Source organism: Pseudonocardia sp. DxW, from assembly GCF_058448985.1.
On record NZ_JBZFLK010000013.1, the window covers coordinates 111,606 to 168,926 of the forward strand.

Consider the following 57,321-nt stretch of genomic DNA (forward strand, 5'->3'; position numbering starts at 1 on the left):
CCAGTACCCGCTGGCCGAGGTAGACCGCCTCGTCGATGTCGTGGGTCACGAACAGCACGGTGACGCCGAGCCGCTTCCAGAGGTCACGGACCAGGTCCTCCAGCTCGGCCCTGGTCTGCGCGTCGACCGCGGCGAACGGCTCGTCCATGATCAGCAGCCGCGGCTCGTAGGCGATCGCGCGGGCGATCGCGACCCGCTGCTGCATGCCGCCGGACAGCTCGTAGGGGTGCTTCTCCCCCGCCGCGCCGAGCCCGACGGCCTCCAGCGAGGTGTCGACCAGCCGGGTCCGCTCCGACTTCGGGAGCCCCTTCTCGCGGAGCGGGAGGTCCACGTTCTGCCGGACGGTCAGCCAGGGGAACAGGCTGCGCCCGTACTCCTGGAACACCACGGCCATCCCGGGCGGCGGCTCGGTGACCCGGGTGCCCTCCAGCAGGACGTCACCGGAGGTGGCGCCGAGCAGCCCGGCGATGCACTTGAGCAGCGTCGTCTTGCCCGCGCCGGAGGGGCCGACGATGCAGAGCAGCTCCCCCGGTGCGATGTCGAAAGTCAGGTCCCGGATCGCCTCGGTCTCCCGGCCGGCCCCGTAGTAGATCTTGCGCAGGCCGTCGACCGCGAGGATCGGCTCGGTGCGCTGTGCTGCGGTGTTCGTGGGGGTCGTGGAGGTCATGCTCAGCCCTTCTCCCGGTCGGCCCGGCGCGCCCCGTCGTACCACGCGAGCGCGCGGGACTCGACGAGACGGAAGATCATCGACAGCAGCACCCCGATGAGACCGAGCAGGATGATCCCGCTCCACATCTCGGGGATCGCGAACTGCCGCTGGAACTGCACGATGGTGAAGCCGAGGCCGTTGCTGGCCGCGAACATCTCGGAGATGACCATCAGGATGATGGCGATCGACAGCGACTGCCGCGCGCCGGCCGCGATCTGCGGGCTCGCCGCGGGCAGGATCAGCCGGCGCAGCCGGGTCAGCGGCCGCAGCCGGTAGACCCGGGCCGTGTCGCGCTGCACCTCGTCCACCCCGCGCACGCCCTCGACGGTGTTCAGCAGCACCGGCCACAGCGCACCGGACACGATGACGACGATCTTCATCCCGTCGCCGATGCCGGCGAACAGGATGATGATCGGCACCAGGATCGGCGGCGGCAGGGCGCGGAAGAACTCCAGGGCCGGTTCGAGCAGCAGCCGCAGCCGCCGGAACGAGCCGATCGCGATCCCGGCGCCGATGCCGATCACCAGGGCGAGCGCGTAGCCGACGGCGAGCCGGCCCAGGCTGGGCAGCACGTCCTGGGCGAACCGGCCGTCGAACCAGGTGCCGGGGAACGCGGTGAGGATGGACTGCAGCGACGGCCAGTAGAAGTTGCTGCTGCCCGCAGTCGCGATCCACCAGATCGCGACCAGGACGAGCGGGAGCCCGAGCACCCGCAGCGTGGAGCGCAGTGCGCCGGTCATGCCGCCACCTCCCGCCGGACGGACGGGTGCCAGCGCAGCGCGCGCCGCTCCACGAGCCGCGCACCGAGATTGACCAGCACCCCGATCGCGCCGGTGACCAGCACCAGCGCGTACATGACCTCGACGGCGCCGGAGCACTGCGCCACCGCGATCTCGCGGCCCAGCCCGGGCGAGCCGATGATCAGCTCGCCGGTGACCTCCAGGATCAGGGCGACCGCGGCCGCCAGCCGGAAGCCGGTCATCACGTAGGGCAGGGCGGTCGGCCAGACCACGGTGCGGACCCGGGTCCAGGGCCGGAACCGGTAGGACCGGGCGGTCTCCCGGGCGACCGGGTCGACGTCGGCGACGCCGTAGAGCACCTGGACGAGCACCTGCCAGAACGCGGCGTACACCACGAGCAGCAGGGTGGACCGCATGTCGGTGCCGAACAGCAGCACGGCCAGCGGGATCAGCGCGACCGAGGGGATCGGGCGCAGGAACTCGATGGTCGAGCCGGTCACCGCCCGCAGCATCGGGGTGGTCCCGATGACGATGCCGACGGCGGTCCCGGCGAGCAGCGCGATGGCCAGGCCGGTGCCCCAGCCGAGCAGGGTCGATCCGAGCGCCGACCAGAACGCGGGCTCGGCCGCCTGCCTGCCGAGCTCGGCCAGCATCGCGCTGATCGGCGGCAGGTAGCGGGAGTCGACCAGCCCGGTGCGCGGGAGCAGCTCGGCCACCGCGACCAGACCGGCGATGCCGACGAGGCCGAGCAGCGGATCGATCCGCAGGCCCCGGCGGGGCGGTGGCGCGGGCGCGGCCGTCCCGGTGCCGGGTGGCGGGAGGCCGGTGACCGAGCTGGTCACGACTGCGGCAGGACCATCGAGGCCGCGTCGAACGGCGCGTCGGTGATCTGGAAGCGGTGCATCAGATCGGCGATCCGCTGCACCTGGTCGGTGTCGAGCTCGATCTCGAAGCGGGGCATCTCGATCTCGGCGACGACCTCGGCGGGCACCTGGGTGTAGGTCGGGACGAGCTCGACCAGGGTGTCCCGGTCGTCCTGCAGCGCCTCGGCGGACGCGGTCAGGGCCCGGCGGAAGCTCGCGATCGCCTCCGGGTTCTCCTGGGCGTACTGCTCGGTGGTCAGCCAGCCGGCCACCGGCATGTCCGCGGACGCGCCGGAGAACAGCGGGAACAGCTCGCGGGCGCCGCCGGCCAGCGCGCTCGCCCGGATCGGCTCGACCTGCCAGATCGCGTCGACGTCGCCGCGGTCCAGGGCGGCCTGCATGTCCGGCAGCGGCAGCTCGACGAACCGGATGCTCGCCGGATCGACGCCGACGCCCTCCAGGTGGGTCTGCACGCCGACGGTGCCGATGTTCTCCAGGTTGTTCACCGCGACCGAGCCGCCGGCCAGGTCGGCCGCCTCCTGCATCGGCGAGTCCTGCGCGACCATGATGCCGTGGTCGGTGTTGCCGATGTCGTTGCCCGCCACGAACCGGACCGGGAGGCCCTGCTGGGCGGCGAGGATCGCCGAGGTGTAGTTGCCGTAGGTGATGTCGTACTCCCCCGCCATCAGCGACGGGATGGCCTGCGCGCCACCGGCGGTCTGCATCAGCTCGACCTGCATGCCCTCGGCGTCGAAGGCGCCGCTCTGCTCGGCGTGGACGACCGATGCGGTGTGCACGAGCGGGAAGTAGCCGATCCGGACCGGGTCGTCGGCACCGCCCGTCCCGGAACCTCCGGTGCCGCAGGCGGAGACCGCGAGCGCGGTGGCCGCGGTGAGCGCGAGGGCGCCAAGACCGCGGCGTGAGAGACGGTGAAGCAAGGTCGTGTCCCCTTTTCGACGTCGTCGTCGGGACGGCGCCGGCGGAGTGCGCCCGGCCGTCCGTGGTGGTGCCGGGGAGCATGGTCGACTCGGCTCCGTGGTCGACACAGAACTTTCAATCAATGAGATTGATACTGAGTTGTCTCACGTGTCGGTTTCGGCGTGCGCGCGCCGCAGGACGAGCCCGATCTCCATCGCGACGGCGCGCAACGCGGGGAGGAAGCCGAAGACCCGGTCGTCGTTGGGCACGATCACCGACAGCGCGGCGACCGGTGAGCCGTCGGCCTCGCGCACCGGCACGGCGAGACCGCAGGCGACGTGCTCGACCCAGCCGGGCGAGGTGACGAAGCCGTTGCGGCGGGCCTCGGCCAGCGCGGACCGCAGCCGGTCCGGATCGCCGATCGTCCGGCGGGTGTAGGTCGGCAGCGGCCCGGCGAGCGCCTCCTCCTGGCGTTCCGGATCGGCGTGCGCGAGCAGCAGGACGCCGGGGGCGGTCGCGGTGGCGGGCATCCGGCCGGCCACCCGGGACAGGTTGACCACCGCGCCCGGGGCGGAGAGCCGCTCCAGGAACAGGATGTCCATCCCCTCCAGCACGCTGAGCTGCGCGTGATGGCCGACCAGGTTCGTGAGGTCCTTGAGGAACGGCAGCGCGACCTGGCGCAGGGTCAGCGTCGGCGACGCCCGCAGGCCCAGCTCCCACAGCCGCAGGCCGATCTGCACGGTCCGCCCCGGGCCACGGGAGAGCAGGCCGTGCCCGGTCAGCTCGGCGACCAGCCGGGACGTCGTCGAGATGTGCAGCCCGGCCCGCCGGGAGATCTCCGAGACGCTCAGCGTCGTCTCGCCCGGCGAGAAGGCCTCGAAGATCCGGACGGCGCGGGCGAGCACCGACTCCCCCGTCGGAGTGCGTGACACGCCGGGATTCTGACACGGGCATTCCCGTCGAATGAAACTCCGCTGTTCGGGCCGGTGGCCCGCCACGCACCATCGCCGGGGAACGGCGAACGGTCGACGAGGCGGGGAGTGACCAGGTGGGATCGGACGAGCAGGTGGCCGGGGCGATCGGGCGCAGGCTGGCGGAACTCGGCGTGACCGACGTGTTCGGGGTGATCGGGAGCGGCAACTTCCACGTGACGAACGCGCTGGTCGCCGGGGGTGCGAGCTTCGTGGCCGCGCGGCACGAGGCCGGCGCGACGGTGATGGCCGACGCGCACTCGCGGGTCACCGGCAGACCGGCCGTGGTCTCGGTGCACCAGGGCCCTGGGCTGACCAACGCGGTCACCGGGATCGTCGAGGCGGCGAAGAGCCGGACCCCGCTGCTGGTGCTCACCGGCGCGACCGCGCTGCCCGACGTCACGAGCAACTTCGTGCTGGACCAGACCGCCCTGCTGCGCGCGGCGGGCGCCGTCGTGGAGACGGTCACGACGCCGGCCACCGCGGTGCAGGAGGCGGTGCGCGCCTACCGGCGGGCCCGGGACGGGAACACGGTGGTGCTCCAGCTCCCGCTGGACGTGCAGGACGCGCCGCGCCCGCCGGCCGCGGCCGCGCCCGGGCCGCCCGAGGTGCTGGTCGAGTCGGAGCCCTCGGCCGAGGCCGTCACCCGGCTCGCCGATCTGCTCGCCGGTGCCCGGCGGCCGGTGCTGCTCGGCGGGCGCGGCGCGCGGAACGCGCGCGGCCCGATCGAGGAGCTGGCCGACGCGACCGGTGCGCTGCTCGCCACCTCGGCGGTGGCCCGCGGGCTGTTCGCGGGCAACCCGTGGAGCGTCGACGTGTCCGGCGGGTTCGCCACGCCGACCGCGGCCGAGCTGCTCGGCGGCACCGATCTGCTGGTGTCGTTCGGCGCCTCGCTGAACCAGTGGACCACCCGGGGCGGCTCGCTGCCCGGGCCGGGGACGACCGTCGTCCAGGTCGACCGGGACCCGGCGGCGATCGGCGTGCACCGCGGCGTCGATCTCGGGGTGGTCGGCGACACCGGGCGCACCGCCCGCGCGCTGCTCACCGAGCTGGCCCGGCGCGGCGGCCCACCGTCGGCGCAGCGCACCCCCGAGCTGAAGGCCCGGATCGCCGGCGGCCGCTGGCGCGACGTGCCCTACACCGACACGGGGACGGACACCCTGATCGACCCGCGGACCGTGACGATCGCGCTGGACGACCTGCTGCCGGCCGACCGGACGCTCGCCGTGGACGGCGGCAACTTCGTCGGCTACCCGAGCATGTTCCTCGACGTCGGGCAGGACGGCTTCGTCATGCCGCTGGCCTTCCAGTCGATCGGCCTCGGGCTGGCCGCCGGGATCGGCGCCGCCGTCGCGCGGCCGGATCGGGTGACCGTCGCCGCGGTCGGCGACGGCGGCTTCATGATGAGCCTGGTCGAGCTGGACACCGCCGTCCGCGCCCGGTTGCCGCTGGTCGTCCTGGTCTACGACGACGCCGCCTACGGCGCGGAGGTCCAGCACTTCGGCCCGTCCGGGCACCCGACGGACCTGGTCGAGTTCCCGGACACCGATCTCGCGGCGATCGCCCGCGGCTTCGGCTGCGACGCCGCCGTGGTGCGCTCGGTGCCGGACGTGACCGCGGCCGTGACCGGTTGGCTGGCCGGCCCGCGGGACCGCCCGCTGGTGCTCGACGCGAAGATCACCGCGTTCCCCAGCTGGGTGCTCGCGCACTCGTTCGAGGATCACTGATCCCGGTCCGCGGGCGCGCGCCCGGCGCTCAGCGTGCGGCCGATCCCCCGGGCGGCGGCGAGCAGCACCGGCACGTGCCCGTGCGCCCGGCCGTCGTTCGGGACGATCACCGACAGGGCCGCGACCACCTCGTTCAGCGCACCCCGGACCGGCACGGCGACGCCGGCCGCGTCCGGGTGCAGGTGGCCGGGCAGCACCGCGTAGCCGGTCCGCCGGACCGCGGCCAGCGCCTCGCGCAGCGCCTCCGGGGTGCCGACGCTGTGCGGCGTGTAGCGCTCCAGCGGCCCGGCCAGGATCCGGGCCTGCAGCTCGCGCGGCGCGTGCGCGAGCAGCACCTGCCCGGACGACGACAGGTGCAGCGGGATCCGGCCGGCGATCCGGCTGTAGTTGATGATCGCGTCCCGCGCCGAGAGCCGTTCGACGAACAGCACGTCGGTGCCGTCCAGCACGCCCAGCTGGGTGTGCTGGCCGACGACGGCGTGCACGTCCTCCAGGTAGGGCAGGGCGGCGTCGCGCAGCGACATGGTCGGCGACGCGCGGGCCGCCAGCTCCCACAGCCGGACGCCGACCCGCACCTCGCGGTGCGGCCCGCGCTCCAGCAGGCCGTGCGTGACCAGCTCGGCGACCAGCCGGGACGCGGTCGCCACGTGCAGCCCGCTGCGGCGGGCGATCTCGGAGACCCGCAGCTCCGGCTCCTCGGGGGTGAAGGCCGCGATCACCCGCACCGCGCGGGCCAGCGACGACTCCCCGGTGGCGGCTCTGGACACGACGCGATCCTGCCAGCTCTCTCGTCCATTGAGAAGTTGCTACTCCGGCGGCCGGTCGTCGGCGGAACCTGATGACGACGACGAGGAGGTCGGGTGAGCGATACCCAGGTGTTCGAGACCGGATCGGCCGGGCCGGCGGCGCGGAGCGACGCGGAGGCCACCACCCTGCGGGTCGCGGCGAAGCGTCCGCGGGCCGACGGCGTGGTGGAGCTGGAGCTGGTCCCGCCCGCCGGGCGGCGGTTGCGGGACTGGGCGCCCGGCGCGCACGTCGACCTGCAGCTGCCGAACGGCATGACCCGCCAGTACTCGCTGTGCGGGGACCGCTGGGACCCGCACCGCTACCGGGTGGCGGTGCTGCGCGAGCCGGACGGCCGCGGCGGTTCGGCCGCCGTGCACGACGAGCTCGCGGTGGGCGACGAGATCGGCGTCGGCGGGCCGCGGAACAACTTCCCGCTGGTGCCCTCGGAGCAGTACCTGTTCGTGGCCGGCGGGATCGGGATCACCCCGCTGCTGCCGATGGTCGTGCAGGCCGATCTGCTCGACGCCGACTGGCGGCTGCTCTACGGCGGCCGGAGCCGCAGCTCGATGGCGTTCCTGGACGAGCTGGCCGGCTACGGCGACCGGGTCGTCGTCGCCCCGCAGGACGAGACCGGGCTGCTCGACCTGCCCGGGTTCCTCGGCCGGCCGCGGCCCGGCGTCCGGGTGTACGCCTGCGGGCCGGCGCCGCTGCTCGCCGCGACCGAGGCGGCCTGCGCGGACTGGCCGGAGCACACCCTGCGCACCGAGCGGTTCGTCGCCGCGGAGCCGGCCGCACCGGCCCGCCGCACACCGTTCGAGATCGAGCTGGCCCGCACCGGCGTGACCGTGCAGGTCACCCCGGAGCGGACGGTGCTCGACGCGGTCGCCGAGGCCGGGGTGGACGTGCTGTCGTCCTGCCGCCGCGGGGTCTGCGGCACCTGCGAGACCGAGGTCCTGGCCGGCGAGCCGGACCACCGCGACGCCCTGCTCACCGATCACGAGCGGCAGGCGGGCGACTGCATGTTCATCTGCGTGTCGCGCTCCCGCAGCGACCGGCTCGTGCTCGATCTTTGATCTCCCGACCCGCGGAGGCACCATCGTGACCACCACAAAGACCACCACAAGGACCAGCACACCGACCGGCGCGTCCGCCGTGGCCGGGGGCGCCGTGCCGCCCACCGACGACACCGACCCGTTCTCGCACGAGGTGCTGGAGGACCCGATCCCGCTGCACACCGCGCTGCGCGACGCCGGCCCGGTGGTGCACCTGACCCGGCACGACGTGTATGCGTTCGCCCGCTACGAGCAGGTGCACGCCGCGCTCGTCGACTGGCAGGGCTTCCAGTCGGCGGCCGGGGTCGGCCTGTCCAACTTCCGCTACGAGAAGCCGTGGCGGCCGCCGAGCCTGCTGCTGGAGGCGGACCCGCCGCGGCACGACGCGCCCCGCCGGGTGCTCGGCGCCGTGCTCGGCCCGCGCGAGCTGCGCCGGCTGCGCGCGGGCTGGCTCGCCGACGCCGAGGCGCTGCTCGACGAGGTGCTGGCCGGCGGCGACGAGTTCGACGGCGTCCGCTCGCTCGCCGAGGCGTTCCCGCTGCGGGTGTTCCCGGACGCCGTCGGGATCGGGAAGGACGGCCGGGAGAACCTGCTGCCCTACGGCGACTTCCTGTTCAACGCCTTCGGCCCGCACAACGACCTGGTCGCCGCCGGCGCGCCGCGGGCGGGCGAGCTCGCGGCCTGGGTGAACGCCCAGTGCGCCCGGGACGCGCTGAGCGACGACGGCTTCGGCGCCCGGATCTGGGCCGCCGCCGATCGCGGCGAGATCACCCACGAGCAGGCCCCGCTGGTGGTCCGCTCGCTGCTCTCCGCGGGCGTCGACACCACCGTGCATGCGCTGTCCGCGGTGCTCTACGCGTTCGCCACCTCCCCCGGGCAGTGGGAGCGGCTGCGCGAGCGGCCCTCGCTCGCCCGGGTCGCCTTCGACGAGGCGATCCGCTGGGAGTCGCCGGTGCAGACCTTCTTCCGGACCGCGACCACCGACGTCCGGGTCGGCGACCACGTGATCCCGGAGGGCAGGAAGATCCTGATGTTCCTCGGGTCCGCCAACCGGGACCCGCGCCGCTGGACCGACCCGGACGTCTTCGACCTGTCCCGGGATCCGTCCGGGCACGTCGGGTTCGGGATGGGCCTGCACCAGTGCGTCGGGCAGCACGTCGCCCGGCTGGAGGCGGAGGCGCTGCTCACCGCGCTGGCGTCGCGGGTGCGCGGCATCGAGCTCGCCGGCCCGACCGTGCGCCACCACAACAACACCCTGCGGGCCTGGGAGTCGGTGCCGCTGCGCATCCGGCGGTGAGGCGGGCGGGCCGGGCGGGATCGCGTCAGATCGCGCCCAGCCCGACCGCGGCGAGCGTGCCCGCCACGCCCAGGCCCAGGACCAGCCCGATCACCGCGTTCGTCCAGCGGGCGGCGCCACCGGCGTCGTCCCACCCGCGCCAGTGCGCCATCGCCACCCCGAGGCCCGCGCCGAAGGCCAGGCAGCCCAGCATCCAGGGCACGACCAGCCACCAGGACACCCCGCCGCTCATGAAGGCGATGGCCAGGAAGAACAGCCCGCTCCCCGCGGTGCCGGCGAACTCGACCCGGTTCACCCGGCGCCGGTGCCCGGGCCGGCCGCCGAGCGCACCGAACAGCGTGGTCAGGCCGCCGAGCAGCGGGAACAGCGTGCCGACGACGATCGGGAGCCCGTCCCGGACGAGCCCCGCAGTGCCGCCGCCGGAGCCGGGGAACGGCGAGGGAGCCTCGAGCAGTCGCACGGCGAGCGCGTCCACCGGGCGCCCGGAGTTGCCGAACACCACGACCGCGTCGCCGGTGGCCGGCTCGGTGAGCACGGTCGTCCAGGTGCCGGAGACGCCGCCGTTCTTCCACAGCAGGGTGCGCCCGCCGGCGTCGAGCACCTCCCAGCCGTAGCCGATCCGGCCGAGATCGGAGTCGGCGCGCGGCTGCGCGGCGAGCGCCACCGGTGACGACGGGTCGCCGGTCGCGGCCACGTAGCGGACCAGGTCGTCGACGGTGGACCAGACGCCGATGCCGGCGGGCGCGTCGCCCGCGCCGAGCCAGACCGGCTGCGGGCGGCCGGCGAGATCGTGCGAGCGGGCCGCACCGGGCGGCGGCGCGTCGAGCACCGCGGTCCCGGTCATGCCGAGCGGGCCGGCGACGATCTCGTCGACCAGCTGCGGGTACGGCGTCCCGGCGCGCTCGGCGAGCGCGTGACCGAGCAGCGCGCTGCCCAGGTTGGAGTAGTGGTGCTCGCCGCGCCCGGACAGCTCGGCCCGGTCGGCGGCGGCCAGGATGTCCGCGACGTCGTTGCCGTAGGGGTTCGCGCCGACGGCGCCGCGGGCGAACTCGGCGAGCCCGCCCGGGGTCCGCGGCAGCCCGGCGTGGTGGGTCGCGAGCTCGGCGAGCGTGACGTCGCCCGCGCCGCCGGGCCGCCACGGGTGGCCGGGCAGCACGTCCCGGACCCGCTCGTCGGACCGCAGCTCGCCGCGCCGCTCCAGCTCGGCGAGCACCGCCCCGGTGACGGTCTTGGTCACCGAGCCGATCTCGAACGGGGTGGCCGCGCCGACCGGCTCGCCGCGGCCGTCGTCGCCGATCCCGGCGACGGTGACCCGCCCGTCCCGGACGACGGCGGCGACCAGCCCGTGCCGGCCGGCCCCCGCCTCGGCCCGCAGCCGCTCGGCCAGCGCCGGATCGCCGGTGGTCTGCGGGCCGGGCGTGCTCGGCGCCGGTGCGAGCAGCCAGCCGAGCAGCCCGGCGACCAGTGCTCCGGCCGCCGCGGCGGCGAGCGCCCGCCGGGTGCGGACGGCGGGCGGGGACGGAGGACCGGCGGCGACCATGCCCCTACGTTATTCCGTAATTACGTCTGAGCCAAGTCAGATGGCGGTGAGCAGGCTCAGCGCGAACCGCCGGTCCGGGTCGATCCAGCGCCGGGTCGGCTCGAAGCCGGCCGCCGTGACGAACTCGTCGACCACCTCGGTGCGGAACTTGGCGGAGATCTCGGTGGCCATCTCCTCCCCCGCCAGGAAGCGCACGTCCAGGTCCAGTGCCCGCACCCGGACGTGCATGTCCCGGGAGGCGCGCAGCCGCATCTCGATCCATTCGTTGGCGGCGTCCCACAGCGCGACGTGTTCGAAGGCGTCCACCTCGAAGTTCGCGCCCAGCGCGCGGTTCAGCACGTAGAGCACGTTGCGGTTGAACTCGGCGGTGATCCCGGCCGCGTCGTCGTAGGCGGGCACCATCACCGCCGGGTCGGTGGCCAGGCCGGTGCCGAGCAGCAGCTGCTCGCCGGGCGCCAGGACGCCGCGCACGTGGGTCAGGAACTCGTGCCGCGGCCCGGGCAGCAGGTTCCCGATGGTCCCGCCCAGGAACGCGATCATGCGCTTGCCGCCGGGATCGGCGCCGGGCAGCCGGTCGAGGTCGCGGGTGAAGTCCCCGACGACGCCGTGCAGCGCCAGCGAGGGGTAGTCGCGGTGCAGCTCGTCGACGGCGCCGCGCAGCGCCGACTCGCTGACGTCCTGCGGCACGTACCGGCGCAGCGTCCCGGCCGCGGCGAACGCGTCCAGCAGCAACCGGGTCTTCGTCGAGGACCCCGATCCGAGCTCGACGACGGTGTCCGCCCCCGAGGAGCGGGCGATGTCGGCGACCGAGTCGGTGAGCAGCACCCGCTCGGTGCGGAACGGGTAGTACTCCGGCAGCTCGGTGATCTTCTCGAACAGCTCGGAGCCGCGGGCGTCGTAGAACCACTTCGGCGGCAGCTCCTTGGGCCGCGCGGTCAGTCCGCGGGCCACGTCGGCGCGCAGCGCTGCGTCGGCGTCGGCATCGGTGAGGTGGACGTCGAGCTGGATCAGTCCGGGAGTGGACACACTGCTCCTCTTGTCGGTCACCCGCGGGCTCGTGGCCCGGTCAGCGGGTACAGGTCGTGGTGCCCGGGCCGGGCCACCACCAGGTGCCGGTCGGGCACCTGCGTCCAGTCGGGGAACTCGTGGGTGGGCTCGGACGCGACCGTGGTCGCGCCGTCGTGGCCGCGCACGGCCAGCGCGTGCCGCCAGGCCGTCGCCCAGATCGTGGCGCCGTCGGTGAGCAGCAGGTTCAGCCGCGAACCCGGCGCGTCCCGGTCGACGGCCGCGCAGGTGCCGGCGAGCACGTCGGCCGGATCGTCCCCGGCCCGCAGCCGGGCCCGGACCAGCGCCCACAGCACCGCCGAGTCGGTGGGCGCGTCCAGGGTCATCAGGTCGGTCACCGGCAGCCGGGCGGCGGCACCGGCCAGCGAACCCGGCCAGTCCCGGACGACGCCGTTGTGGCTGAACAGCCAGCGCCCGTCGGTGAACGGCGCGGCGGCCGTCTCCACCACCGGCATGCCGACGGTGGCCGAGCGGACCGCGGCCAGCGCGGCACCGGTGCTGGTCGCCCCGGCCAGCGCGGCGAACGAGGTGTCCCCCCACAGCGGGCGGGCGGACCGGACCCGGGCCGGTGCGGCGGAACCCGCCGGGTACCAGCCCGCGCCGAAGCCGTCGGCGTTGATCGTGCCGCCGCCGCGCATGTCGGCCGGCGCGTAGGACTGCCGGAGCAGCCCGTGCTCGGGTTCCAGCAGGATCTCCGCCAGGGTGCGCGGCGGGCCCAGGTACGCCAGGTGCCTGCACACCGTCAGAGATCGGGGCCGGCGTCGCGGGCGAGCCGGAACCCGGAGAAGATCTGGCGGCGCACCGGGTGGTCCCAGTTGCGGAAGGTGGCCCGGATCGCGGACGGATCGGTGCCGAACGAGCCGCCGCGCAGCACCGCGTAGTCGCCGCCGAAGAACACCTCGGAGTACTCCGGGTACGGGAACATCCGGAACCCGGGATACGGGTGCCAGCCCGAGTCGCACCACTCCCAGACGTCGCCGAGCAGCTGGTGCACGCCCAGCGCCGAGGCGCCCGCCGGGTACGCCCCGGCCGGGGCCGGCCGCAGGTGCCGCTGGCCCAGGTTGGCGTGCGCGTCGGTCGGCCCGTCGTCGCCCCATGGGAAGCGCCGCGACCGGCCGGTCGCCGGGTCGTACCGGGCGGCCTTCTCCCACTCGGCCTCGGTCGGCAGCCGCTTGCCGGCCCACCGGGCGAACGCCTGCGCCTCGTGGAAGGTCACGTGCACGACCGGCTCGTCGGCCGGGACCGGCTCGACGACGCCGAACCGGCGCCGCCACCACGTGCCGTCGGCGTCCCGGGACCAGAACCGGGGCGCGGTCAGGTCCTCGGCGATCCGGTGCGCCCAGCCGGCGTCGGTCCACCAGCGCGGGTCGTCGTAACCGCCGGCGTCGACGAACGCGGTGTAGCGGCCGTTGGTGACCGGATAGGCGTCGATCACGAAGGCGGGCAGGTCGACGGTGTGCGCCGGCCGCTCGTTGTCCAGCGCCCACCGCTCGGCCGAGGTGCCCATCTCGAACGGGCCTGCCGGGACGGCCACCTCGGCGGTGTCGTCGACCGGCGCGGCCGGGCGCGGCGGCGGCGGGGCATCGAGCACCGGGGCGCCGGCCCGGAGCTGGTGGGTGGCGAGCATCGTCTCGTCGTGCTGCTGCTCGTGCGCGACGATCATCCCGAAGGCGAAGCCGTCGTGTTCCAGCGGCCGGCCGCGCAGCGGGCTGCGGTGCAGCGCGTCGAGCGCCTTGTCCCGGACCTCGCCGACGTACCGGCGGGCCTCGGCCGGGGTCAGCAGCGGCAGTTCCACCCGGGACGAGCGGGAATGCTGGAAGGCGTCGTAGAGGCCGTCGATCTCGGGGCGCAGCGGTTCCCGGCCGCCGACGTCGCGGACCAGCCAGAGCTCCTCCTGGGAGCCGATGTGCGCGAGGTCCCAGACCAGCGGCGACATCAGCGGGGAGTGCTGTGCCTGCAGCTCACCGTCGTCGAGATCGGTGAGCCGGGTGCTGCGCTCACGGGACCGGTCCAGCAGCGCGGCCACCCGCTCGCGGAGCAGTTCGGGGGTCTCCCCCGGCCCGGCGGGACCGGTGACGTGTGCGGGCCGGGCCCGCTCCGGCGGTGCCGGGTCCGGCCGGGCGGTTTCCGTGCGGGTCACGTCGGACTGGGTCACCTCACACCCTCCTGGATGCGTGCGGGATTCCGGGCCGGGTCGCCGGACGCGTCCGGTGGGACGTCGCCCAGGTACAGCCCCGGGGGGAACGGCACGGCGGTGGTCGCCGCGCCGTCGATCGTGTTCTCCAGCGGGTAGATGTCGTCGGCCGGGCAGCGGCCGCGCAGCACCCGGTGCTCGGTCACCTCGCGCATCCGCGACAGCAGCGGCCCGGGGGCGTCGACCAGCGGATGCCCGCCGGCCGAGAGCACGTCGTGGGCGAGCGGGAACAGCGCCGCCGCGGCGGCGCCCAGCGCCGGATCGGCGAGCGCGTCGCGGGCGGCGGGCACCCACGCGTCCCGGACCGGCGCGCAGATCTCCCGCACCCGGTCGACCACCGCGTCCGACGAGGTCAGCGCCAGCAGCACGGCGGTCGGCAGCGCCCAGTCGTCGCCGGGCTGGCCGTCGACGTAGCGCACCTCCAGATGCCCGTGCGGCCGGACCGGCGGGAACAGCGTCGAGATGTGGTAATCGAGATCCGCCTCGGTCGGCGGCCGCTCCAGGACACCCTCGGCGACCCGGCCGGACACCCAGTCGGCGAACGTGACCCCGGACGGGACCGCCCAGGTGCCGGTGCCGCGCACGCACAGCAGCGGGGTGTCCAGCACCCGCCGCGCCCAGGTCGCGGCCGGATCCGGGTCGGTCACCGGCGGCGGCGCGGTGCGGCCCGGATCGAGGCTCAGCCAGCACGCCTGCCGGGACGACTTCCAGCCGGTGCGCCTGCCGTGCTGGACCGGCGAGTTCGCGAACGCCGCGACCAGCACCGGGCCGAGCTCGTGCAGCACCGCCCAGCGCTGCGCGATCCGGTCCGCCGGGCCGGCGTCCAGGCACACCTGGACCGCGGCGGTCGAGCACATGCCGCTGCGGCCGTGCGGGCCGACCCGGTCGAACACCGACTCCATCGCGGCGTACCGCGGGAGATCGAGCAGGCGCTGCGCCGGGCGGACCGGATCGGCGGCGCGGTCGTGCGGCGCCAGTCCGTGCCGGGCGAGCAGGTGATGGAGGTGCGCCGCGTCCGCGGTGACGTCTCCCACCAGCGGGAACAGCCCGTCCGACGGCGGGCTGGAGATCTCGATCTGGCCACCGGGCTCGACGGTGACGATGCCTCCGGCCGGCAGCGGCCTGCCGTGCGAGGACGGGTTCAGGGCGGGTGGGGTGTGCGCGCCGAGCGCCGCGCGCAGGAGGTCCAGGTCGACCGGCTCACCGGGCCGGTCCGGGTGGTGGAGCATCCACTCGATCTCGACTCCGACCAGGGCCGGGGGCCCGTGCTTGAAGCACACCGACGCCACGTAGGCCTCGGCCGCGGCTCTGCTGCGGAGCCGGCCGTCCCCCCGTGCGACGCTCTCGTCGTCCGCTGTCACCACGACGACGCTACCCCCGCCGGGTGACGGTCGCAGGTCGCCGAGAGGGTAAGCGACGCCACGTCGCGTCACTCCCCGGCAAGCCGGACAAGCGTACGGAATACTGGGGTCATGCCCCGCGTCAGCACGGACCAGCTCGCCGCCCGGCGCAGGCAGATCCTGGACGGTGCCCGGACCTGTTTCGCCGACCACGGCTACGAGGGCGCCACCGTCCGCCGTCTGGAGCAGTACACCCGGCTGTCCCGCGGAGCGATCTTCCACTACTTCCGGGACAAGGAGGCGCTGTTCCTGGCGCTCGCCGAGCAGGACGCCACCCGGATGGCCGACGTCGTCGCCGAGCAGGGCCTGGTGCAGGTCATGCGCGACCTGCTCGACGCCGACTCCGACCGCAGCTGGCTCGGCACCCGGCTCGAGGTCTCCCGGCGGCTGCGCACCGAGCCGGATTTCCGGGCCCGCTGGCAGGAGCACTCGGTGGCGCTCACCGCGGCCACCCGGGCCCGGCTGGAACGGCAGGCCGCCGCCGGCGCGCTCCGCGACGACGTGCCGGTCCCAGTGCTCGCGCAGTACCTGGAGCTGGTCCTGGAGGGGCTGGTGTCGCACCTGGCGATGGGCCTGCCCACCGACGACCTCGACGCCGTCCTGGACGTCGTCGAGAACGGGGTCCGGGCGGTCACCCACACTCCCTGATGCGGTCCGGCGGCACCGCCAGCATGATCGGGTGCATGCCGTTCCCGTTCCATCCCGCCGGCGACGACCCGGTCCCGGCCGCCGTCCGCGGCTTCGCCAGGGCGCACCCCGACCTGGTCGAGCTGCACACCGATCCCGTCCACCTGGTCGCCCGCAGGCGGTCCCCGCAGCGCCGGGTCGGGCTGGTGTCCGGCGGCGGTTCCGGGCACGAACCGCTGCACGCCGGGTTCCTCGGCCGCGGCATGCTCGACGCCGTCGCCCCCGGCGCCGTGTTCACCTCCCCGCACAACAAGGCGGTGCTGCACGCCTCCCGGGCGGCCGCCGGCCCCGACGGCGTGGTGCACGTGGTCAAGAACTACACCGGGGACCGGATCAACTTCGGGATCGCCGCCGAGCGGCTGCGGATGGAGGGCATCGACGTCCGCCGGGTGCTGGTCGACGACGATCTCGCCACCGACGGCCTGGACACCGCCACCGGCCGTCGCGGGACCGGGGCGACCGTGGTCGTGGAGAAGATCCTCGGCGCGGCCGCCGACACCGGCGCCGGCCTGGACCCGCTTGCCGAGCTGGGTACCGCCGTGGTGGCCGCGTCGCGCAGCCTGGCCGTCGCCTCCCGCGCGCAGAGCTCGGCCCGCACCGGCGAGCCGGCGTTCACGCTCGACGGCGAGCTCGACTACGGCGTGGGCATCCACGGCGAGCGGGCCCGGCGGTCGATCCCGCGGCCGCCGACCGACGAGCTCGTCGGCCGGATGCTGGACGAGATCGTCGGCGGCCTGCCGGACGGGGACCCGGCCGCGGTGCTGGTCGTCAACGGGTTGGGCGGGACCTCCCTGCTGGAGCTGTACGTGCTGGCCGAGCTGGCGTCGGCCGGCCTGGCCGAACGCGGGCTGGAGCCGGCCGGGCTGCTGGTCGGCACCTTCGTCCCGGCCCTGGACATGGCCGGGTTCTCGCTGACCGTGACCCGCCTTCGGCCGGACTGGATCCCGCTCTGGGCCGCCCCCGCCGAGACCCCCGCCTTCCCGCGCGCCACCACGGAGGACCAGTGAGCCGACTCGACCAGGACGCCGTCCTCGACCGTTTCGCCCGCGCCGTCGAGGACGGCCACGCCGCGCTCACCGATCTCGACCAGCACTCCGGCGACGGCGACTTCGGCGACAACCTGCGGGCCGGGGTACGGCAGGCGGTGCGGCTCGCCGAGGGCCGCCGGCGCGGGTTCGCCGCGCTCGGCGAGGTGTTCCTCGACGAGGTCGGCGGCACCAGCGGGCCACTGCTCGGGCTGCTGTTCACCGAGATCGCGCGGGCGCTGGGGACCGTGCAGTCGGCCGACGGCGATCTCGCCGCGCTGACCTCCGGTGCCCGGGACGGGCTGACCGCGATCCAGCGGGTCGGCGAGGCCCGCGAGGGGGACCGGACGCTGGTCGACGCGCTCGCGCCCGCGGTGAGCGCGCTCGGTCACGGCTACGCTGCCGCGGCGACGGCGGCCCGGGAGGGCGCCGAGCGGACCGCCGACCTGACCGCGCGGCACGGCCGGGCGTCGTACCTGGGTGAGCGGGCGCGGGGCAGGCCGGATCCGGGCGCGGTCGGGGTGGCCCTGCTGTTCTGGGTGGTCGCGACGGTCGCCGAGCCGGACGCGGCGGCGCCGAACCCGCTGGACGGCGTCTGAGGCCCGGGCCGGGTCAGCGGGTCGTCGGCGCCGTCTCCGGCGCGAACTGGGTCCGGTGCAGGGTGGCGTACCGGCCGCCCGCGGCCAGCAGCTCGTCGTGGGTGCCGGTCTCCACGACCCGGCCGGCCTCCAGCACCGCGATCCGGTCGGCGGCCCGGACGGTGGACAGCCGGTGCGCGATCACGATCGCGGTCCGCCCGACGAGCGCCTCGGCGAGCGCCTCCTGCACGGCGACCTCGGACTCCGAGTCCAGGTGCGCGGTGGCCTCGTCGAGGATCACCACCCGCGGCCGGGCCAGCAGCAGCCGGGCGATCGTCAGCCGCTGGCGCTCGCCGCCGGAGAGCCGGTAGCCCCGCTCGCCGACGACGGTGTCCAGGCCGTCCGGCAGCGCGGCCATCAGGTCACCGAGCCGGGCCCGGCGCAGCGCGTCGAGCATCTCCTCGTCGGTGGCCTCCGGGGCGGCGTAGCGCAGGTTCCCGCCGATCGTGTCGTGGAACAGGTGCCCGTCCTGGGTCACCATGCCGACGGTGCGGCGCAGCGTCGCGAAGCCGAGGTCCCGGACGTCGACACCGGACAGCTCGACGGCGCCGGAGTCGACGTCGTAGAGCCGCGGGACCAGGCCGGCCAGCGTGGACTTGCCCGCCCCGGAGGTCCCGACCAGTGCGAGCAGCCCGCCGCCGTGCACGTGCAGGTCGATGCCGTGCAGCACCTCGGTGTTGATCCGCCGGTCGAGGACCGCGACCTCCTCCAGCGACGCCAGGGACACGTCGGCGGCGTTCGGGTAGGTGAACCGGACGTCGCGCAGCCGCACGTCCACCGGCCCGTCCGGCAGGGTCCGCGGGCGCTGCGGCTCGGTGATCGACGGGACCAGGTCGAGCACCTCGAAGACCCGCTCGAACGCGACGAGCGCGGTCATCACGTCCACCCGGGCGTTCGCCAGCGCCGTCATCGGCGTGTAGAGCCGGGTGAGCAGCAGCCCGAGCGCGACGACCGTGCCGGCCGGGATCTGCCCGGTCACCGCCAGGTAGCCGCCGAGCCCGTAGATCAGCGCCTGGGCCAGCGCGGACACCAGCTGCAGCGCGGTCACGAACAGCCGGGACACCATCGCCGACCGGACGCCGATCTCGCGGACCCGGGCGACCTGCCCGCGGAACACCCCCGCCTCCTCGGCCGGGTCGCCGAACAGCTTCACCAGCGTCGCGCCGGGGGCGGAGAACCGCTCGGTCATCTGGTTGCCCATGGTGGCGTTGAGCTCGGCCGCCTCCCGGCGCAGCTCGGCCAGCCAGATGCCCATCCGGCGGGCGGGCAGCACGAACACCGGCAGCAGCAGCATCGCGAGCAGCGTGACCTGCCAGGCCAGGCCGAGCATCACGGCGATCGCCAGCACCAGCTGGATGGTGTTGGCCAGCACCGTGGACAGGGTGCTGGTGATCGCCGTCTGGGCGCCGATGACGTCGTTGTTGAGCCGGCTGACCAGCGCCCCGGTGCGGGTGCGCGCGAAGAACGCCAGCGGCATCGCCTGCACGTGCCCGAACACCGCGACCCGCAGGTCGGCGATCAGGCTCTCGCCGAGCCGGGCCGAGAACCAGCGGCCGGCGAGCCCGACCACCGCCTCCAGGACCGCCATCCCGGCGATGGCACCGGCGATCACGATGATCACCCGGGCAGCGTCCGGGATGTCGTTGGCGGCGACGATCGTGTTGACCACCCGCCCGGCCAGCAGCGGGGTGAGCACGCCGATCACCGCGGTGACCGTGGTCAGGGCCAGGTAGCCCGCCAGCCAGCGCCGGTAGGGCCGGACGAAACCCCAGATGCGGGGCCAGGTGCCCTGCGCGATGGAGCCGCGGCGGATGGACTGTGAGTCCGCTCCCCGGATGACCCCGCGCATCAGGGTGAGCGGGCGATCCAACGATGTTCCCCTTCGCCGGTGGTGGACGGCGAGGGTTCACGTTACGACGGGGATGATCCGCCGGCGCGCCGGCTGTGCCCGGTCCGGCCGTCGGGCCGGGTCCCGGCGTGCGACGACGCCGTACCGGGGCCGTGTCGGGCCCGGTCGGCGTCGCCGGTGGTCGTGTGCGTCCGTACGGTCCGCCCGCTGCTCGACGGACCGGTGGACGGCTACTTCTTCTTGGTGCGGGTGGCCCCGCCGCGACCGCGCAGGGTGACCCCGGTCTCGGAGAGGACGCGGTGCACGAATCCGTAGGACCGGCCGGTCTGCTCGGCGAGCGACCGGATACTGGCGCCCTTCTCGTACTTCTTCTTCAGATCGGCCGCGAGTTTCCCCCGCTGCGTCCCGGTGATCCGGGCGCCCTTCTTCAGCTCGGCCATGGGCCCTCCTCATCCCCACCGCGGATGCCCCCGCGGACCGCCGCATCCGGCGCGACGATCAGGCCATGATGATCCAGATGATGATTTCTGGCCAGAACGCGGAAAACGCGATCGGTGAGCGGTTACCCCGAATGGCGCACACGCTTCGGTGACCAGTCGGGAGTTCGTCCGCCCACCAGCAGAATGGTGTCACCCGTTGGAATCCATCTCGCACCATTCCGGCCGTTGCCGGTCACGGAGCCTCATCAAGATCGACGATCTTGGTGCTCCGGACGGGTGATCACGGGCCCGTGCGACGACCGGTCGGCCGACGCGCCGGTTCAGGCGAGCTGGACGAGCTCCAGGTAGTCGGCCGACCAATGGTCCTCGGTCCCGTCCGGCAGCACGATCACCCGGTCCGGCTCCAGCGCCTCCACCGCGCCCGGGTCGTGCGTCACCAGCACGACGGCGCCCTCGAACCGGCGCAGCGCGTCGAGCACCTGCTCGCGGCTCGCCGGGTCCAGGTTGTTCGTGGGCTCGTCGAGCAGCAGCACGTTCGCCGCCGACGACACCAGCCCGGCCAGCGCGAGCCGGGTCCGCTCGCCACCGGACAGCGTGCCCGCCGGCTGGTCGAGCTGCTCGCCGGAGAACATGAACGAGCCGAGCAGGGTGCGCAGCTGCTGCTCGGGCGAGTCCGGCGAGGCGTGCCGGATGTTGTCCCAGACCGACGCGTCCATGTCGAGGGTGTCGTGCTCCTGGGCGAAGTAGCCGGTCCGCAGCCCGTGCCCGGGCACGACCTCGCCGGAGTCGGCCGCCTCGGTGCCCGCGAGCAGCCGCAGCAGGGTCGTCTTGCCCGCGCCGTTGAGGCCGAGCACGACCACCTTGGTGCCGCGGTCCACCGCCAGGTCGACGCCGGTGAACACCTCCAGCGAGCCGTATGCCTTGGTCAGCCCCTCCGCGGTGAGTGGGGTCCGGCCGCACGGGGCCGGGGTGGGGAACCGGATCCTCGCCACCCGGTCGGCCTGGCGCTCGTCGTCCAGCCCGGCGAGCAGCTGGTCGGCGCGCCGCGCCATGTTCTTCGCGGCGACCGCCTTGGTGGCCTTCGCGCCCATCTTCGCGGCCTGCGCGTGCAGCGCCGACGCCTTCTTCTCCGCGTTGGCGCGCTCCCGGCGGCGGCGCTTCTCGTCGGTCGAGCGGGCCTCCAGGTAGCGCTTCCAGTCCATGTTGTACTGGTCGGCCTCGCCGCGGGTGGCGTCGAGGAACCACACCTTGTTGACGACCGCGGCCAGCAGGTCGGTGTCGTGGCTGATCACCACCAGGCCGCCCTCGTGGTTCTGCAGGAACGAGCGCAGCCAGGTGATCGAGTCGGCGTCGAGGTGGTTGGTCGGCTCGTCGAGCAGCAGCGTGGTCGCCGACTGCGAGCCGCCGTCGGAGGCGGCGAACAGGATGCGGGACAGCTCCACCCGGCGCCGCTGCCCGCCGGACAGCGTCCGCATCGGCTGGGCGAGCACCCGGTCCGGCAGACCGAGGTGGGTGCAGATCCGGGCGGCCTCCGACTCCGCGGCGTACCCGCCGAGCGCCGAGAACCGCTCCTCCAGCCGCCCGTACTCGCGGACCGCCTTCTCGTTCTCCGGGCCGTCGACCAATTCGGCCATCGCCGTCTGGGCCTTCTCCATCTTCGCCAGCAGCGTGTCCAGGCCGCGAGCGGACAGCACCCGGTCCTTCGCGGTGATCGACAGGTCGCCCTCGCGCGGGTCCTGCGGCAGGTAGCCGATCGGCGAGTTGGAGCGGACGTCGCCGGAGTAGGGCTCGCCCTCCCCCGCCAGCACCCGCATCGAGGTCGTCTTCCCTGCGCCGTTGCGGCCGACCAGGCCGATCCGGTCGCCGGGCTGGACCCGCAGATCCGCCCCGGAGAGCAGGATCCGCGATCCGGCGCGGAGTTCGAGGGCGTTCGCGGTGATCACGTGGAAGGGCTCCAGACGGAGTCGTCGGGGTGGGCGCTGAGAGTTCGGGAGCGACGGGGCGGGCACACGGGTGCCCGGCGACACCGGCTACTCGATCAGGACCACTCCGCCAGGCTACCGGCCCGGGCGACCCGTTTCCCCACGTAGGGTCGGCTCCCATGACCGATCTCACCTTGTCCGGGCGGACCGCCCTGGTCACCGGCGGCTCGCGCGGCATCGGGTACGGCATCGCGGCGGGCCTGCTCGCCCGCGGCGCCTCGGTGACGATCACCGGCCGGCGCGAGCCCGAGCTGGCCGCGGCCGCCGCGGCGCTCGCCGACGGGATCGGCGGCGACCGGTCGCGGGTGCTCGCCGTGCCGGGCAACGCCGGCGACGAGGACCACCGCGCCGAGGTCGCCGACCGGACCGTCGCGACGTTCGGGTCGCTCGACATCCTGGTCAACAACGCCGGGATCAACCCGCAATACGGCCCGCTGGTCGACGCCGACCTGGCCGCGGTGCGGAAGATCTTCGAGGTGAACGTGGTGGCCGCGCTGGGCTTCGTGCAGCAGGCGCACCGGGCCTGGATGGGCGGGCACGGCGGGTCGGTGGTCAACGTGGCCTCGGTCGGCGGGCTGCGGCCGACCGGCGTGATCGGCGCCTACGGCGCGTCCAAGGCCGCGCTGATCACGCTGACCGAGGAGCTGGCCGGGCAGCTCGGGCCCGGGATCCGGGTGAACGCGGTCGCCCCGGCCGTGGTGAAGACCCGCTTCGCCGAGGCGCTCTACGCGCACGACGAGGAGGGCCTCGCCGCCGGCTACCCGATGAAGCGGCTCGGGGTGCCCGCCGACGTCGCCGAGGCCGTCGCCTTCCTGGTCTCCGACGCCGCGTCCTGGATCACCGGCGAGACACTGCGGATCGACGGTGGCAGCCTGGTCTCCGGCCGGCACGTCTGACGGGAGGGTTCGGGGTGCGCACCGAGGCGGGTGACGGGGCCGGGACCGGCCCGGTTCTCGACGTGCTCGTACTGGGCGGCGGGCCGGCCGGGCGGGCGCTCGCCGGGGCCTGTGCCGGGCACGGCCTGCGGACCGCGCTCGCCGATCCCGCACCGGACCGGCCGTGGGACGCCACCTACTGCGCCTGGCCCGAGGAGCTGCCCGCCGACCTGCCCCGATCGGCGGTGGCGGCCCGACCGCGGGCCCGCGCGGTGCTGCCCGGCGGCACCGCGCGCGACCTGGGTGCCTACGCCGTGCTGGACACCGCCGGCCTGCGCGACCACCTGGACTCCCGGCTCGGCGCGGTCACCGTGCTGACCGGGCGGGCCGACGCCGGGGACGTGCGCCGCACCGGCGACCGGTACCGGATCGCGCTCCGGGCGGCGGGCGGCGGGTCCGGGAGCCCGGCGAGCACCGGCAGTTCCAGCGCGGACCCGGCGGGCACCGGCAGCGGGGGTGCAGCGGCCACCAGCAGCGCGGGCGCGGCGGCGCCCGTCGTCGACGCCGCACTTGTCGTCGACGCGACCGGCGCCCCGTCCCGGCTGCGCCCCCCGGCCGGCCCGGCGACCGAGCAGACCGCCTACGGCGTCGTCGTCGGCGAGGACGCCGCCCGGCCGGTCGTGGCACCGGGCGAGGCGGTGTTCATGGACTGGCGCTCCCCCGCCCCCGCACCCGCACCCGGCTGGACCGACTGGCCGACGTTCCTCTACGCCGTCCCCTACGGCGACGGGACGGTCCTGCTGGAGGAGACCTCACTCGCCCGCCGGCCCGGCCTCCCGCTGGCCGAGCTGCGCGAACGGCTGGCCGCCCGGCTGGCCGGGCTCGGCGTCCCGGTCCCCGGCGACGCCCCGGTGGAGCGGGTCCGGTTCCCGGTCGACTCGCCGCGGGCCGCGGCGCATCCGGTGCCGTTCGGCGCGGCGACCCCGCTGGTGCATCCGGCGACCGGGTTCAGCGTCGCCCCGGCGCTGCAGCTGGCCCCCGCGGTGGCCGCGGTGCTGGCCCGCCGGCTGCCGGACGGCCCGGACGCGGCGGCGGCCGCCGTGGCGGCGCTGCTGTGGTCACCGTCGGCGCGGATGGTGCACCTGCTGCGCCGGCACGGCCTGCGGACCGTGCTCGACCTGCCCGCCCGGCTGGTGCCCGGCTTCTTCGACGCGTTCTTCGCCGGGCGCAGCGGCCGGGCCTTCCTCACCGGCCGCGACGACCTCGGCGGGACGCTGGCCGGGATGGCGGGCGTGTTCCGGGCCGCGCCCGCGCCGGTCAAGGGACACATGCTTCGTTCGGCCGTACGGCTTCACCCGGTCGGGTGATGACCGGCGGCCGTGCCGATCGGTTGAGCGGGGTACCGGTAGTAACATCGGGGTACTCAGCGTCGAGGGGCCGCCCGCACCGGGCGGGTGCGGTCCCGCTCCCCATCGGAGGCTGCCCATGCCCGCATACAAGACCATCGTCGTCGGGACCGACGGCTCGTCGACCTCGTTCGCGGCCGTCGAGCGTGCGGCCGGGGTTGCCGCCGACAGCGGCGCCACCCTGGTCATCGTCTCCGCCTACACCCCGGCCAGCCGGGAGGACACCGCCGCCGCCGAGGACGCGCTGAAGGACGAGGCGTACCTGGTCACCGGCTGGACACCGGCCGAGGAGGCGCTGCGCGAGGCCGCCGACCGGGCGGCCGCGGCCGGCGCCCGGAACGTGACCACGCACGCCGAGGACGGCGCCCCGGTCGACGTGCTCCGCAAGGCCGTCAAGGACCACCACGCGGACCTGCTGGTGGTCGGCAACCGCGGGCTCAACACGTTCTCCGGGCGGCTGCTCGGGTCCGTCCCCGCCGACGCCACCCGGCGCGCCGGGGTGGACGTGCTCGTCGTGCACACCACCTGATCCGTGTCCGACGAGCGTCCCCCCGAGCGCAGGCCGCTGCCCGATCCCGCGCAGATCGACTGGAGCGAGATCGAGGCACCCGTCCTCGACGAGTTCATCCTCGGCGCCCCGCGCGAGTTCACCCGGGACGAGCTCGTCGAGGCCACCGGGCTCGACCCGGAGGAGTCCGGCCGCCTGTGGCGGGCGCTCGGCTTCCCCGATCCGGACCCGGACGACCGCGTCTTCACCCGGGTCGACCTGGAGGCGGCGCGCAAGGTCGTCGACCTGACCCGCGAGTGGCTGCCCCAGCACGGCCCCCGGGAGGCCGTCGCCCGGGCGATCGCCCAGTCGCTGTCCCGGCTCGCGGAGTGGCAGGTCGGGATGCTCGCACAGGTGGCCGCCGCGCACGTCGGCGAGCTGACCCCACGGGACGCCGCCCGGCTCGCCGCCGAGGTCCTCCCCGAGCTGGAGAGCCTGCAGTCCTACGTCTGGCGGCGGCACCTCGCGGCGACCGCGGTCCGGTGGACGGCGGGCGCCCAGCGCTCCGACACCGAGCTGATCTCCGCCGACACCTGGCCGCTGTCGGTCGGGTTCGCCGACATGGTCGGCTTCACCCGCACCACCCGCCGCCGGTCGATGGCCGAACTCGGCGAGATGATCGAGCGGTTCGGCGCCGTCACCAACGAGGTGATCGCGAACGGCCGCGGCCGGATCATCAAGACCGTCGGCGACGAGGTGCTGTTCGCGACCGAGCATCCCGCCGACGCCGCGGCGATCGCGCTCGGGCTGCGCGACCGGGTGCGGACCGAGCCGTCGCTGCCGTTGCTGCGGATCGGGATCGCGCACGGGATGGTGCTGGCCCGCTACGGCGACGTCTACGGCGAGGTCGTCAATGTCGCCGCCCGGCTGACCTCCGAGGCCCGCCCGGACACCGTGCTGGTGGACCGGGAGATGCACGAGTCCCTGCGCGACGATCCCCGCTTCGACCTGCGGCGGATCGCCACCCTGCACACCCGCGGCTACACCCACCTGCGCGCCTGGGCGCTGCGCGGCGCCCGGGAGCGCTGAGGTCACCCGCCGGGGACCGCAGTTGACCTCAACCCCGGTTCAGCAGACAGGGTCGCCGGTATGACCAGCACCCCGGCGGTCCGGCCGGCCGCATCCGGCACATCCACGACGAGCCCGGCGCGCGCTCCTGACGGCCCGCCTGCCGACGAGCTGCCCCCGGACGTGGTCGCGTACCTGGACCGGATCGGTGTCGCACCGGGCCCGCCCGACGTCGCGCTGCTGAGCCGGATCGTCCGGGCCCACGTCGCGACGATCCCGTTCGAGAACCTCGATCCGTTCACCGGGACCGAGCCGCCGGTCGAGCGGGCCGGCATCGTCGCGAAGCTGGTGCACGGCCGCCGCGGCGGCTGGTGCTTCGAGCACAACCGGCTGCTGCACGACGTGCTCGGCGACCTCGGGTACCGGGTCACCCCGCTGGTCGGCCGGGTCCGGCTGGGCCTGCCCGACGGCGCACCGCCGACGATGCGCACGCACCGGCTCACCCTGGTCGAGACAGCGGGGGCCTCAGGGGGCTCCTTCGTCGCCGACGTCGGTTTCGGCGGCACCGTTCCCTCGGAGCCGCTGCGACTGGTCAGCGGCACCGCCCAGCCGACGGCGCACGCCGAGCACCGCTTCCGGACCGACGGCGCGGGCACCTGGACCCAGCAGCGGCGCGGCGGCGGGGAGTGGCTCACCCAGTACACCTTCGACCTGACCCCGGTACCGGACATCGACTACGCGATGGGCTCCTGGTACCTGACCCACCATCCGGGGTCGCACTTCCGGACCGGGCTGGTCGCCGCGTACTCGGGCGCCGACCGGCGCGCCACGCTGGCCGGGACCCGCTACACGCTGCGCCGGACGGACGGCCGCACCGAGGAGCGGGAGCTCACCACATCGGCCGAGGTGATCCGGGTGCTGGAGGCCGAGTTCGGCATCGACACCTCGGGGGTCGCCGGACTGGAGCAGCGGATCCGCACCGCCCACCTCGGCTGAGCCCGCTCATGCCACGAGCGGGCCACCCGCGGCGGTGATCGCCACGGGAGGCCCCGCTCGTCGGGGGTGCTGCGGGTCAGACCCGAAAGCCGAGGGCGCGCAGCTGCTCGCGGCCGTCCTCGGTGATCTTCTCCGGGCCCCACGGCGGCATCCAGACCCAGTTGATCCGGATGTCGGAGACCAGCCCGCCGTCCGGACCGGCGGTGAGCGCGGAGCGGGTCTGCTCCTCGATCACGTCGGTCAGCGGGCAGGCGGCGGAGGTCAGCGTCATGTCGATGACCGCCGTGTCGCCGTCCCGGTCGATGCCGTAGACGAGACCCAGATCGACGACGTTGATGCCGAGCTCGGGATCGACGACGTCCTTCATCGCCTCCTCCAGCTGGTCCTGGGTGGCGCCCTCGGCCGGGGCCGCAGGCGGCTCGGGCATCCCGGCCGCCCCGCGGACGACGTCGGTGTCCTGCTCGGTGGTCTGCTGCTCGGTCGTGTCGCTCATGCCGGAGATCCCTCCGTCGTTGATGCCGCCGCGTCGGCGGTGTCGATCGTCGCGTCGGTGCGGGAGACCGCGTCCTTGAACGCCATCCAGCCCAGGAGAGCACACTTCACCCGGGCCGGGTACCGGGCGACGCCGGCGAAGGCGACGCCGTCGCCGATGACGTCCTCGTCCGGCTCGACCTTGCCGCGGCCCTGCGCCATCTCCTGGAACGCCGCCATGACCTTCCACGCCTCGCCGACCGGCCGGCCGACGACGAGATCGTGCAGCACCGAGACCGATGCCTGGCTGATCGAGCAGCCGAGGCTCTCGTAGGACACGTCCCGGACCACCGTCGCCGTGTCGTCCAGGGTGACCCGCAACGTCACCTCGTCCCCGCAGGTCGGGTTCACGTGGTGGGTCTCGGCGTGGTAGGGGTCGCGCAGGCCGGACCCGTGCGGGTCGCGGTAGTGGTCCAGGATGATCTCCTGGTACATCTGCTGCAGCTGCACGTCGGTCACACCGTCCCGAAGAACTTCTGGGCGGCCCGGACCCCGTCGGCCAGCGCCTCGACCTCGTCGAGCGTGTTGTACACGGCGAACGAGGCGCGGGCGGTGGCCACGATCCCGTAGCGCCGGTGCAGCGGCCACGCGCAGTGGTGCCCCACCCGGATCGCGATCCCGCGGTCGTCGAGCACCTGGGACAGGTCGTGCGCGTGGATGCCGTCCACCACGAACGACACCGCTCCCCCGCGCCCCTGCACCGAGGTGGGTCCGACGATCCGCACACCGTCGATCGCGGACAGCCGGTCGAGTGCGGCGGCGGTGAGCTCCGCCTCGTGCGCGGCGACCGCGTCCATCCCGATGTTCTCGAGGTAGTCGACGGCCGCGCCGAGCCCGACCGCCTGCGACGTCATCGGCACGCCGGCCTCGAACCGCTGCGGCGGTGCCGCGTAGGTCGAGCCCTCCATCCGCACCATCTCGATCATCGACCCGCCGGTGAGGAACGGCGGCAGCTCCGCCAGCAGCTCGCGCCGGCCGTACAGCACGCCGACGCCGGACGGGCCGAGCATCTTGTGCCCGGAGAACACCGCGAAGTCGACGTCGAGCGCGTGCAGGTCGACCGGCATGTGCGGCACCGACTGGCAGGCGTCGAGCACGGTCAGCGCGCCGACCGCGCGGGCCCGGCGGACCAGCTCGGCCACCGGGGACACCGCCCCGGTCACGTTCGACTGGTGGGTGAAGGCGACGACCTTCGTGCGCTCGGACAGCTCGAGGCCGTCGAGGTCGATCCGGCCGTCGCCGGTCACCGGGTACCAGCGCAGGGTCGCCCCGGTCCGCCGGCACAGCTCCTGCCAGGGCACCAGGTTCGCGTGGTGCTCCAGCTCGGTGGTGACGACCTCGTCGCCGGGGCCGAGCGCGAACCGCTCCGACTCCGGGCCGAGACCCTCCCGGACCGAGGCGTTGCCCATGCCGTAGGCGACCAGGTTGATGCCCTCGGTCGCGTTCTTCACGAACACGACCTCGTCGTCGTCCGCTCCGACGAACGCCGCGATACGCGCGCGGGCGGACTCGTAGGCGTCGGTGGCCTCCTCGGCGAGCTGGTGCGCGCCCCGGTGGACGGCCGCGTTGTGCCGTTCCAGGAACGCCCGCTCGGCGTCGAGCACCTGGCGCGGACGCTGCGACGTCGCGCCGGAGTCGAGGTAGACCAGCGGCCTCTCCTCGCGCACGGTGCGCGCGAGGATCGGGAAGTCCGCCCGGATCCGGGCCACGGTGTCGGCGTCCAGGCCGCCCGTGGTCCCGGTTCCGTGGGTGAGGGTCATGATCAGACCGCCGCGGCCTTGGTGAACCGCTCGTAGCCGCTGCGCTCGAGCTCGTCGGCCAGCTCGGGACCGCCGGACTCGACGATCCGGCCGCCGGCGAACACGTGCACGTGGTCGGGCCGGATGTGGTTCAGGATCCGGGTGTAGTGCGTGATCAGCAGGACGCCGGTCTCGCCGCCCTCCCGGTACCGGTTCACGCCCTCGGAGACGACGCGCAGGGCGTCGACGTCCAGGCCGGAGTCGGTCTCGTCCAGGATGGCGATCTTCGGGTGCAGCAGGCCGAGCTGCAGCACCTCGTGCCGCTTCTTCTCGCCGCCGGAGAAGCCCTCGTTCACCGAGCGGTCGGCGAACTCGGCGGAGATGTCCAGGTCGGACATCGCCTCCTTGACCTCCTTGACCCAGGTGCGCAGCTTCGGCGCCTCGCCGCGCACCGCGGTGGCCGCGCTGCGCAGGAAGTTCGCCATCGACACGCCCGGGACCTCGACCGGGTACTGCATGGCGAGGAACAGGCCGGCCCGGGCCCGCTCGTCGACCGCCATGTCCAGGACGTTCTCGCCGTCCAGGAGCACCTCGCCCGAGGTGATCGTGTACTTCGGGTGCCCGGCGACCGCGTAGGCCAGCGTGGACTTGCCCGAGCCGTTCGGGCCCATGATCGCGTGCGTCTCGCCCGCGCGGACGGTGAGGTTCACCCCGCGCAGGATCTCCTTCGGACCATCCTCGGTCTCGACCGAGGCGTGCAGGTCCTTGATCTCCAGAGTGGACATCTGTGGGTGGCTCCGTACTTCGTGTGGTGGTCAGGCGCCGGTCAGGGCGAGCTCGGCCTCGACGGCCGCCTCGAGCCGCTCGCGCAGCTCGGGAAGGGTGATCTTGTTCAGGACCTCGCCGAAGAAGCCGCGGACGACCAGGCGCCGGGCCTGGTCCTCCGGGATGCCGCGGCTGCGCAGGTAGAACAGCTGCTCGTCGTCGAACCGGCCGGTGGCGCTGGCGTGCCCGGCGCTCACGATCTCACCGGTCTCGATCTCCAGGTTCGGCACCGAGTCGGCCCTGGCGTGCTCGGTGAGCACCAGGTTCCGGTTGAACTCGAACGTCTCGGTGTTCTCCGCGGCGGCCCGGATCAGGACGTCGCCGATCCACACCACGTGCGCGGAGTCGCGCGAGTCGCTCTGCAACGCGTTCTTGTAGAGCACGTTCGACTTGCAGTTCGGCACCGAGTGGTCGACCAGCAGCCGCTGCTCCAGGTGCTGGCCGGCGTCGGCGAAGCCGAGGCCGAGCAGCTCGGCGTCACCGCCGGGGCCGGCGTAGCCGACCGTCGACGAGATGCGCACCAGGTCGCCGCCGAGCTGCACCGTGGTCGCGCGCAGCGTGGCGTCGCGGCCGATGCTGAAGTGCTCCGAGCCGACGTGCACGGCGTCGTCGTTCCACTCCTCGGTGACCACCAGGGTCAGCTGGGAGCCGTCGGCCAGTACCACCTCGGTGTTGTCCGCGAGCACCCCCGAACCCCGGTGCTCGACGACGACCGTCGCCCGGGTGTGCGGGGTGGTGCGGATGTGCAGGTGGCCGGCCGCGGTGGCGCCCTCGCCGGGGCCCTCCACGACGACGGTCACCGGCTCCGGTTCGCCGTCCAGGGTCACCAGGGTGGCCTCACCGAAGGCCGACCAGGCGGCCGCGGCGACCCGGTCGAACGGGACACCGCCCTCGCCGATCCGGGCGTCGTCGCGCCCGACCTTCTGCACGGTGACGCCCGCGGTCTCGGTGACCGTGACCGGCGCGACCGCCTCGAACGCGGCCGAGCCGTCGTGCAGGCCCTTCAGCCTGCGCAGCGGGGTGAACCGCCAGTTCTCCTCGCGCCCACCGGGGACCTCGAAGGCATCGACGTCGAACGACCGGAACCGCTCGCCCGCCGAGGCGATCGGCACCTCGCCCTGGCCCTCCTTGGCTCCCTTCAGCTCGGGCGCGAGGCCGGCGACATCGCCGCTGACAACTTCACTGGCCGTCATCCGACGGAACCCTCCATCTGCAGCTCGATCAGCCGGTTCAGTTCCAGCGCGTACTCCATCGGCAGCTCGCGGGCGATCGGCTCGACGAACCCGCGCACCACCATGGCCATCGCCTCGTCCTCGGTCAGACCGCGGCTCATCAGGTAGAAGAGCTGGTCGTCCGAGACCTTCGAGACCGTGGCCTCGTGGCCCATCGACACGTCGTCGTTGCGGATGTCGACGTAGGGGTAGGTGTCCGACCGGGAGATCGTGTCCACCAGCAGCGCGTCGCACTTCACCGTCGAGCGGGAGTTCTTCGCCCGCGGGTTGACCTGGACCAGGCCGCGGTAGGACGTGCGGCCGCCGCCGCGGGCGACCGACTTCGACACGATCGTGGACGACGTGTTCGGCGCCAGGTGCACCATCTTGGCGCCCGCGTCCTGGTGCTGGCCCTCGCCCGCGAAGGCGATCGAGAGGACCTCGCCCTTGGCGTGCTCGCCCATCAGCCACACGGCCGGGTACTTCATGGTCACCTTGGAGCCGAGGTTGCCGTCGACCCACTCCATGGTCGCGCCCTCCTCGGCCTTGGCGCGCTTGGTGACCAGGTTGTAGACGTTGTTCGACCAGTTCTGGATCGTGGTGTAGCGGCAGCGGCCGCCCTTCTTGACCACGATCTCCACCACGGCCGAGTGCAGCGAGTCGGTCTTGTAGATCGGCGCGGTGCAGCCCTCGACGTAGTGCACGTAGGCGCCCTCGTCGACGATGATCAGCGTCCGCTCGAACTGGCCCATGTTCTCGGTGTTGATCCGGAAGTAGGCCTGCAGCGGGATGTCGACGTGCACGCCCGGCGGGACGTAGATGAACGATCCGCCCGACCAGACCGCCGAGTTCAGCGCGGAGAACTTGTTGTCCCCGGACGGGATGACCGAGCCGAAGTACTCCCGGAACAGCTCCGGGTGCTCCTTCAGCGCGGTGTCGGTGTCCAGGAAGATGACGCCCTGCTGCTCGAGGTCCTCGCGGATCGAGTGGTAGACGACCTCGGACTCGTACTGCGCCGCGACACCGGAGACCAGCCGGGCCTTCTCCGCCTCCGGGATGCCCAGCTTGTCGTAGGTGTTCTTGATGTCCTCGGGCAGGTCCTCCCAGGTGGCGGCCTGCTTCTCCGAGGAGCGGACGAAGTACTTGATGTTGTCGAAGTCGATCCCGGACAGGTCGGAGCCCCACCGCGGCATCGGCTTCTTGCCGAAGATGTCGAGCGCCTTCTGCCGGAACTCGAGCATCCACTCGGGCTCGCTCTTCAGGCGGGAGATGTCGGCGACGACCTCGGAGGACAGGCCACGCTTCGCGATGGAGCCCGCCTCGTCGGAGTCGGCCCAGCCGAAGTCGTACCGGCCGAGCGCCGCGATCGTCTCCTCCTGGGTGAGCTCGGTGCGCACATCAGGAGTGGTCGTCATACGGACTGCCTCCCTTTCGGGGACCGTGGTGGGGGGAGGTCCCGCCGTCGGCGGGACCTCCTTCTTCGTGCGCCTGCCGCGCCTGCGCCGTGGGTTGCCGATCCACGGTGGCCGGGCGGTGGGCCTGTTGCTGCACCGGCCGGTCGCGCTGCTCGGGGGGCCGTGGGTCCCCCGCCGCGGGCCGGCGCCTGTCGTGGTGCGTCGCCCGTCCGAGGTGTTCGGGATCCTCGAGCGGGACGTGTGTGGTGCACGCGGCGTCGCCGCGCGCGATCGTCGCCAGCCGCTGCACGTGGGTACCCAGGAGATCGGCGAAGGCACGCGTCTCGGCCTCGCAGAGTTCCGGGAACTCGGTGGCGACGTGCGCCACCGGGCAGTGGTGCTGGCAGAGCTGCACGCCGAGCCCGCCGCGGCGGGTCTGTGCAGCGTAGCCGCGGGCGCTCAGCACCCGGGCCAGCGCCTCGGCGCGGTCCTGCGGTGCGGCGGGTGCGGTGACCGAGTCCATGTCGGCCCCGAGCAGGTCCCGCACCCGGCGGCGGGCGAACGCGTCGACCGCCTGCTCGCCCGCCGTCTCGGCGAGGAACCGCAGCGCCGAGGTGGCCAGGTCGTCGTAGCCGTGCCCGAAGCGGACCCGGCCGGTGTCGGTGAGCAGGTACTCCCGGGCCGGACGGCCCCGCCCGCGCGGGCGGGCCGATCGCGCCGGAGCCCGGACCTCCGCCTCGCCGTCGGCGATCAGCGCGTCCAGGTGCCGCCGCACGGCGGCCTCGGTCAGGGTGAGCTCGCCGGCCACGACCGCGGCCGTGACCGGACCCTGCTCCATCAGCACCCGCGCCACCGCGGCCCGGGTGCCGGTACCGGACCCGGGCAGCACCGCGTCGGACCCGTGCCCGCAGGCCGGGTCCTGGCGCGTCTGCGCGGTCCGGTTCGTTTTCACAACACCAGTGTTGCGGATATACCCGCAGTCGGCAAAACCGCCCCCGCTCCGGGTGACCGGGCTCACCCCTCCGTCCGGTCGCGGCCGGTGAGGACCGGTACCCGGTGCCGGGAGGTGCCCCCATTAACCTTCGTGGTCATGGTGACGCCCGAGGTCGCCCCACCCGGGCGCGACGACTCCCCCAGGAGCGCGGAGCCGTCGGCCGATCCGGACGGGCCCCGCTCCCGGGAGCGACCGGCGACCCGGCGCGGACTGCGTGACCAGGCCCGGATCGCGCGGCGACTCGGCCTGACCGGCGCGATCCTGATGGGCATCAGCGCGCTGGGCTCCGGCGCGTTCCCGGTGCCGAACCCGCTGCACGGCCTGCGGGTGATCGGGCTGCCCGCCCGCAACGTCACCCTCGCGATCGCCGTCACCTACGCCGGCCTGCTGATGGTCGTCACGGCCTGGCTCTGGATCGCCCGGATGCTCACCGCCCGCGGCGCCCGGCACCCGGCCCCGGAGCGGCGCGAGCTGGGCCGCACCGCGCTGCTGTGGGGGCTGCCGCTGGCGCTGGCGCCGCCGATGTTCTCCAAGGACATCTACAGCTACCTGGCGCAGAGCGCGACGCTGGCCCGCGGGATCGACCCGTACTCGATCGGCCCGGCGCAGGCGCTGGGCATCGACGATCCGCTGACCCGCGGGATCCCGACGATCTGGCGGGACACCCCGGCCCCCTACGGTCCGCTGTTCCTCGGGCTGGGCCGGATCATCACCGCGCTGTCCGGCGAGAACGTGGTGCTCGGGATCATCGAGCACCGGATCCTCGCGCTGCTCGGCGTCGCCCTGCTGGTCTGGGTGCTGCCCCGGCTGGCCGCCCGGTTCGATCTCGACGCCGGGCTGGTGCTGTGGCTCGGCGCCGCGAACCCGCTGGTGCTGTTCCACCTGGTCAGCGGGATCCACAACGAGTCGATCATGATCCCGCTGATGCTGCTCGGGCTCTACGTGATGCTCGGCCGCGACGACACGGTGCAACCCTGGTGGAAGATCACGCTGGGGGCGGCGCTGCTGGTCGCGGCGGCGTCGGTCAAGCTCCCGGCGCTGGTCGCACTCGGCTTCGTCGGCGTCTACCTGATCCGGCGGCGCGGCGGGCGCCTCGTCGACTGGGTGGTGATGACCAGCTGGCTGACCGCCGTCGCGGCGGTGGTGTTCTCGTTCTTCAGCTTCGCCACCGGACTGGGCTTCAACTGGCTGCGCGGGCTGTCCGCGCCCAGCGAGATCCTCAGCTGGATGTCGGTCAGCACCGACGTCGGCCTGCTCGCCGGGCAGGTCGGCCGGCTGGCAGGGCTCGGCGACCACACGACCGCCACGCTGACCCTGGCCCGCGGGCTGTTCGCGATCCCGATCGCGGTCATCGTCGTCGTGCTGCTGCTCGCCTGCCTGCGCGGGCGGGTCGATCCGGTCACCGCGACCGGGGCCGCGCTCGGCGCCGTCGTGCTGCTCGGCCCGGTCGTGCACCCCTGGTACCTGTTCTGGGCGCTGCTGCCGCTGGTCGCGACCCGCGCGATGCCGCACTACCGGCGCGCGATGCTGCTGCTCTCGGCGTTCCTCGCGCTGGTGGTGCCGCCGACCGGGGCCGACTTCATCTTCCGCGGGTTCCAATTGCCGCTCGCGGTGATCGCCGGGCTGGTCATGTTCGCGCTGTCGCTGCTGGTGGTGCGGCACGTGTTGCGCGCCCCGGCCGGTACGGCCGCCGCACCGGAACCGGAACCGGCCCGGTGAGCGCCGCGCTCGAGGTACGCGACCTGGTCGTCCGCTACGGCCCGGTCACCGCGGTCGACCGGGTCGACCTCGATCTGGCCCGCGGCGAGGTGCTCGCGCTGCTCGGCCCGAACGGGGCCGGGAAGTCCAGCACGGTCGAGGTCTGCACCGGCTTCCGCCGGGCCGACGCCGGTACCGTCACGGTGCTCGGGCGCGACCCGGGCGACGAGGCCGTCCGGCCGCGGGTCGGGGTGATGCCGCAGGGCGGCGGCGCCTACCCGGCCGTGCGCACCGGCGAGATGCTGCACCTGGTCGCCGCCTGCGCGGCGCACCCGATCGATCCCGACCACCTGATCGACGTCCTCGGGCTGCGGCCGCGGGCCGGCACGCCGTTCAAGCGGCTCTCCGGCGGGGAGCAGCAGCGGCTCGCACTCGCCTGCGCCGTCGTCGGGCGGCCGGAGCTGGTGTTCCTCGACGAGCCGACCGCCGGGCTGGACCCGCAGGCCCGGCACCTGGTCTGGGAGCTGGTCCGCGCGCTGCGCCGGGACGGGGTGGGCGTCCTGCTGACCACCCACCTGATGGACGAGGCCGAGCAGCTCGCCGACGACGTCGTCATCCTGGACAGCGGCCGGATCGTCGCGCAGGGCTCCCCCGCCCAGCTCACCGCGGGCGACCAGACCGAGCTGCGGTTCCGGGCCCGCCCCGGGATGGACACCGCGGGCCTGGACCTCCGGCTCCCGCACGGCTACGCGACCAGCGAGACCGCGCCCGGCCGGTACCGGGTGCAGGGCCGGATCGATCCGGCCGCGCTGGCCGCGATCACCGCCTGGTGCGCCGATCAGGGGGTGCTCGCCGACGACGTGCAGGTGGTGCGGCGCAGCCTGGAGGACGTCTTCCTCGACCTCACCGGACGGGAGCTGCGCTCGTGACCGAACGGTTCCCCGCCGGGACCTTCGCCCCCGATCCGGGCCGCGGCGACACGCTGACGATGCTCCGCGCGCAGGGCGGCCTGGAAACCCGGCTGGCCCTGCGCAACGCCGAGCAGGTGCTGCTCACCCTGCTGATCCCGGCCGCGCTGCTGGTCGGGCTCACCCTGATCCCCGCGCTGCCCTCGCCGGAGCCCCGGATCAGCTGGTTCCTGGCCTCGATGCTCGCGCTCGCGGTGATGAGCTCGGCGTTCACCAGCCAGGCGATCGCGCTCGGCTTCGACCGCCGCTACGGGGCGCTGCGCAGGCTCGCCGCGACCGCGCTGCCGCGCTGGCTGCTGGTCTGCGGCCGGCTGGTCGCGGTCGCCGTGGTGGTGCTGCTGCAGGTGCTGATGCTGACGGCGCTGGCCGCCGCCCTCGGCTGGACGCCCGCCGGTGCCCGGATCGACGGCGTGCTGGTCGCGGTGCTGCTGGGCGCCGCGGCGTTCGGCGCACTGGGCATCCTGCTCGGCGGGACGCTGCGTGCCGACATCGTGCTCGCGGTCGCCAACGTCGTGTGGTTCGTGCTGCTGCTGGCCGGCGGGATCCTGGTCCCGGTGGCCGACCTGCCCGGCCCGCTGTCCGCGGTGGCGCCCTGGCTGCCGTCGGGCGCGCTGGCCGACGCGCTGCGGGCCGCACTCGGCGAGGGCCGGTTCCCGGCGATCGGGTCGCTGCTGGTGCTCGCCGGCTGGGCGGTCGCCGCCGGTCTCGCCGCGGCCCGGCTGGTCCGCTGGCGCTGATCCTCCCCGCACCGGAAGAGGGGTCGTCGATCGACCTCGGTCGGCCGCGATCGTGACTTCCGGGGGATCCGGTTCGTCCGGTCCACCGTCATGATCGGGTCCGGCCGGGGCCGTCCACCGCCCGGCCGGACGACGAGGAGGCACCCGGCCATGACCCACGAGACCGAGCGCGCGCCGCGGCCGGCGACCGGCCGGTTGCTCGCGCCGGACCTGGCGCGGGGCGCGATGCTGCTGCTCATCGCGATGGCCTACGCCGGGGTGTACGCCGCGGTGCCGTTCGGCACCGCGACCGCGGGTGCGGCGCCGGTCGACCGGATCGCGGCCGTGCTGACCACGCTGCTGCTGGACAACCGGGCGTTCCCGATGTTCGCGATCCTGTTCGGCTACGGCCTGGCCTGGTCGGTGGCCCGGCAGCAGCGCGGCCGGGGCGGCCGCGAGGTCCCCGGGCCGGAGATCAGGCGGTCGGTCCGCCGCCGGGGCCTGTTCCTGGTGCTGTTCGGGCTGGTGCACGCGATCCTGGTGTTCCCCGGCGAGATCCTCGCCTCCTACGGCCTCGCCGCGCTGCTCACCGGATGGCTGCTGTTCCGGTCGGACCGGACCGTCCGCCGGGCCGCGCTGTGGTTCGCCGCCGGCTACGCGGTGACCGTGCCGATCGGCATGATCGGCCTCTGGTCGATGACCGCCTCCGGCGCCGCCGCGGAGGTGATCCCGGGCTACACCACGGCCGGTGACTGGATCGCCCGGATCGTCGGCGCCCCCGTCACGCCGCTCTACGTCGGGCTCGCCTATCCGCTGCTGCTGCTGGTCGTGCTCGGCTACCTGGCCGCCCGGGCCGGCCTGCTCGACGACCCGGCGGCGCACCGCCGCACGCTGGGCCGGATCGCCGTGGGCGGTGTCACGGTGTCCGTGCTGGGCGCGGTGCCGGCCGTCCTGGTGACCACCGGGGTGCTCGACCCGGGCGGGGTGACCGGCGGCCTGCTGCTCGCCCTGCAGGTGCTGACCGGGGTCGCCGGTGGTGCGGGGTACGCGGCGACGTTCGCGTTGCTCGGGCTGCGCCTGCAGGGCCGGCCGGGCCCGCTGGCCGGCGCGGTCGCCGCGATGGGCCGCCGCTCGCTGACCTTCTACCTGCTCAACTCGGTGCTGGTGGCGGTCGTGCTGCATCCCGATCTCGGCGGCCTCGGTCGGTACGTCGGCAACGCCGGTGCACTCCTCGCCGCGGTCGCGGTGTGGCTGGTGTCGCTGCTGGTCGCGGCCCGGCTGGAGGCCGCGGGCCGGCCGGGACCCGCGGACGCCCTGATGCGCCGGCTGGTGTCCCGGTAACCGGACGCGGCAGCCGTTCTTCTACCATTCGTAGTGTGTCCAGCGTGACCGGTCTCCTCCGCCGTGTGCCGTCCACCCCGCCGGTGCTGATGCGCGGGCTGTCGATCGCGAACCTGGTCGCCCAGATCGGGATCGGGGTGACCGGCTCGGTCGTGCGGGTCACCGGTTCCGGGCTGGGCTGCTCGACCTGGCCGCAGTGCGAGCCGGGCAGCATGGTGCCGGTCTCGCACGCCGAGATCGCGCCGCTGCACATGTGGATCGAGTTCGGGAACCGGCTTCTCGGCATCCTCGTGGTGCTCACCGCCGGGGCGACCCTGCTCGCGGCGCTCTGCACCCGGCCGCGCCGGCGCCGGCTGACCGCGCTCGCGCTGGCCATGCCGATCGGCGTCGTCGCCCAGGCGGTGATCGGCGGGATCACCGTGCTCGCCGGGCTGGCCTGGTGGACGGTGATGCTGCACTTCCTCGCGTCCATGGTGCTGGTGTGGTTCGCGGTGCTGCTGGTCACCGCCACCACCGAGGACGACGGCCCGGTCACGTTCACCGTCCCCGCCGCCGGTCGCGGCCTGGTGCTGTTCTCCACCGCGGTGCTCGCGGTGCTGCTGGTCGCCGGCACCCTGGTCACCGCGGCCGGTCCGCACGGCGGCGACCCGGACACCCCGCGGCTGGCCGTCGACATCCCGCTGCTCACCCAGATCCACGTCGACGCGCTGTTCCTCTATCTCGGCGTTCTGGTCGGCATCGGCTTCCTGTTCCGCGCGGTCGGTGCGCCGGCCGCGCTGAACCGGCGGTACGCGACGCTGATCACCGTCGTGCTCGCCCAGGGGGTGCTCGGCAGCGTCCAGTACGCGCTCGGGGTGCCGGAGCTGCTGGTGTCGCTGCACGTGCTGGGTGCCGGTCTGGTCACCGCGGCCGCGGCCTGGATGTGGGCCGGCACGGCCACCCGCCCGGCGCCGCCCGCCCCGCTCCCGCGCACCGCGGATCCCGCCCCCGGCGGCCGCCCGCTCGCCGGGGCCTCGGCCGACGCGCCCTGACCCGTCCCGGCCGCGCGCCGCTGCGCCGCTGCGCACCGGTCCGGCACGGGCCCGGCACGGTCCTGCACGGTCCTGCACGGTCCTGCACGGTCCTGCACGGTCCTGCACGGTCCTGCACGATCCTGCACGATGCTCCCGTCGTACGGCACCCTGGTGACATGACGTCCGATCCCCCGGCCGATCCCCCGGGCCGCCGGCTGCGCCGCGGCGGGATCGCCGCCGCGCTCACCGCGGCGGTGGCCGTCGCGCTCACCGCGGGCCTGGTCACCGCCCGCGCCGCGGCCGCGCCCGAGCTGCCGCCGGTGACCGCCGAGGAGCTGGTCGCCTCCGTCATCGGGGCGGAGCCGGTCGCGCTCGCCGCGACCGTCTCGGTCGACAACCGGCTCGGCCTGCCCGCGCTGCCCGGCGCCGGATCGGACCTGCTCGCCGAGGGCACCTCGACCGCCCGGGTCTGGTCGGACGGCGCGGGCGGCGGCCGGGTGGCGCTGCCCCGTCCGGACAGCGAGCGCACCTACGTCCGCGGCGGCGGCACGACCTGGGTCTACGACTCCGCCGACCGGGTCGCCACCCGGATCCCGGCGCACGCCGACCGCCCGGAGCGCGCCGGGACCGATCCGCAGGCCGCCGCCCGGGAGATCGTGGCGGCGCTGCGCGACACCAGCACCGTCGCCGTCGACGGCACCACCGAGATCGCCGGCCGCCCGGCCTACACCCTCGTCCTCACCCCGCAGCCGGGCGAGCGGACGGTGCTGCGCGAGGTGCGGGCGGCGGTCGACGCGCAGACCCGCACCCCGCTGGAGCTGACCGTGCTCGGCGCGGGCACCGATCCGGTGCTCCGGATCGGCGTCGACGAGATCGGGTTCGGCCCGCAGGATCCGGCGCTGTTCACCTTCGTCCCGCCACCCGGCGCGCAGGTCGAGGACGCGCCACCGCCCGCCCCGGCCCCGGCACCGCGCGAGGGTGCGGCACCGGCGGTCGTCGGCGACGGCTGGGACACCGTCGCCGTGTGGACGGGCCCGCTGCCGGAGGACGCGCGCGCCACGATCGCCGGGATCGGCACCCCGGTGTCCGGGCCGTGGGGCACCGGCCACCAGGTCACCACGAACGCGGGCTCCGCGATCGTCACCGACGACGGCCGGTTCGCCGCCGGGGCGGTCGGCACCGACGTCCTCGGCGCCGCGCTCGACCGGTGAGCGGCGGTCGATGAGCGCGGTCCCGTCCCCCGCCCCGGACGGGCCCGCCGCCCGGGTCCGGGAGCTGCGCAAGGTGTTCGGCCGGGTCACCGCGGTGGACGGCGTCGATCTCGACGTCCCCGCCGGGTCGGTGTTCGGCATGCTCGGCCCGAACGGCTCGGGCAAGACCACGCTGATCCGGATGCTGCTCGGCCTCACCCGGCCCACCTCGGGCACCGTGCAGCTGCTCGGCCGCCCGGTGCCCGGCGGGCTGCCCGCCGCGCTGCCCGACGTCGGCGCGCTCGTCGAGGGTCCCGGGTTCCATCCGTTCCTGTCCGGCCGGGAGAACCTGCGCCGGGTCGCGGCGCTCGAACCGAGGCTGACCGGCCCGGCGATCCGGCCCGCGGTGGACGCCGCGCTGGAGCGGGTCGGGCTCGCCGGGGCGGCCGGGCGCCGCTACCGCGGCTACTCGCTGGGCATGAAGCAGCGGCTCGGGCTGGCCGCCGCACTGGTGGTGCCGCGCCGGCTGGTCGTGCTCGACGAACCGACCAACGGGCTCGACCCGGCGGGCACCCGGGAGATCCGGGCGGTGGTCGCCGACCTGCGGCGCTCCGGGGTCACCGTGCTGCTGTCCTCGCACCTGCTGTCGGAGGTGGAGGCGGTGTGCACGCACGTCGCCGTGCTCAAGCGGGGCGCGCTGGTCGCCTCCGGCGAGCTGCACCGGCTGCTCGACGCGGTCGCCGGCGGCTGGGAGATCGGCACCACCGACGTCGGCGGCGCGCTGCGGGTGCTGCGCGGGGCCGGGGCGAGCGCGCGGGCCGACGACGGCGGGGTGGTCGTCGACGACGGGCCGCCGGCGCCGGAGCTGTTCGCGGCGCTGGTGCGGGCCGAGGTCCCGGTGCACGGGCTGCGCAGGCAGCGCCCCGACCTGGAGACGCTGTTCACCCGGATCACCGAGGGGGACGGGTGAGCGGCGCGGTGCCGGTCCGCCCGGTCCCCTGGTCGCGGCTGCTCGGCGCCGAGCTGCGCTGGGTGCTGCGGCGGCCCCGGACGCTGGTCGGGCTGGGCCTGTTCGCGCTGGTCCCGGTGCTGATGGCGGTCGGCATCGCGCTGTCCGACGGCCCGTCGCGCAGCCTGCTGTCGCAGGTGACGGGCAACGGGCTGACCCTGCCGGTGGCCGCGCTGTCGGCGCTGCTCACGCTGCTGCTGCCGCTCGCCGTGGCGGTCGCCGCGGCCGACGCGATCGCCGGCGAGTCGCAGCACGGCACCCTGCGCGGGCTGCTGCTCGCCCCGGTCGGGCGGCTGCGGCTGGTCGTCATGAAGGCGTTCGGGGTGCTGGTGGTGGCGGTGCTGGCGGTCGCCGCGGTCGTCGTGTCCGGCACGGTCGCCGGCTGGGTGCTGATCGGGCCGCCGGTGGTGCCGCTCGTCGCGGGTGACGGGGGTGCGCTGGTCAGCCTGTCCGGATCGGTGCTGCCGCTCTCCGACGCCGCCCAGCGGATCGGGCTCGCCGCGCTGTGGACGCTGGGCCAGCTGGCCGCGATCGGCGCCGTCGCGCTCGCCGTGTCGGCCTGCACCGAGCATCCGCTGGTGGTGCTGTCGTCGGTGCTGGGCGGGCTGATCCTGACCGGGGTGCTCGCCGCGATCCCGGCGCTGGAGCCGCTGCGCCCCTACCTGATCACCACCGGCTGGGACGCCGTCGCCGACGTGCTGCGCGATCCGCTGCCCTACCGCGGGCTGGCCGCGAGCACCCTGGTCGCGCTCGGCCACCTGCTGGTGGGGGCGGTGGTGCTGACCGTGCGGATGCGGCGCCGGGACGCCTGAGGGCATGATCGTCGGCAGCCACCGACCACGACGACGAGGAGGAGTGCGCATGCGAGCGGTACGGGTGACCAGGGCCGGCGGACCGGACGTGCTGGAGGTCGCCGACGTCGAGCCGCCGGCTCCCGGACCGGGTGAGGTGCTGGTCGAGGTGGGCGCCGCCGGCGTCAACTACATCGACACCTACCAGCGTGAGGGCATCTACCCGATCGAGACCCCGTACGTGCCCGGCCTGGAGGGCAGCGGCCGGGTGACCGCGCTCGGCGAGGGCGTCGAGGGGGTCGCGGTGGGCGACCGGATCGCCTGGGCGGAGACGCTGGGTAGCTACGCCGAGCAGGCCGTCGTCCCGTGGGCGAAGGCCGTGCCGGTGCCGGAGTCGATCGCCGACGACGTCGCGGTCGGGGCGCTGCTGCAGGGTATGACCGCGCACTTCCTGGTCAACGACTGCCGCCCGCTGACCGGTGGCGAGACGGTGCTGGTGCACGCCGCCGCCGGCGGGGTCGGGCTGTTGCTCACCCAGCTGGCGACCGCCAAGGGCGCCCGGGTGATCGCGACGACGTCCAGCGCGGAGAAGGCCGACCTGGCCCGCGGCGCCGGTGCCGCCGAGGTGATCGACTACACCCGGGTGGACGATCTCGCCGCCGAGGTCCGCGGGCTGACCGGCGGGACCGGCGTCGACGTCGTGTTCGACAGCGTCGGCCGGACCACCTTCGACGCGAGCCTGGCCGCGCTGCGCAGGCGCGGCACGCTGGTGCTCTACGGCGCCGCGTCCGGCCCGGTCCCGCCGGTCGACCCGCAGCGGCTCAACTCGGGCGGCTCGCTGCACCTGACCCGGCCGAAGCTGTTCGACTACGTCGAGACCACCGAGATCCTGCGGGCCCGGGCGGCCGCCGTCTACGCCGAGGTCGCGGCCGGCCGGCTGGACGTGCGGATCGGGCACCGCTACCCGCTCACCGAGGCCAGGACCGCGCACGAGGACCTGCAGGGGCGGCGCACCACCGGGAAACTCCTGCTGCTGCCCTCCTGATCGGCGGATCGGCCGGGAGCGGGGGCACCCGGGATGCTATGAACCGGGGGTGCCGACGGACGACGCCCCGAAGACCCCGTTCCACGATCTCGACGCCTACGTCGCGCTGCCCCGCCTCGGCGGGCTGGCGCTCTCGCCCGACGGCTCCCGGCTGGTGACCGGCGTCGCCGAGCTGGAGTCCGACGCGACCCGCTACCGGACGGCGCTGTGGGAGGTCGACCCGGACGGCGGGACGCCCGCCCGGCGGCTGACCCGGGGCGCCGCCGGCGAGTCGGGTCCGGTGTTCACCCCGGCCGGTGACCTGCTGTTCCGGTCGTCGCGCCCGGACCTGGACGCCGGCCAGGAGACCGATCCGGCCACCGCGCTGTGGCTGCTCCCGGCCGGCGGTGGCGAGGCCCGCCAGATCGGCGGCCGGCCGGGCGGGATCGCCGACGTCGCGGTCGCCACCGGCGCCGGGACCCTGGTGGCGTCGTCGCCGACGCTGCCCGGCGCGGTGACCGCCGCCGACGACGAGCAGCGGCGGTCGGCCCGCTCCGACGCGAAGGTCACCGCGATCCTGCACACCGGCTACCCGGTGCGGCACTGGGACCACGATCTCGGCCCGGCCGGGAACCGGCTGCTGGTGGCCCCGGCGGACGGCGACGGGCCCGGCGAGTCCGGCTGGACCGATCTCACCCCGGCGCCGGGCCGGGCGCTCGACGAGACCGCGTTCGACGTCTCCCCGGACGGCTCGACCGTCGTCACCGGCTGGCACCGGGCGCACGGCCACGGCAGCTGGCGGCCCGGGATCGTCGCGATCGACACCGTCACGGGCGAGCACCGCGATCTGCTGTCCGACGACGGCCACGAGTACGGCGACCCGCGGATCAGCCCGGACGGCCGGACCGTCGTCGTGCGGCGGGAGCGGGTCTCCACCCCGCAGGTGGCGCCGCGCACCGATCTGGTGCTGGTGCCGCTGGCCGGTGGCGCGGCCCGCCCGGTCGCCGAGGGCTGGGACCGCTGGCCGACCTCGGTGCGCTGGACCGCGGACTCGTCGGCGCTGATCGTCACCGCCGACGACGGCGGCCGCGGCCCGCTGTTCCGGATCGACCTGGCGCCCGGCGCCGACACGGTGACCCGGCTGACCGGCGACCACGGCTGCTACACCGATCCCTGCCCGTCGCCGGACGGCCGCTGGGTGTACGCGCTGCGCAACGCCGTCGACGCGGCACCCGCGCCGGTCCGGGTGGACGCGACCGCCCGCGACGGCGCACCGGTGCAGCTGCGCGGCCCGGTGCCCGCGGTGCAGCTGCCCGGCGGGCTCACCGAGGTGGAGACGACCGCACCGGACGGCACCCGGCTGCGCAGCTGGCTGGTGCTGCCCGACGGCGCCGGGCCGGACCGGCCGGCGCCGCTGCTGCTGTGGATCCACGGCGGCCCGCTGGCCAGCTGGAACGCCTGGGCGTGGCGGTGGAACCCGTGGCTGCTCGCCGCCCGCGGCTACGCGGTGCTGCTGCCCGATCCGGCGCTGTCCACCGGCTACGGGCAGGACTTCGTGCAGCGCGGCTGGGGCCGGTGGGGCGGGCCGCCCTACGAGGACCTGATGACCGCCACCGACGCCGCGCTGGCCCGCCCGGACGTCGACGACACCCGGGTCGCCGTGATGGGCGGCTCGTTCGGCGGGTACATGGCGAACTGGATCGCCGGGCACACCGACCGGTTCGCCGCGATCGTCACGCACGCCAGCCTGTGGGCGCTCGACCAGTTCGGCCCGACCACCGACCACGCCGAGTACTGGCTGACCGAGATGACGCCGGAGATGGCCGAGGCGAACAGCCCGCACCGGCACGCGGACGCGATCGTCACCCCGATGCTGGTGATCCACGGCGACAAGGACTACCGGGTGCCGATCGGCGAGGGCCTGCGGCTGTGGTGGGACCTGGTGTCGCGGCAGCCGGATCCGGCGGCGAACCCGCACCGGTTCCTGTACTTCCCGGACGAGAACCACTGGGTGCTCTCGCCGAACCACTCGATCCTCTGGTACCGCACGGTGTACGCGTTCCTCGGCGAGCACGTGCTCGGCGAGCCGTGGGAGACGCCCGAGCTGCTGCGGTGAACGGCCGGGCACGCGGGGAGCAGCCGGGCCGGGCCGGATCGGCGGTGGCCGCGCTGGTCGACGTGCTGATCGAGTACGTCGCCCCCGGCGACGGGACCGTGTGGCACGCGACGCTGGTGGACGTGCTGGGCACCCTCGGCCACTCCCCCGCCGCGGTCCGGCAGGCGGTGTCGCGCACCGTGCGCGAGGGCGGGCTCACCACCGCGCGGCACGGCAGGCACTCGCAGGTCCGCATCACCCCGCAGCTGCGGGAGACCCTGCTGCAGGGCTCCGTCGATCTCGCCCCGGACGCCCCGGGCGGGCCCGGTGACGGCTCCTGGGACGTGGTCGTCGTCGGCCCGCACGCCGACCGGCGGGCCCGGGACCGGTCGCGCTCGGCGCTGCTGCTGGCCGGCTGGGGCCGGCTCGGCGACGGCGTGTGGCTCGCGCCGCGCAGCCGCTACCTGGACCTGGTGCTGGCCGCGCTGGAGTCCGAGGGGGCCGCCGTCACCGCGCTGCGCTCGCAGATCGTGCACCCGGACGCGGCGGCGGTGGTCGCCGGGGCCTGGGATCTCGACGCGGTCGCCCGGCACTACGACGCGCTGCTCGCCGGGTTCGCCGATCGCACCGCGGACGGGCCGGCCGGCTGCTTCGCCGCCTGGACCGCGCTCAGCCGGGCCTGGCGGGACTGCGCGCTGGCCGATCCGGGACTGCCGGAGGACGCGCTGCCCGCCGACTGGCCCCGGGAGCGGGCCCGGGAGCTGGTGCTGCGGTGCCGGTCGGCGTGGCGGCCGGCCGCGCACGGCCACTTCGCCGACCGGGCCCGCCGGACCGGCCCCGGGGACGGTTGACCGGCCGCATCACCGTTATATGACACGTTAAGCGTCTTACGACTACCCTGATGTCACACCAGCGACATCGGGAGCGCCCATGACCACCCTCGCCGACGCACCGTCCGCGGTCCGCCACTGGATCTCCGCCGAACGGTCCCCGGAGGCGGCCGGCGGCCGCCGCGACCTGCTCGCCGACACCGCCGTCCTGGAGTTCGGCGCGCACCGCGTGCAGGGCGCGGATCCGGTGCTGGAACGGATCGGCCTGATGATCCCGCCGGGCTGGCTCGGCGACGCGGAGTGGAGCCTGGTCTCCGCCACCGGCGCGGAGGCCACCGTCCGGGCGACCGGCCCGGCCGGCGCCCCGCTGCCCAGCCCGGGCGGCCCGATGAGCGCCTTCGACATCCGGTTCGTGCTCGACGACGACGGCCGGATCGCGCTGATCGCGCCGCAGCCGCACCATCCCGAGCCGCCCGGGCTGGCCGCCGCGCCGGAGCCCGGCGACGTCGCACCCGCGGGCGCTGAAGATCCTCGGCGCCGAGATGACCGCGCTCGGCCTCGATCCGGCGACCGTACGGACCCGGCCGGTGCTCACCGACGACGAGGCGGCCCGGGAACACTTCACCGGCTCACCGACGATCCGGGTGGACGGAGCCGACATCGATCCGCCACCGGCCACCACGCCGCCCGCGCTGACCTGCCGCCCCTACCTGCTCCCGGACGGCCGGCCCAGCCCGCTGCCGGACCGCGGTCGGATCCGGGAGGCGCTGGCCCGCGCGGTGTCGTGATCGCCGCCGGCCCGGTCAGCCGCCGGCGGCACGGGTCGCGTCGTCCAGGACGTGCGCGGCGGAGAAGTACCCGCGGTGCACCCACGTCCCGCGGTCGACGACGTGCGCCCGCCCCTGCGCGACGGCGTCCAGCCGGCTCCAGAGCGGGTCCCGCCGGGCCTCGGCGTCGTCCTCGCCCTCCATCACCCGGACCATCGCCGAACACTGTGTCCCCGGCGACGGCGGCGAGCTGCTCCCGGCTGACGTCGAGGTAGCCGTCGGCGTTCCACCCCGCCGGGAGCTCCTAGAACAGGACCGGCAGGCCCAGCGCCGCGTCCACGGCGATCGCCGCGAACAGCACGCACAGGTAGATGTTCGACAGGTGGAACAGCGGCATCGGCGACACCTCGCCGCCCGCGCGGACCTCGGCGTGCAGCCGGTGCGCCCGGAACACGAAGTACGCCCCGCCGAGCAGCGCGACCGCCAGGTACACCCAGGAGGTCACCGGCAGCAGCAGCAGGCTCCAGGCCACCATCACCCAGCTGTAGACGACGATCCGCACCGAGACCGCGGGCGCCGGCGCGACCACCGGCAGCATCGGCACCCCGGCCGCGGCGTAGTCCTCGCGGTAGCGCATCGCCAGCGCCCAGAAGTGCGGCGGCGTCCAGAAGAAGATCACGCCGAACATCACCAGCGCCGGCCACTCGACGGTGCCGGTCACCGCGGCCCAGCCGATCACCACCGGCATGCAGCCGGCGGCGCCGCCCCAGACGATGTTCTGCGCGGTCCGCCGCTTCAGGACCAGCGTGTAGACCAGCACGTAGAACGCGATCGCGGCCAGCGACAGCGCCGCGGCCAGCCAGTTCGTGGTGAAACCGAGCCACACCGAGCTGGCGGCGGCGAGCACCAGGCCGAAGACCAGCGCGTTGCGGGTGGGCACCTGCCCCCGCGCCAGCGGGCGGCGCGCCGTGCGCTGCATCTTCTTGTCGATGTCGGCGTCGACGACGCAGTTCAGCGCGTGCGCCGCCGCGGCGGCCATCGCCCCGCCGACCAGGGTGGCCACGATCAGCCAGAGCGAGGGGATCCCGCGCTGGGCGAGGAACATCGCGGGCACCGTGACCACGAGCAGCTGCTCGATGATCCGCGTCTTGGTCAGGCCCAGGTAGGCCAGCACGGTGGCCCGGATCCGGGCCACCCGTCCGGTGGGGGCGGCGGCCGGGGCCTCGGCTCCCGGGCGGTCCGCGGCGGGCGCGACGATCCGGTCCTGCGGGACGGGCTCGACGGTCCGGCTCGGCCGCGACGCGGGTGCGCTCACCTGTTCGTACCTCGCTCGGCTCGGTGTTCGGGCTGGGCTCTAGAGCCGAGGTGCTCGCGGTAGCAGGGCGCCACGTTCTACAGCGCGTCGATGCTAACCGGTGGCATGCCGTGCGGGGCGCCGGGGTACACCCGTGTCGGGTGACCGGGCCCGGTGCCGCGACGGTCGGCAAACCCGCAGGCCCGGCGTCCGCAGTAGGGTGTGCCGGGCCGGGGGTGGCGACGATGCCACCGGGTGATCCGGGTCGCAGTGCACCGGGCCCGAACGGGGCCGGCACGCGGCGGCGTCCTCCGACGGCGTCGCCGGACCCGCTCCCCCGCCGACCAGCCGCCCACGGCAGCACCGTCAGATGCCGACGCGAGTACAGGAGCCACCGCCTTGTCCGAGACCGCCACGTCCCCCCACGCCGGGGACAGCGCCGTCGCCGCGCTCACCCGCGCGCACGTGCCCGACGACTGGACCGACCTGGACCGCAAGGCCGTGGACACCATCCGGGTCCTGGCCGCGGACGCGGTCCAGAAGTGCGGCAGTGGTCACCCGGGCACCGCGATGAGCCTGGCCCCGCTGGCCTACACCCTGTTCCAGCGCGTGATGCAGCACGACCCGGCCGATCCCGAGTGGCTCGGCCGGGACCGGTTCGTGCTCTCCGCCGGGCACTCCAGCCTCACCCTCTACATCCAGCTCTACCTGGCCGGCTACGGCCTGGAGCGGGAGGACCTCGAGCAGCTCCGGCAGTGGGGCTCGCTCACCCCGGGGCACCCGGAGTACGGGCACACCCGCGGGGTCGAGATGACCACCGGCCCGCTCGGCCAGGGCCTGTCGTCGGCGGTCGGGATGGCGATCGCCGCCCGCCGCGAGCGCGGCCTGTTCGACCCGGACGCCCCCGAGGGCGCCAGCCCGTTCGACCACCAGATCTACGTGATCGCCTCGGACGGCGACATCGAGGAGGGCGTCACCTCGGAGGCATCCTCGCTGGCCGGCCGGCAGGAGCTCGGCAACCTCACGGTGATCTACGACGCCAACGAGATCTCGATCGAGGACGACACCAACATCGCCCTCAACGAGGACACCGCCAAGCGGTACGAGTCCTACGGCTGGCACGTGCAGGTCGTCGAGGGCGGCGAGAACGTCAGCGGCATCCTGGCCGCGCTGGAGGCCGCGAAGGCGGAGACCTCCCGGCCGTCGTTCATCGTGCTCCGCACAGTCATCGGCTACCCGTCGCCGAACAAGATGAACACCGGCGCCGCACACGGCTCCGCGCTCGGCGACGACGAGGTCCGGGCCGTCAAGGAGGTCCTCGGGTTCGACCCGGACAAGGAGTTCGACGTCGACGAGGCGGTGCTCGCGCACACCCGCTCGGTCGGCGAGCGCTCCCGCGCCGTGCACGACACCTGGCAGGGCACCTTCGACGAGTGGGCGCAGCGCGAGCCGGAGCGCAAGCAGCTGCTGGACCGGCTGCTGGCGAAGCGGCTCCCGGAGGGCTGGGCCGACGTCCTGCCGCACTGGGACACCGACGAGAAGGGCCTCGCCACCCGCAAGGCGTCCGGTGCCGTGCTGGCCGCGGTCGCCGACGTCCTGCCGGAGCTGTGGGGCGGCTCGGCCGACCTGGCGGAGTCGAACAACACCTCGATGAAGGGCGCCGACTCGTTCGGCCCGAAGTCGGCCACCACCAGCACTTGGAACGCCCAGCCCTACGGCCGCACGCTGCACTTCGGTGTCCGCGAGCACGCCATGGGCGCGGTGCTGAACGGCATCGCGCTGCACGGCCCGACCCGCGCCTACGGCGGCACCTTCCTGGTCTTCTCCGACTACATGCGGCCCGCCGTCCGGCTCGCCGCGCTGATGAAGACCAATCCGCTGTACGTGTGGACGCACGACTCGATCGGCCTCGGCGAGGACGGGCCGACCCACCAGCCGATCGAGCACCTCGCGGCGCTGCGGGCGATCCCGGGCCTGTCGGTCGTGCGCCCCGGCGACGCGAACGAGACCGCCTACGCGTGGAAGGCCGCCCTGGAGCGGCCGTCCGACGGCCCGATCGGGTTCGCGCTGACCCGGCAGAACGTGCCGACGCTGACCGGCACCTCCGCCGAGGGCGTCGCCCGCGGCGGCTACGTGCTGGAGGAGGCGTCGTCCGGCGTCCCGCAGGTTGTGATCATCGCCACCGGCTCGGAGCTGCACCTCGCGGTCGCCGCGCGGAAGATCCTGGAGGCCGACGGCGTCGGAACCCGTGTGGTCTCCATGCCGTGTGTCGAGTGGTTCGCCGCGCAGGACGCCGGGTACCGCGAGTCGGTCCTGCCGCCTGCGGTGCGGGCCCGCGTCTCGGTCGAGGCGGGCATCGCGATGCCGTGGCGGGACTACGTCGGCGACGCCGGCCGCTCGGTCTCGATCGAGCACTTCGGTGCCAGCGCCGACCAGGCCACCCTGTTCGAGAAGTTCGGCTTCACCGGCGAGACCGTCGCCGCCGCCGCGCGGGACTCGCTCGCCGCGGTGGAGAAGTCGTCCTGAGCCACTCCTGAGTCACAAGGAGACAACCATGAGCAACGATCGTCTCGCCGCGCTCTCCGCGGCGGGTGTGTCCATCTGGCTCGACGACCTGTCCCGGGAGCGGCTGACCAGCGGGAACCTCGCGGAGCTGATCGAGGACAAGCACGTCGTCGGGGTCACCACCAATCCGACGATCTTCGCGGGCGCGCTGTCCGACGGCGCCGCCTACGACGAGCAGGTCCGCGAGCTCGCGGCCCGCGGCGCGGACGTCGACTCGGCGATCCGCGAGATCACCGTCGCCGACGTGCAGCAGGCCTGCGACGTGTTCTCCGGGGTCTGGGAGCGCACCGGCGGCGTCGACGGGCGGGTGTCGCTCGAGGTCGACCCGCGCCTGGCGCACGACACCGAGAAGACCGTCGCCCAGGCGCTGGACCTGTGGAAGGCGGTCGACCGGCCGAACCTGCTGGTGAAGATCCCGGCGACCGAGGCGGGCCTGCCCGCGATCACCCGGGCCACCGCGGAGGGGATCAGCGTCAACGTCACGCTGATCTTCTCGGTGGAGCGGTACAAGGCCGTCATGGACGCGTACCTGACCGGGCTGGAGCAGGCCGTCGGGAACGGCCAGGACCTGGCCTCGATCCACTCGGTGGGCTCGTTCTTCGTGTCCCGGGTGGACTCCGAGATCGACGGCAGGCTGGAGGCGGCCGGCGGCGACGAGGCGCTGGCGCTGCGCGGGAAGGCGGCGGTCGCGAACTCCCGGCTGGCCTACGCGGCCTACCGGGACGCGTTCTCCGGCGCCCGCTGGGACGCGCTCGCGGCGAAGGGCGCGCACGCGCAGCGTCCGCTGTGGGCGTCCACCGGGGTGAAGAACCCGGACTACCCGGACACCCTCTACGTCTCCGAGCTGGTGGTGGACAACACCGTCAACACGATGCCGGAGAAGACCCTGGAGGCGTTCGCCGACCACGGTGAGGTCGACGGCGACAAGGTGACCGACACCGCCGGTGCCGCGCAGCAGGTCTTCACCGACCTGGAGGGCGTCGGCATCGACCTCGACGACGTCTACCTCGTCCTGGAGAACGAGGGCGTGGACAAGTTCGAGAAGTCGTGGACCGAGCTGCAGGACACGGTCCGCTCGCAGCTCGACGCCGCCAGGTAGCCGGTGGCCGACACGCCCGGCGGCGACGGGGCCGATCTCGGCTCCGCCGCCGCCGGCGGTTCCGTACCGGCACCGGCCGCCCCGGTCCGGGTGGTGCTGGCCGGGGAGCCGTTCTCGACCGCGGCCCGCCGGATCGCCGGCGACCTGGCGGAGGAGACGGTCGCGTCCCGGGTGGCCGACGGCGATCCGAGTGTGTGGCCGGCCGTGCCCGGCTCCGGCACCGGCTGGACCGGGCTGGCCCGGGCGTCCCGCCCGCTGACCGGGCAGATCGCGGCGCTGCGCGAGCGGTTCGCGGTCCTCGGCGCGCACCGGGTGCTGCTGGTCGGCACGCCGGACGCGGTCGCGGTGGCCCGGCTGGTCGCCGCGGGCTCCCCGGACACCACCCGGCTGACCGCGCTGGACTCCGCCGATCCGGTGCAGGTCGCCGAGGCGCTGTCCCGGGAGCCTGCGGAGACGGTGCTCGTGGTCGCCGATCCGGCCGGTGACGATCCGGTGGTCGGCGCCGTCCGGCACGCGGTGGTGTCGGTGCTCGCCGACGAGATCGGCGCGGACGCCCTCACCGGCCGCACCGTGCACCTCACCGAACCCGGTTCGCCGCTGGACACGCCCGGCGCCGGCGTCACGGTGGTGACCCTGGACGCGGACGTCCCGGCCCGGTTCGGCGCGCTGGGCCCGCTCGGGCTGGTCCCGGCCGGTCTGGCCGGTGCCGACGTCGCCGGGCTGCTGGCGACGGCCGTCCCGGCGGCCGCCACGCTCGGCGAGGACGACCCGGAGAACCCGGCACTGCTGCTCGCCGGGGCGCTCGCCGCGGCCGGCGGTTCGGTGCTGGCGCTGCGCGACGACGACCGCTCGCCCGCGCTGACCGCGTGGCTCGCGCCGCTGCTCACCGCGGCCGGGCTGGCCGCCGTCCCGACCGGTCCCGACGCGCCCGTCCCGGCCCCGCAGGTCGCCGACCCGGCCGCGCCGCCGCCGGTGGTCGACGTGCACGCCGACGGCACCGGCCCGGCGCCCTCGCCCGGGCGCGGGGCGGTCCGCACCGACGCCCCGCCCGGAGCCACGATCGTGCTGTGGCAGGTCGCGGCGGCGCTGGCGGCGCGGGCGCGGCGGACCGACCCGTTCGCGCCGGGCCTGCCCGCCCCCGATCCGGGCGAGCCGGAGGACCCGCCGGCGTTCGTCGACGGCGGGATCGCGGTGCACGCCGACGGCTGGCTGCCGTCCGGTGTGGACACCGTCGCCGGTGCGCTGGACGCGCTGGCCGCGGTCGCGGACGACGGCGGTCACCTGGCGGTGTCCGCCTGGCTGGATCCGGAGTCCGACGCGTCGGTCGCGGTGCTGCGCGGCCCGCTCGCGGGGCGGACCGGGCTGCCGGTCGCGTTCGGCTGGGCCCCGGGCTGCCGCAGCGGCGACACCGGCGGGCCGGACCGGGCGGTGCACTGCCACCTCACCGGCGGCGGGCTCGATCCCGACGGATCGGGTGCTGCTCCGGATGACCCGTTCGGCGCGGGTACCGCGCCGGAACCGTCCGGACTGGATAGCCTGCACGCGGCACAGGCCCGAGCGGTCGTCCGCGAGCAGCGCAGCCGGGGGCGCCCCGTACTGCGGCTGCACCTGACCGACCGGCTGACCGGCCTCGTCACACTCGCCCGTGCCGTCGAGACCCGGCCGGACCACTGATCCCGACCAGCCCGGCGACCAGCCGTCGAGTACCCACATCAGGAGGGGCGATGCCCACCGCGAACGGCGGCCGTACCAACCCGCTGCGCGATCCCCGCGACAAGCGCCTCCCCCGGATCGCCGGCCCCTGCGGCCTGGTGATCTTCGGGGTGACCGGGGACCTGTCCCGCAAGAAGCTGATGCCCGCGATCTACGACCTGGCGAACCGCGGCCTGCTCCCGCCGGGTTTCGCGCTCACCGGGTTCGCCCGGCGGGACTGGGACACCGAGGACTTCGGGCGGGTCGTGCACGACGCGGTCCGCCAGCACGCGCGCACCCCGTTCCGGCAGGAGGTCTGGGACCGCCTCGCCGAGGGGCTGCGGTTCGTGCAGGGTTCCTTCGACGACGACGCCGCGTTCGACGAGCTCGAACGCACCGTCCGCGAGCTGGACGAGAAGCGCGGCACCGGCGGAAACCACGCGTTCTACCTGTCGATCCCGCCGAGCGCGTTCCCGGTGGTGTGCAAGCAGCTGGCCCGCTCCGGGCTGTCCGCGCAGGAGGACCCGGACGTGTGGCGCCGGGTGGTGATCGAGAAGCCGTTCGGGCACGACCTGGCGTCGGCCAAGGAGCTGAACGCGATCGTCAACGAGGTGTTCCCCGAGGACTCGGTCTTCCGGATCGACCACTACCTCGGCAAGGAGACCGTGCAGAACGTGCTGGCGCTGCGCTTCGCCAACCAGCTGTTCGAGCCGATCTGGAACGCCAACTACGTCGACCACGTGCAGATCACGATGGCCGAGGACATCGGGCTGGGCGGGCGCGCCGGCTACTACGACGGGATCGGCGCGGCCCGCGACGTCATCCAGAACCACCTGCTGCAGCTGCTCGCCTTCACCGCGATGGAGGAGCCGACGTCGTTCTCGTCGGACGAGCTGCGGGCCGAGAAGATCAAGGTGCTGAAGGCGGTCAAGCTTGCGCTGCCGCTGGAGGAGACCACCGCCCGCGGCCAGTACGAGGGCGGCTGGCAGGGCGGCGAGCAGGTGCCGGGGCTGAAGGAGGAGGAAGGCTTCGATCCGAGGTCCACCACCGAGACGTTCGCCGCGATCACCTACGAGGTGGAGAACCGGCGCTGGGCCGGGGTGCCGTTCTACCTGCGCACCGGCAAGCGGCTGGGCCGCCGGGTCACCGAGATCGCGGTGGTGTTCAAGCGCGCGCCGCACCTGCCGTTCGACGCCACGATGACCGAGGAGCTGGGGCAGAACGCCCTGGTGATCCGGGTGCAGCCGGACGAGGGGGTGACGATGCGGTTCGGCTCGAAGGTGCCGGGCAACCAGATGGAGGTCCGCGACGTCACGATGGACTTCGGCTACGGCAACGCCTTCACCGAGTCGTCCCCGGAGGCCTACGAGCGGCTGATCCTGGACGTGCTGCTCGGCGAGCCGTCGCTGTTCCCGGTGAACGAGGAGGTCGAGCGGTCCTGGGAGATCCTCGACCCGGTGATCGAGTTCTGGGCGGACTCCGCGGAGGGGCCGGACGGCTACCCGGCCGGGTCCTGGGGCCCGGACTCGTCGGCGGAGATGCTGGCGCGGACCGGCCGACACTGGCGCCGGCCGTGAGCCCGCGAACAGCCGCATCAGCACAGCCCGTGAGCCCGCGAACGGCCGCATCAGCACAGCCCGTGAGCGTCCTCCGCCCCCATCTCGTCCTCCCCCACCCCGTCTCCCACCCACGAGGGGTCTCGTCATGATCATCGATCTGCCGTCGAGCAACACCTCGGCGGTGAACCGCAAGCTCGTCGAGCTGCGCGAGTCCGGCGGGGTGTTCGCGCTCGGCCGGGTGCTCACGCTGGTCGTCGTGACCGACGACGGGCCGGGCCTGGAGCGGGCGGTCGACGCCGCGAACTCGGCGAGCCGGGAGCACCCGTGCCGGGTGATCGTGCTGGCCCGCGGCCAGCGCCGGGCGGCGGCCCGGCTGGACGCCCAGATCCGGGTCGGCGGCGACGCCGGCGCGAGCGAGGTGATCGTGCTGCGCGGCTACGGCGCGCTGGCCGCGGAGGACGCGGGCGCCGGCATGGTGATGCCGCTGCTGCTGCCCGACGCGCCGGTGGTGGCGTGGTGGCCGGGTGAGGCGCCGGCCAGCCCGTCGGAGGACGCGGTGGGCAGGCTGGCCCAGCGGCGGATCACCGACGCGCTGTCGTCGAAGAACCCGACGAAGGCGTTCGAGCAGCGCCGCCGGGACCACGCGCCCGGGGACACCGACCTGACCTGGACCCGGCTGACGCACTGGCGGGCGCAGCTGGCGGCGGCGCTGGACGTCCCGCCGCACGACGAGGTGACGGGCGCGGTGGTCGCCGGGGAGGCGGTGTCGCCGTCGACCGAGCTGATGGCGGGCTGGCTGGCGTCGGCGCTCGGGGTGAAGGTGAAGCGGTCCCCGTCGGCGCAGGAGAACGGCCTGTCGATGATCCGGCTGAACCGGCCGTCGGGTGACGTGGAGCTGGCCCGGCCGGACGGCCGCACCGCCCGGCTGACCCAGCCCGGCCAGCCGGAGCGGCTGATCGCGCTGGCCCGCCGCGAGGTGTCGGACTGCCTGGCCGAGGAGCTGCGCCGGCTCGATCCGGACGAGGTGTACCAGGAAGCCCTGGCCGGTGTGTCCCTGGTGACGCGCGGCCGAACCCCCGTGAAGGTCTGAGATGCCGGCAGGTGCGAGCGTGTCCCCGAGCGAGAAGATCCAGGTCGTCGTCCATCCGGACGCGGCGGTGCTGGCCGCGGCGACCGCGGCCCGGTTGCTGACGGCGCTGGCCGACGTCCAGTCCCGCGGGACCGTGCCGCGGGTCGTGCTGACCGGCGGCGGGGTCGGCATCCAGCTGTTGCGGGAGGTCGCCGCGTCCCCCGGGCGGGACGCCGTCGACTGGTCGGCGGTGGACGTGTTCTGGGGCGACGAGCGGTTCGTGCCCGCCGACGATCCGGAGCGCAACGAGCTCCAGGCCCGGGAGGCGCTGCTCGACGGGGTGGCGCTGGACCCGGCCCGGGTGCATCCGATGCCGGCCGCGCCGGCCGGTGGCGGTTCGGCCGACGACGCGGTGCGGGCGGCCGCCGACTACGCGCGGCTGCTCGCGGACCTGGCCCGCCCGGAGGAGGACGGCATCCCGGCGTTCGACGTGACGCTGGTCGGCATGGGCGAGGAGGGGCACACGCTGTCGGTGTTCCCGGACTCCCCCGCGGTGCACGAGCAGGCCGCCACCGTCGTCGGGGTGTTCGACTGCCCGAAGCCGCCGCCGACCCGGATCTCGCTGACCCTGGCCGCGGCCCGGCGGTCCCGCGAGGTGTGGGTGGTCGCGGCGGGCGCCGGGAAGGCTCCCGCGGTGGCGGGTGCGCTGACCGGGACCCCGGAGACCGAGCTGCCGGTCGGCGGGGCCCGCGGGACCGAGCGGACCCGCTGGCTGCTCGACGCCGCGGCGGCCGGGAAGCTGCCGGACGGGTTCCTGCCGCGGGTCTCCTGATCCGGCGCGGCTGCCGGCCGCTGGATGAACCGGACGTGTGACCTCGCGCCCGTTCCCTGGCGGCGCGCCGGACGACCCCGGTTAGGGTCCGGGGCCATGCGTATCGGCACCCCGCTCGGCCCGGATCCCACCCGCGTGCTGCTGCTCGGCTCGGGTGAGCTCGGCAAGGAGGTGGCGATCGCCTTCCAGCGGCTCGGTGTCGAGGTCGTCGCCGTCGACCGCTACCCGCACGCCCCCGCGCACCAGGTCGCGCACCGCTGGCACGCGATCGACATGACCGACCCGGTCACCCTGGCGACGCTGATCGAGCAGGAGGCGCCGGACCTGGTCATCCCGGAGATCGAGGCGATCGCGACGAAC

At 74.7% G+C, this 57,321-nt stretch carries 52 protein-coding genes and 1 pseudogene (2 of these 53 running past the window's edge); 29 read left to right on the forward strand and 24 right to left on the reverse strand.

What is annotated here, in order from left to right; translation table 11 throughout:
• The 5 genes from ACVJO7_RS20880 to ACVJO7_RS20900 all read right to left on the reverse strand — a co-directional run.
• A protein-coding gene (locus ACVJO7_RS20880; protein WP_491674280.1) for an ABC transporter ATP-binding protein crosses the window boundary here: on the reverse strand, window positions 1–667 show its 5' portion. Its footprint begins 155 nt before the window's first position; the window shows 667 of its 822 coding nt (coding positions 1–667); its start codon is at window positions 665–667; its stop codon lies off the left edge, out of view.
• Window positions 668–669: 2 nt separating this feature from the next.
• Complete coding sequence (locus tag ACVJO7_RS20885) at window positions 670–1,449, reverse strand: ABC transporter permease (RefSeq protein ID WP_491674281.1); 780 nt, start codon at window positions 1,447–1,449, stop codon at window positions 670–672.
• A complete protein-coding gene (locus tag ACVJO7_RS20890; protein ID WP_491674282.1) occupies window positions 1,446–2,291 on the reverse strand; it encodes an ABC transporter permease in 846 nt (281 codons plus the stop codon). The genes ACVJO7_RS20885 and ACVJO7_RS20890 overlap by 4 nt, the downstream gene beginning before the upstream one ends.
• Entirely contained in the window at window positions 2,288–3,250 is a 963-nt protein-coding gene (locus ACVJO7_RS20895; protein WP_491674283.1) for an ABC transporter substrate-binding protein, read from the reverse strand. Before ACVJO7_RS20895 ends, ACVJO7_RS20890 begins: the two co-directional genes overlap by 4 nt.
• Window positions 3,251–3,394: 144 nt before the next feature.
• Window positions 3,395–4,162 carry an IclR family transcriptional regulator gene (locus ACVJO7_RS20900; RefSeq protein ID WP_344030045.1) on the reverse strand — a complete coding sequence of 256 codons (768 nt, stop codon included), beginning with the start codon at window positions 4,160–4,162 and terminating at the stop codon, window positions 3,395–3,397.
• A gap of 116 nt (window positions 4,163–4,278) precedes the next feature.
• Between ACVJO7_RS20900 and ACVJO7_RS20905 the strand changes: the two genes are divergently transcribed.
• On the forward strand, window positions 4,279–5,928 hold the full coding sequence (locus ACVJO7_RS20905) for a thiamine pyrophosphate-binding protein (protein WP_491674284.1): 1,650 nt from the start codon (window positions 4,279–4,281) through the stop codon (window positions 5,926–5,928).
• Here the strand turns inward: ACVJO7_RS20905 and ACVJO7_RS20910 are convergent.
• Entirely contained in the window at window positions 5,922–6,695 is a 774-nt protein-coding gene (locus tag ACVJO7_RS20910; protein WP_491674285.1) for an IclR family transcriptional regulator, read from the reverse strand. The two genes, ACVJO7_RS20905 and ACVJO7_RS20910, sit on opposite strands and share 7 nt — an antisense overlap.
• A gap of 165 nt (window positions 6,696–6,860) precedes the next feature.
• On the opposite strand from ACVJO7_RS20910, the gene ACVJO7_RS20915 reads away from it, so the two are divergent.
• Window positions 6,861–7,787, forward strand: coding sequence for a PDR/VanB family oxidoreductase (locus ACVJO7_RS20915; protein WP_491674339.1), 927 nt, complete (start codon window positions 6,861–6,863; stop codon window positions 7,785–7,787).
• A gap of 79 nt (window positions 7,788–7,866) precedes the next feature.
• Window positions 7,867–9,063, forward strand: a complete 1,197-nt coding sequence (locus ACVJO7_RS20920) for a cytochrome P450 (protein WP_491674340.1) — start codon at window positions 7,867–7,869, stop codon at window positions 9,061–9,063.
• 25 nt (window positions 9,064–9,088) lie between these two features.
• Here the strand turns inward: ACVJO7_RS20920 and ACVJO7_RS20925 are convergent, their stop codons facing one another.
• The 5 genes from ACVJO7_RS20925 to egtA all read right to left on the reverse strand — a co-directional run bounded on the left by ACVJO7_RS20925 (window position 9,089) and on the right by egtA (window position 15,223).
• Window positions 9,089–10,603, reverse strand: coding sequence for a serine hydrolase domain-containing protein (locus ACVJO7_RS20925; protein WP_491674286.1), 1,515 nt, complete (start codon window positions 10,601–10,603; stop codon window positions 9,089–9,091).
• 36 nt (window positions 10,604–10,639) lie between these two features.
• Complete coding sequence (egtD, locus tag ACVJO7_RS20930) at window positions 10,640–11,629, reverse strand: L-histidine N(alpha)-methyltransferase (RefSeq protein WP_491674287.1); 990 nt, start codon at window positions 11,627–11,629, stop codon at window positions 10,640–10,642.
• Between the two features lie 17 nt (window positions 11,630–11,646).
• The gene (egtC, locus tag ACVJO7_RS20935; protein WP_491674288.1) at window positions 11,647–12,408 is read right to left on the reverse strand and encodes an ergothioneine biosynthesis protein EgtC; all 762 of its coding nucleotides are present in this window, start codon (window positions 12,406–12,408) and stop codon (window positions 11,647–11,649) included.
• Window positions 12,409–12,410: 2 nt separating this feature from the next.
• Entirely contained in the window at window positions 12,411–13,709 is a 1,299-nt protein-coding gene (gene egtB, locus ACVJO7_RS20940; RefSeq protein ID WP_491674341.1) for an ergothioneine biosynthesis protein EgtB, read from the reverse strand.
• A gap of 110 nt (window positions 13,710–13,819) precedes the next feature.
• Window positions 13,820–15,223, reverse strand: coding sequence for an ergothioneine biosynthesis glutamate--cysteine ligase EgtA (gene egtA / locus ACVJO7_RS20945; protein WP_491674289.1), 1,404 nt, complete (start codon window positions 15,221–15,223; stop codon window positions 13,820–13,822).
• Window positions 15,224–15,334: 111 nt separating this feature from the next.
• Between egtA and ACVJO7_RS20950 the strand changes: the two genes are divergently transcribed.
• From ACVJO7_RS20950 to ACVJO7_RS20960, 3 genes are read left to right on the forward strand one after another with little or no spacing between them, the layout of a single operon-like run.
• Complete coding sequence (locus ACVJO7_RS20950; protein WP_491674290.1) at window positions 15,335–15,910, forward strand: TetR/AcrR family transcriptional regulator; 576 nt, start codon at window positions 15,335–15,337, stop codon at window positions 15,908–15,910.
• A gap of 35 nt (window positions 15,911–15,945) precedes the next feature.
• A complete protein-coding gene (locus ACVJO7_RS20955) occupies window positions 15,946–16,956 on the forward strand; it encodes a dihydroxyacetone kinase subunit DhaK (RefSeq protein ID WP_491674291.1) in 1,011 nt (336 codons plus the stop codon).
• On the forward strand, window positions 16,953–17,573 hold the full coding sequence (locus ACVJO7_RS20960; RefSeq protein WP_491674292.1) for a DAK2 domain-containing protein: 621 nt from the start codon (window positions 16,953–16,955) through the stop codon (window positions 17,571–17,573). The genes ACVJO7_RS20955 and ACVJO7_RS20960 overlap by 4 nt, the downstream gene beginning before the upstream one ends.
• 13 nt (window positions 17,574–17,586) lie before the next feature.
• Here the strand turns inward: ACVJO7_RS20960 and ACVJO7_RS20965 are convergent, their stop codons facing one another.
• The 3 genes from ACVJO7_RS20965 to ACVJO7_RS20975 form a co-directional block, all read right to left on the reverse strand.
• Complete coding sequence (locus tag ACVJO7_RS20965) at window positions 17,587–19,482, reverse strand: ABC transporter ATP-binding protein (RefSeq protein ID WP_491674293.1); 1,896 nt, start codon at window positions 19,480–19,482, stop codon at window positions 17,587–17,589.
• Window positions 19,483–19,691: 209 nt separating this feature from the next.
• Window positions 19,692–19,901, reverse strand: a complete 210-nt coding sequence (locus ACVJO7_RS20970; RefSeq protein WP_010240451.1) for a helix-turn-helix domain-containing protein — start codon at window positions 19,899–19,901, stop codon at window positions 19,692–19,694.
• 320 nt (window positions 19,902–20,221) lie between these two features.
• Window positions 20,222–21,844, reverse strand: coding sequence for an ABC-F family ATP-binding cassette domain-containing protein (locus ACVJO7_RS20975; RefSeq protein ID WP_344030072.1), 1,623 nt, complete (start codon window positions 21,842–21,844; stop codon window positions 20,222–20,224).
• Between the two features lie 158 nt (window positions 21,845–22,002).
• Between ACVJO7_RS20975 and ACVJO7_RS20980 the strand changes: the two genes are divergently transcribed.
• From ACVJO7_RS20980 to ACVJO7_RS21000, 5 genes are all read left to right on the forward strand, one after another.
• Complete coding sequence (locus ACVJO7_RS20980; RefSeq protein ID WP_491674294.1) at window positions 22,003–22,779, forward strand: SDR family oxidoreductase; 777 nt, start codon at window positions 22,003–22,005, stop codon at window positions 22,777–22,779.
• Window positions 22,780–22,793: 14 nt separating this feature from the next.
• Window positions 22,794–24,125, forward strand: coding sequence for a lycopene cyclase family protein (locus tag ACVJO7_RS20985; RefSeq protein ID WP_491674295.1), 1,332 nt, complete (start codon window positions 22,794–22,796; stop codon window positions 24,123–24,125).
• Window positions 24,126–24,243: 118 nt separating this feature from the next.
• Window positions 24,244–24,693: a universal stress protein gene (locus ACVJO7_RS20990; protein WP_344030078.1), complete on the forward strand. Its 450-nt coding sequence runs from the start codon at window positions 24,244–24,246 to the stop codon at window positions 24,691–24,693.
• Between the two features lie 3 nt (window positions 24,694–24,696).
• Window positions 24,697–25,740, forward strand: coding sequence for an adenylate/guanylate cyclase domain-containing protein (locus ACVJO7_RS20995; RefSeq protein ID WP_491674296.1), 1,044 nt, complete (start codon window positions 24,697–24,699; stop codon window positions 25,738–25,740).
• A gap of 60 nt (window positions 25,741–25,800) precedes the next feature.
• The gene (locus ACVJO7_RS21000; RefSeq protein WP_491674297.1) at window positions 25,801–26,715 is read left to right on the forward strand and encodes an arylamine N-acetyltransferase family protein; all 915 of its coding nucleotides are present in this window, start codon (window positions 25,801–25,803) and stop codon (window positions 26,713–26,715) included.
• 76 nt (window positions 26,716–26,791) lie between these two features.
• Here the strand turns inward: ACVJO7_RS21000 and ACVJO7_RS21005 are convergent, their stop codons facing one another.
• Genes ACVJO7_RS21005 through ACVJO7_RS21035 form a run of 7 tightly spaced genes read right to left on the reverse strand, consistent with a single transcriptional unit; the run spans window position 26,792 to window position 33,367 of the window.
• Window positions 26,792–27,208: a metal-sulfur cluster assembly factor gene (locus tag ACVJO7_RS21005; RefSeq protein WP_344030085.1), complete on the reverse strand. Its 417-nt coding sequence runs from the start codon at window positions 27,206–27,208 to the stop codon at window positions 26,792–26,794.
• Window positions 27,205–27,696, reverse strand: coding sequence for a Fe-S cluster assembly sulfur transfer protein SufU (gene sufU / locus ACVJO7_RS21010; protein ID WP_491674298.1), 492 nt, complete (start codon window positions 27,694–27,696; stop codon window positions 27,205–27,207). The genes ACVJO7_RS21005 and sufU overlap by 4 nt, the downstream gene beginning before the upstream one ends.
• Window positions 27,697–27,701: 5 nt before the next feature.
• Window positions 27,702–29,006, reverse strand: a complete 1,305-nt coding sequence (locus tag ACVJO7_RS21015) for a cysteine desulfurase (protein ID WP_491674299.1) — start codon at window positions 29,004–29,006, stop codon at window positions 27,702–27,704.
• A gap of 2 nt (window positions 29,007–29,008) precedes the next feature.
• Window positions 29,009–29,770 (reverse strand): Fe-S cluster assembly ATPase SufC, encoded by a 762-nt coding sequence (gene sufC / locus ACVJO7_RS21020; protein WP_344030091.1) that lies wholly within the window; start codon window positions 29,768–29,770, stop codon window positions 29,009–29,011.
• A gap of 30 nt (window positions 29,771–29,800) precedes the next feature.
• A complete protein-coding gene (sufD, locus tag ACVJO7_RS21025; protein ID WP_491674300.1) occupies window positions 29,801–31,003 on the reverse strand; it encodes a Fe-S cluster assembly protein SufD in 1,203 nt (400 codons plus the stop codon).
• Window positions 31,000–32,436 (reverse strand): Fe-S cluster assembly protein SufB, encoded by a 1,437-nt coding sequence (gene sufB / locus ACVJO7_RS21030; RefSeq protein WP_344030094.1) that lies wholly within the window; start codon window positions 32,434–32,436, stop codon window positions 31,000–31,002. Before sufB ends, sufD begins: the two co-directional genes overlap by 4 nt.
• A complete protein-coding gene (locus tag ACVJO7_RS21035) occupies window positions 32,420–33,367 on the reverse strand; it encodes a helix-turn-helix transcriptional regulator (RefSeq protein WP_491674301.1) in 948 nt (315 codons plus the stop codon). The genes sufB and ACVJO7_RS21035 overlap by 17 nt, the downstream gene beginning before the upstream one ends.
• A 138-nt stretch (window positions 33,368–33,505) precedes the next feature.
• On the opposite strand from ACVJO7_RS21035, the gene mptB reads away from it, so the two are divergent.
• From mptB to ACVJO7_RS21090, 11 genes are all read left to right on the forward strand, one after another.
• Complete coding sequence (gene mptB / locus ACVJO7_RS21040) at window positions 33,506–35,128, forward strand: polyprenol phosphomannose-dependent alpha 1,6 mannosyltransferase MptB (protein ID WP_491674302.1); 1,623 nt, start codon at window positions 33,506–33,508, stop codon at window positions 35,126–35,128.
• On the forward strand, window positions 35,125–36,036 hold the full coding sequence (locus tag ACVJO7_RS21045) for an ABC transporter ATP-binding protein (RefSeq protein ID WP_491674303.1): 912 nt from the start codon (window positions 35,125–35,127) through the stop codon (window positions 36,034–36,036). Before mptB ends, ACVJO7_RS21045 begins: the two co-directional genes overlap by 4 nt.
• Entirely contained in the window at window positions 36,033–36,812 is a 780-nt protein-coding gene (locus ACVJO7_RS21050; protein WP_344030102.1) for an ABC transporter permease, read from the forward strand. The genes ACVJO7_RS21045 and ACVJO7_RS21050 overlap by 4 nt, the downstream gene beginning before the upstream one ends.
• 150 nt (window positions 36,813–36,962) lie before the next feature.
• Complete coding sequence (locus ACVJO7_RS21055; RefSeq protein WP_491674304.1) at window positions 36,963–38,132, forward strand: DUF418 domain-containing protein; 1,170 nt, start codon at window positions 36,963–36,965, stop codon at window positions 38,130–38,132.
• Between the two features lie 44 nt (window positions 38,133–38,176).
• On the forward strand, window positions 38,177–39,163 hold the full coding sequence (locus ACVJO7_RS21060; RefSeq protein ID WP_491674305.1) for a COX15/CtaA family protein: 987 nt from the start codon (window positions 38,177–38,179) through the stop codon (window positions 39,161–39,163).
• 158 nt (window positions 39,164–39,321) lie between these two features.
• Window positions 39,322–40,356, forward strand: a complete 1,035-nt coding sequence (locus tag ACVJO7_RS21065) for a LolA family protein (RefSeq protein WP_491674306.1) — start codon at window positions 39,322–39,324, stop codon at window positions 40,354–40,356.
• Window positions 40,357–40,366: 10 nt separating this feature from the next.
• Window positions 40,367–41,305 (forward strand): ABC transporter ATP-binding protein, encoded by a 939-nt coding sequence (locus ACVJO7_RS21070; RefSeq protein WP_344030112.1) that lies wholly within the window; start codon window positions 40,367–40,369, stop codon window positions 41,303–41,305.
• On the forward strand, window positions 41,302–42,156 hold the full coding sequence (locus tag ACVJO7_RS21075; RefSeq protein WP_344030115.1) for an ABC transporter permease: 855 nt from the start codon (window positions 41,302–41,304) through the stop codon (window positions 42,154–42,156). The genes ACVJO7_RS21070 and ACVJO7_RS21075 overlap by 4 nt, the downstream gene beginning before the upstream one ends.
• A gap of 49 nt (window positions 42,157–42,205) precedes the next feature.
• Window positions 42,206–43,180 (forward strand): quinone oxidoreductase family protein, encoded by a 975-nt coding sequence (locus ACVJO7_RS21080; protein WP_491674307.1) that lies wholly within the window; start codon window positions 42,206–42,208, stop codon window positions 43,178–43,180.
• A gap of 49 nt (window positions 43,181–43,229) precedes the next feature.
• Entirely contained in the window at window positions 43,230–45,275 is a 2,046-nt protein-coding gene (locus ACVJO7_RS21085; RefSeq protein ID WP_344030121.1) for a S9 family peptidase, read from the forward strand.
• Window positions 45,272–46,105 carry a PaaX family transcriptional regulator C-terminal domain-containing protein gene (locus ACVJO7_RS21090; protein ID WP_344030123.1) on the forward strand — a complete coding sequence of 278 codons (834 nt, stop codon included), beginning with the start codon at window positions 45,272–45,274 and terminating at the stop codon, window positions 46,103–46,105. The genes ACVJO7_RS21085 and ACVJO7_RS21090 overlap by 4 nt, the downstream gene beginning before the upstream one ends.
• Window positions 46,106–46,713: 608 nt before the next feature.
• Here ACVJO7_RS21090 and ACVJO7_RS21095 read toward each other — a convergent pair.
• The 3 genes and pseudogenes from ACVJO7_RS21095 to ACVJO7_RS21105 form a co-directional block, all read right to left on the reverse strand.
• A pseudogene (locus ACVJO7_RS21095) lies at window positions 46,714–46,818 on the reverse strand (hypothetical protein); the annotation flags it as partial.
• Window positions 46,819–46,887: 69 nt separating this feature from the next.
• Window positions 46,888–47,067, reverse strand: a complete 180-nt coding sequence (locus ACVJO7_RS21100) for a hypothetical protein (protein ID WP_491674308.1) — start codon at window positions 47,065–47,067, stop codon at window positions 46,888–46,890.
• Between the two features lie 88 nt (window positions 47,068–47,155).
• The gene (locus ACVJO7_RS21105) at window positions 47,156–48,046 is read right to left on the reverse strand and encodes a heme o synthase (RefSeq protein ID WP_491674342.1); all 891 of its coding nucleotides are present in this window, start codon (window positions 48,044–48,046) and stop codon (window positions 47,156–47,158) included.
• 498 nt (window positions 48,047–48,544) lie between these two features.
• Between ACVJO7_RS21105 and tkt the strand changes: the two genes are divergently transcribed.
• The 7 genes from tkt to purT all read left to right on the forward strand — a co-directional run.
• Window positions 48,545–50,671 carry a transketolase gene (tkt, locus tag ACVJO7_RS21110; protein ID WP_491674309.1) on the forward strand — a complete coding sequence of 709 codons (2,127 nt, stop codon included), beginning with the start codon at window positions 48,545–48,547 and terminating at the stop codon, window positions 50,669–50,671.
• Between the two features lie 28 nt (window positions 50,672–50,699).
• Window positions 50,700–51,809: a transaldolase gene (gene tal / locus ACVJO7_RS21115; protein WP_344030141.1), complete on the forward strand. Its 1,110-nt coding sequence runs from the start codon at window positions 50,700–50,702 to the stop codon at window positions 51,807–51,809.
• Window positions 51,810–51,812: 3 nt separating this feature from the next.
• Entirely contained in the window at window positions 51,813–53,483 is a 1,671-nt protein-coding gene (locus tag ACVJO7_RS21120; RefSeq protein WP_344030144.1) for a hypothetical protein, read from the forward strand.
• 50 nt (window positions 53,484–53,533) lie between these two features.
• Window positions 53,534–55,078 carry a glucose-6-phosphate dehydrogenase gene (gene zwf, locus ACVJO7_RS21125; RefSeq protein WP_344030147.1) on the forward strand — a complete coding sequence of 515 codons (1,545 nt, stop codon included), beginning with the start codon at window positions 53,534–53,536 and terminating at the stop codon, window positions 55,076–55,078.
• Between the two features lie 127 nt (window positions 55,079–55,205).
• On the forward strand, window positions 55,206–56,150 hold the full coding sequence (gene opcA, locus ACVJO7_RS21130; protein ID WP_491674310.1) for a glucose-6-phosphate dehydrogenase assembly protein OpcA: 945 nt from the start codon (window positions 55,206–55,208) through the stop codon (window positions 56,148–56,150).
• 1 nt (window position 56,151) lies between these two features.
• Window positions 56,152–56,961: a 6-phosphogluconolactonase gene (pgl, locus tag ACVJO7_RS21135; RefSeq protein ID WP_425563700.1), complete on the forward strand. Its 810-nt coding sequence runs from the start codon at window positions 56,152–56,154 to the stop codon at window positions 56,959–56,961.
• 96 nt (window positions 56,962–57,057) lie between these two features.
• Window positions 57,058–57,321, forward strand: the start of a protein-coding gene (gene purT, locus ACVJO7_RS21140) for a formate-dependent phosphoribosylglycinamide formyltransferase (protein WP_344030153.1). It continues 942 nt past the right edge of the window; the window shows 264 of its 1,206 coding nt (coding positions 1–264); the start codon lies at window positions 57,058–57,060; the stop codon falls past the right edge of the window.

What these genes read in the sequence shown, in the direction of transcription:
- ACVJO7_RS20885 (WP_491674281.1), bottom strand. Translation starts at nt 1,449, where the DNA reads ATGACCGGCGCACTGCGCTCCACGCTGCGGGTGCTCGGGCTCCCGCTC.
- ACVJO7_RS20925 (WP_491674286.1), bottom strand. Translation starts at nt 10,603, where the DNA reads ATGGTCGCCGCCGGTCCTCCGTCCCCGCCCGCCGTCCGCACCCGGCGG.
- ACVJO7_RS20950 (WP_491674290.1), top strand. Translation starts at nt 15,335, where the DNA reads ATGCCCCGCGTCAGCACGGACCAGCTCGCCGCCCGGCGCAGGCAGATC.
- ACVJO7_RS20955 (WP_491674291.1), top strand. Translation starts at nt 15,946, where the DNA reads ATGCCGTTCCCGTTCCATCCCGCCGGCGACGACCCGGTCCCGGCCGCC.
- ACVJO7_RS20970 (WP_010240451.1), bottom strand. Translation starts at nt 19,901, where the DNA reads ATGGCCGAGCTGAAGAAGGGCGCCCGGATCACCGGGACGCAGCGGGGG.
- ACVJO7_RS20980 (WP_491674294.1), top strand. Translation starts at nt 22,003, where the DNA reads ATGACCGATCTCACCTTGTCCGGGCGGACCGCCCTGGTCACCGGCGGC.
- ACVJO7_RS20990 (WP_344030078.1), top strand. Translation starts at nt 24,244, where the DNA reads ATGCCCGCATACAAGACCATCGTCGTCGGGACCGACGGCTCGTCGACC.
- ACVJO7_RS21000 (WP_491674297.1), top strand. Translation starts at nt 25,801, where the DNA reads ATGACCAGCACCCCGGCGGTCCGGCCGGCCGCATCCGGCACATCCACG.
- ACVJO7_RS21005 (WP_344030085.1), bottom strand. Translation starts at nt 27,208, where the DNA reads ATGAGCGACACGACCGAGCAGCAGACCACCGAGCAGGACACCGACGTC.
- ACVJO7_RS21015 (WP_491674299.1), bottom strand. Translation starts at nt 29,006, where the DNA reads ATGACCCTCACCCACGGAACCGGGACCACGGGCGGCCTGGACGCCGAC.
- sufC (WP_344030091.1), bottom strand. Translation starts at nt 29,770, where the DNA reads ATGTCCACTCTGGAGATCAAGGACCTGCACGCCTCGGTCGAGACCGAG.
- sufD (WP_491674300.1), bottom strand. Translation starts at nt 31,003, where the DNA reads ATGACGGCCAGTGAAGTTGTCAGCGGCGATGTCGCCGGCCTCGCGCCC.
- sufB (WP_344030094.1), bottom strand. Translation starts at nt 32,436, where the DNA reads ATGACGACCACTCCTGATGTGCGCACCGAGCTCACCCAGGAGGAGACG.
- mptB (WP_491674302.1), top strand. Translation starts at nt 33,506, where the DNA reads ATGGTGACGCCCGAGGTCGCCCCACCCGGGCGCGACGACTCCCCCAGG.
- ACVJO7_RS21055 (WP_491674304.1), top strand. Translation starts at nt 36,963, where the DNA reads ATGACCCACGAGACCGAGCGCGCGCCGCGGCCGGCGACCGGCCGGTTG.
- ACVJO7_RS21065 (WP_491674306.1), top strand. Translation starts at nt 39,322, where the DNA reads ATGACGTCCGATCCCCCGGCCGATCCCCCGGGCCGCCGGCTGCGCCGC.
- ACVJO7_RS21070 (WP_344030112.1), top strand. Translation starts at nt 40,367, where the DNA reads ATGAGCGCGGTCCCGTCCCCCGCCCCGGACGGGCCCGCCGCCCGGGTC.
- ACVJO7_RS21080 (WP_491674307.1), top strand. Translation starts at nt 42,206, where the DNA reads ATGCGAGCGGTACGGGTGACCAGGGCCGGCGGACCGGACGTGCTGGAG.
- ACVJO7_RS21100 (WP_491674308.1), bottom strand. Translation starts at nt 47,067, where the DNA reads ATGGTCCGGGTGATGGAGGGCGAGGACGACGCCGAGGCCCGGCGGGAC.
- tal (WP_344030141.1), top strand. Translation starts at nt 50,700, where the DNA reads ATGAGCAACGATCGTCTCGCCGCGCTCTCCGCGGCGGGTGTGTCCATC.
- zwf (WP_344030147.1), top strand. Translation starts at nt 53,534, where the DNA reads ATGCCCACCGCGAACGGCGGCCGTACCAACCCGCTGCGCGATCCCCGC.
- opcA (WP_491674310.1), top strand. Translation starts at nt 55,206, where the DNA reads ATGATCATCGATCTGCCGTCGAGCAACACCTCGGCGGTGAACCGCAAG.
- pgl (WP_425563700.1), top strand. Translation starts at nt 56,152, where the DNA reads ATGCCGGCAGGTGCGAGCGTGTCCCCGAGCGAGAAGATCCAGGTCGTC.